Source organism: Vibrio sp. ArtGut-C1 (assembly GCF_002105475.1).
GTDB classification, from domain to species: domain Bacteria; phylum Pseudomonadota; class Gammaproteobacteria; order Enterobacterales; family Vibrionaceae; genus Vibrio; species Vibrio diabolicus.
Genome location: NZ_NCTH01000010.1, coordinates 115,344 through 173,014, shown reverse-complemented (window position 1 = coordinate 173,014; position 57,671 = coordinate 115,344). Strand labels below are relative to the sequence as shown.

The window sequence follows — 57,671 nt, the reverse complement described above, 5'->3', positions numbered from 1 at the left end:
GAATGGTGTCGAAAACTTGAGTCGGCGCATGCTACCGAAAAGTGTGATTAAGTTCAAGAATGATACGAATAATGGCGTACAAATGTGATCACGAATTGGTATTTATATGAACAATTTATTGGGCAAATATGAAGATAAAAAAGGCTACCAGATGGTAGCCTTTAATTTATTTATGCCGTTAAGCAGTTGAACGTAATGATTTAGCCTAGTTAAAGTTAGGCTTTGTCATCTCTGCCGATGCGCGGTTTTTAGCCACTTGGCTACCCGCACCTTTAGCTTGGTAACGTTCGGTTTTGAACGGTGCTGCTGCAACAGTGATTTCGCGTAGCTCTTGAGGGCCAGGTGCTTTCGTCATCGGTGCGCTAGCGTTTAGCTTAGCCGCAACTTTAATGGCTTCGACTTTAGGCTCTGGTTTAGCTACTGGCGCTTCGGCTGCAACCTCTTTTGCCGCTTCAACGACAGGCTCTTCAGCTGGTGCCGTTTCTACAATGGCATCAACCGGTTCAGCATGTTCAGTTGCAGGAGTTTCAACGATAGGCTCTACCGAAGCTGTTTCTACTACTGCCGATTCAGCTTTTTCTGCGATTACTGCTTCCACAACAGGTGCTTCTACTACTGGAGCTTCCACTTTCGCTTCAACTGTTTCTTGAACCTTTGATTCAACAACTGGCGCTTCTGTTACAACAGGTTGCTCGCGGCGAATAATCACTTTACCCATAGCCATCTCTGGACAAGCAAAGCCACCTTGCATTGTAGGTACTGCTGCTACTGCTTCTTCCTTAACTTGCTCTTCTTTCTTAGGTGCAGGTTTCGGAATGTAGCGTGGCATTACTTTACCCATAGCCATCTCAGGAGAAGCTACACCACCTTTACGCAGGCGGAACGGGTTAGGACGGCGATCGCGACCACGGCGACGGCGCTGGCCGCTTGCACGCAGGTGACGTGGCGAACGACGGTTACGACGTTGCTTAGACTCTGCTTGCTTGTTGTCTTGTTGTGCTTCTACCGCTGCTTCTGTTGGCTTCTCAACTTTGGTTTCAACCGTTTCTTGAGTCTTAACCGCCGTTTCTTCTGCTTTCTTCTCAACCGCTTCTTGGTCTTTAACGCGTACAGACTTGTTCAGTTTGCGACGTTGGCGACGCTCCTTCACTTTTTCTGCTTTCGCGTTTTGTTGCTTTGGTTTGCTCTCTTCTGGTTTTGTTTCAGTTCGAGCTTCCGCTGCTAGCTGCAGGCCTTTTTCCGCTACTTTTGCATTTGCTTTTTGCTCTTGGGCTTTGTCTGCTTGTTGAGCTTTAGGCTTACGCTTTTGGCTGCGGTTTTGCTGTTTATTGGTTTGTTGTTGAGCTTCGTTTTGCTCATTCGCTTGCTCATCACGAGGCTTACGACGACGTCTGTTATCACGGTTCTCACGATTGTCGCGGTTCTCACGATTATCGCGTTGGTTGTTATTGCGACGACGATCATTGCGATCACGTTTGTTACGTCGATTATCGCGATTTGGCTTTTTCTCTTCCTGAGGTTTCGGTTCTTCTTTTACTTCTTCAGAACCGCCGAATAGGAAACTACCAAGTGCTTTAAACAAACGGCTGAACAGTCCAGGTTTTTCTTCTTGTTCAACTTTCTGTTCTTTCTTCTTCGCCTCAGGGGCTGGTTTAGCTGCTGGTGCAGGTGCCGTTTGAGAAGGAGCCGCAAAGCCTTTAAGAACAGGCTCTTCGATTCGTTTAGGTTTTACGTCAACTTCCGCTGGCTCTTTACCTTCCGCTTCTTTCATTGCTTCCAGTTTTTTAGGAAGTAGGTAAGAAATCAGATCGAACTCTTCACCTTCACGAACACGGATAACTTCGAAGTGCGGCGTTTCCATGTCAGAGTTTGGAACAACCGTAATCTTCACTTCTTGAATGCGTTCGATATGGTTAACTGAACGACGTTTTTCGTTCAACAAGTAAGAAGCGATTGGCACAGGTACAACTGCGAGAACTTGCGCTGTATTGTCTTTCAGTGCTTCCTCTTCGATTAAACGAAGTACAGAAAGTGCTAGAGATTCGTTGTCGCGAACGACTCCAGTACCGCTACAGCGAGGACAGATGTGGTGGCTTGCTTCTGCTAGAGAAGGGCTTAAACGTTGACGTGACATCTCCAACAAACCAAAGCGAGAAATACGACCGATTTGTACACGAGCGCGATCAAGACGAACGGCTTCACGTAGACGGTTTTCTACTTCTCGTTGGTGGCGAACAGGTGTCATATCGATAAAGTCGATAACCACTAAGCCACCCAAGTCACGTAGACGTAACTGGCGAGCAATTTCGTCGGCTGCTTCTAGGTTCGTGTTTAGGGCTGTTTCTTCAATATCGCCGCCCTTGGTTGCACGAGCAGAGTTGATATCGATAGACGTTAGTGCTTCGGTTGGGTCAATAACAATAGAACCACCAGATGGCAGACGCACTTCACGTTGGAAAGCTGATTCAATTTGGCTTTCGATTTGGTAGTGGCTGAATAGTGGAACTTCGCCTTCATATTTCTTAACGCGGTTAAGGAAATCAGGGCGCACCAATTGAATGTGCTCTTTTGCACGTTCGTAGATGGTGTTGCTGTCAATTAAGATTTCGCCAATATCACGACGCAAATAGTCACGGATTGCACGAACGATAACGTTACTTTCTTGGTGGATTAAGAATGGAGCAGGGTTCGAGTCCGCTGCACCTTTGATTGCACCCCAGTGGTTAAGTAGTACATTCAAATCCCACTCAAGTTCTTCAGCACTCTTGCCAACGCCAGCAGTACGTACGATTAGGCCCATGCCCTGAGGCAGTTCCAAAGTACTTAATGCGGCTTTTAGTTGAGTACGCTCGTCACCTTCGATTCGACGAGAAATACCGCCAGCACGAGGGTTGTTAGGCATCAGAACAAGGTAACTACCAGCAAGAGAAATGAAAGTAGTAAGAGCTGCGCCCTTGCTTCCACGTTCTTCTTTTTCCACTTGAACGATAACTTCTTGGCCTTCCGTTAGCACTTCTTTAATGCTTGGACGACCTTGGTAGGTGTAACCTTCAGGGAAATATTCGCGGGCAATTTCTTTGAGAGGGAGGAAACCGTGACGCTCGGCGCCGTAATCAACAAATGCGGCTTCTAAGCTTGGTTCGATACGTGTGATACGTCCTTTGTAGATATTCGCTTTTTTAGATTCATGACCTGGACTCTCGATATCAAGATCGAAAAGTCGCTGGCCATCAACCAGAGCGACACGCAACTCTTCTTTTTGAGTTGCGTTAATTAACATTCTTTTCATTGAAAATTCTCGTTGTCTTTTCTTTTATATCTTTCTTGTCGACTTGCCACTGTTTTTTCGCTCTTTCACGGTGCCTGATCCCATGGCTTGTATTTTGCAGCCTCCCGGCTGGAAGGGGATGCTCTCGGGCACTTCAGTCATCACAAGCCTCTTGCGGTTTCTGTTGGAAACGTAGACTTGTGACCCGCTATTTGGGCGGTAGGTACTCAACGTGAATATGCGAGGAGTAGGGTGGCAAGAGTGTTGAATTCGATGTGTCTCACGCCAATGCTGCACTCGACCTTCAACGATCTACTCACATTGCTTGAGGATAAATGATTGGTAATGAATAAAATGTAACCAAACCTTCCTTAGCAGCTGTGAACTATAGCAGTGCGCGTGGCTATCAGCAATCTGCTTTCACGCAAACGATAGAAAATTTGCCGCTAAACTCAAAATTTCTAATTTATAACTGGCTGTTTCATAAGCAATTGAGATGTGTAAACTGATCAAGACAGAAAACAAATTGAGAACTCGATTGAGAGTTTTAATAATTTAAACAAAAGCTTGGCGAAATTTAGACCAGTTTGTACTATCAAGTGTTTCTTTTACGACAAGAATAATGTGAAGTCGCGCGAAATTGAGTTTACAATACGGCCCATGAGCGAAATAAGAACAAAAGTCCAGTTCGTCGACATTGACGAAGATATGGCGGGTCAGCGCATTGATAATTTTTTGCGCAACCAATTAAAAGACATCCCTAAAAGCATGATTTACCGAATCGTGCGTAAGGGCGAAGTACGTGTAAATAAAAAGCGTATAAAAGCAGAGTACAAGTTAAAAGCAGGCGATCTCGTTCGTATTCCACCGGTGACAGTCGAGAAAAAAGATGACGATGTCGCGCCAAGTACGAAACTAAACAAAGTCGCAGAGTTAGAAGATATGATCATCTTCGAAGATGATCATATGTTAATTCTAAACAAACCATCTGGCACCGCTGTGCATGGTGGCAGTGGCTTAAAGTTTGGCGCGATCGAAGCGCTTAGAGCTCTTCGTCCTCAAGCTCGCTTTCTTGAACTTGTGCATCGTATTGACCGTGATACTTCAGGTATCTTGCTGGTTGCTAAGAAGCGTTCTGCACTTCGTCACTTGCAAGCCCAGTTTCGTGAAAAGACAGTGAAGAAGTTTTACTTAGCTCTTGTCATGGGACAATGGAAAAGCAGTTGTAAGGTTGTGAACGCGCCACTGCTTAAAAACGAAGTGAACAGTATTGTTCGTGTTAACCCTAACGGTAAGCCGTCTGAAACGCGTTTTAAGATTTTGGAAAAGTTTGAACAAGCAACATTGATTCAAGCGAGTCCGATTACTGGTCGAACTCACCAAATCCGAGTTCATACACAATACACGGGCCACCCAATCGCTTGGGATGATCGCTACGGTGACCGTCGCTTTGATGCTTACACAGGTCAAGTTGGTTTAGATCGTTTGTTCCTGCACGCGGCAAACATCAAGTTCCAACACCCATCAAATGATGAGTGGATGGAAATCAACGCACCGATGGAACCGAAGCTAGAAAAAGTGTTGGCGGGTTTAAGAAACGCGTAACCATGCTTTCCTCGTGGACTATAAAAGGGAGCCTGTGGCTCCCTTTTATAGTCTTTGGATTAAAGGACATCGAGTCCCTGAACACGCAACATATCAATCAAATCAATCAGTGGTAGCCCGACAAGTGTATTCGGATCTTTCCCCACTAATTTATTAAACAAACAAATTCCCATTCCTTCGCTTTTAAAGCTGCCTGCGCAGTAAAAAGGTTCTTCCCTGTCGACGTAGCGCTCGATTTGTTCAAGCGTCAAATCTCTAAAGTGTACTTCGAAAGAATCAAAGCCGACTTCTGTATGGTTTGTGACGGTGTTATGTACCGCAAGACCAGTATAGAAAGTGATGACTTTTCCACTTTGAGACAAAAGTTGATTTATTGCGTTGTCTCTATTTAAAGGTTTGCCAACGATTTCACCATTAATGACACAAACCTGGTCACTGCCGATAACTAAACTTGCTTTATCCGTCTGGCAAGATGTTGCTTTCTCTTGGGCCAATCTTTGCACCAGTTCAAGAGGCGTTTCCTGGTCAAACGGTGTTTCATCGCAATCAGGTGATAAACAAATGAACGGTAGTGAAAGCTTTTCAAGCAGTTGTTTACGAAAAGGGGAGGTTGAGGCTAAAACCAGTTGGTAATTTTTCATTTTGAATTACAATTCGTGGGAGCATTTCCGATAGGATAATCGATCAAAAATGATTCTGGCTAATGCTCTGTATGTTAAGCGTAAAAAAGTACAACTTTTTTGCCTTTTTCTTTGACTAATTTTGATTTGGAAGATAATATTCGCGCCCTATGCAAAAGGTAAAAATACCGCGAACGGTTGACCCAGCTAAAGCTGCACAGAAACGATTAGATTACGATGGCATCATCCAAGCTAGTCTTTTCAAGCGCTTAGCGGAAACAACTGAAGGCGTAAAACGCGACGCAGAAGTCTCATTGTCATTTGGGATGGATGAACAGCGACTCGTTGTTATCTCTGGTAAAGCTAACATCGAAGTCGATTTAGAGTGTCAGCGTTGTAATGAGGTATTCGCACATGAGTGCGAAGTTGAATTCCTTTCTACTCCTTACTACGGTGAGAAAACAGAACAGGAAGCACCAGAAATTTATGATTTGGTAGATCTAAATGAATATGGTGAATTAGACCTTATACAACTGGTTGAAGACGAGTTCATCTTAGCATTACCTCAAATTGCGATGCACGATGAAGCGGATTGTAGCGTTGATTCAAATAACATGGTTTTTGGTGAGATTCCTGAAGAAATTGAGGAAGAAAAACCGAATCCATTCGACGTTTTGAAAAGTCTGAAAAAGTAATAGGTGTGGTAACCGATTCTTCTTCAGGTTTTTAACCCAATAGTATAGGAGTAGGGTCAATGGCCGTACAGAAAAACCGTAAAACTCGTTCTAAGCGCGGTATGCGTCGTTCACACGATGCGCTAACTACAGCTGCTCTATCTGTAGACGCGACTTCTGGTGAAACTCACCTACGCCACAACGTAACTGCTGAAGGTTACTACCGTGGTCAAAAGGTTATCAACAAGTAAGGTTGAACCTTTGCAAAGTATTACCGTTGCACTTGATGCAATGGGCGGGGATTTCGGTCCACGCGTAACAGTGCCTGCCGCCGTGCAGGCACTGTCTCATTTCCCAGAGCTAAAAGTGATTCTTATAGGTGATCAATCTCTGATCACGTCTCAATTATTTCAACTCGGTACCTCGACCTGTTCCCGCTTGACTATTCTTCATAGTGAGAAAGTTATCTCGAACTCAGAAAAACCTTCATTGGCACTACGTAATAGCCAAAATAGTTCCATGCGTATGGCTATCGATTTGGTTTCTGAGCAGAAGGCGGATGCTTGTGTTAGTGGTGGCAACACCGGTGCATTAATGGCACTATCGCGTTTCATTCTTAAGTTACTTCCTGGTATTGAACGTCCTGCTTTAGTTTCAGCTTTACCGACGATTACTGGAAAGCGTACTTGGATGCTAGATCTAGGTGCGAATGTATCGTGCGATGCTGATAGTTTGTTCCAATTTGCTGTAATGGGCAGTGCATTAGCAGAAGAACACTTAGGTTGTCCTCCTCGCGTTGCTGTACTCAATATTGGCGCAGAAGAGATTAAAGGTAACGATTTAGTCAAACGTTGCGCAGAAATGCTTTCTCAGACCGACGCGATTAACTTTGTTGGTTATATTGAAGGTAATCAAATTTTGCATGATGTTGCAGACGTCATTGTATGTGATGGGTTTGTCGGCAACGTATGCTTAAAAGCCAGTGAGGGAACAGCTCAACTTTTTATCGAAAAAATTAAAACCAGTATGATGGCGTCAACGATAAAGGGTTGGATTGCTAGAAAGTTGTTTTCTCGGCTATTTAATGAACTAAAAACACTGAACCCCGACCAGTATAACGGCGCAAGTTTGCTAGGATTGCGCGGCATTGTCATAAAAAGCCATGGAAGTGCGGATGTATCTGCGATTGTCAATGCACTTGGCGAGGCAGTACACGAGGTCAAACGACAAGTACCAAGCCGTATTAGCGATCGTTTGGAAGCGGTTTTACTCGAGAGGCATTATTAGTCTTCATGTATAGCAAAATTTTAGGTACTGGCAGCTACCTGCCATCTCAGGTGCGTACAAACGCAGATCTAGAGAAAATGGTAGATACAAGTGATGAGTGGATCGTTGCTCGCACGGGTATTAAAGAGCGTCGAATTGCTGCAGAAAATGAGACTGTAGCGGACATGGCATTCTACGCAGCTGAAAACGCTATCGATATGGCGGGTATTGATAAAAACGATATCGACCTGATTATCGTAGCCACAACGAGCAGTAGCCATACTTTCCCTTCATCTGCGTGTCAGGTGCAGGCAAAGCTTGGCATTAAAGGTTGTCCAGCTTTTGACTTAGCCGCTGCTTGTTCTGGTTTTGTGTACGCATTATCCGTTGCAGACCAACATATTAAATCGGGTATGTGTAAAAACGTACTTGTTATTGGTTCAGATGCTTTGTCTAAAACGTGTGATCCGACAGACCGTTCAACCATTATCCTATTTGGTGATGGTGCTGGAGCCGTTGTCGTAGGCGCTAGCCAAGAGCCTGGTATTATTTCTACCCACATATACTCAGATGGTCAATTCGGTGAGCTACTAAGCCTACCTGTACCTGAGCGTGGTCAAGATGCCGACAAATGGCTTCATATGGCAGGTAACGAAGTATTCAAAGTCGCTGTCACTCAGTTATCGAAACTAGTAAAAGATACGCTTGAAGCCAACAACATGCATAAGTCTGAACTAGACTGGCTAGTACCGCATCAAGCGAACTATCGAATTATTTCGGCAACAGCGAAAAAGCTTTCAATGTCTTTGGACCAAGTCGTAGTGACACTAGACCGACACGGGAATACTTCTGCGGCGACAGTACCATCTGCGCTGGATGAAGCTGTGCGCGATGGTCGCATTAAACGCGGGCAGACTTTATTGCTAGAGGCGTTTGGTGGCGGTTTCACTTGGGGCTCTGCTCTGGTGAAGTTCTAAGTTTCACGAGAATTCAAAATTTAAGGTGCACTTGGTGCATCTTATTTCTTTTTACTTTGCTTAAAGGAAAACAACATGAGCAAGTTTGCTATCGTATTTCCAGGTCAAGGTTCTCAAGCTGTAGGTATGCTTGCAGAACTTGGCGAACAATATGACGTAGTAAAACAAACATTTGCAGAAGCATCTGACGCACTAGGTTACGATCTATGGGCGCTTGTTCAAAATGGACCTGCAGAAGATTTAAACGAGACTTTCCGCACTCAACCAGCTTTGCTAGCTTCATCTGTTGCAATCTGGCGTGTATGGCAGGAGCTCGGTTTAGAGCAACCAGCAAACCTAGCCGGTCACAGCCTAGGTGAGTACTCAGCACTTGTATGTGCGGGTGTCATTGACTTTAAAGAAGCAATCAAGCTGGTTGAATTACGCGGTAAGCTAATGCAAGAGGCGGTACCAGCAGGTACTGGCGCTATGTACGCGATTATCGGTTTGGCTGATGATGCGATTGCAAAAGCGTGTGAAGACGCAGCACAAGGTGAAGTGGTCTCTCCAGTAAACTTTAACTCGCCTGGTCAGGTAGTTATCGCGGGAAGTAAAGACGCAGTAGAGCGTGCGGGAGCACTATGTAAAGAAGCTGGTGCGAAACGTGCGCTTCCTCTTCCTGTTTCAGTGCCATCACACTGTGCGCTTATGAAGCCAGCAGCGGAAAAACTTGCAGTAGCTCTTGAGTCTATCGAATTTAACTCACCACAGCTGCCAGTTATCAATAACGTTGATGTGGTTGCTGAGACAGATCCTGCAAAAATCAAAGATGCGCTTGTTCGTCAGCTACATAGCCCAGTTCGCTGGACTGAAACAGTCGAGCTTATGCACGAGCAAGGGGTAGAACAGCTTCTTGAGCTTGGTCCTGGTAAGGTTTTAACAGGTCTAACAAAACGTATCGTGAAAACGCTAACTGCAGCAGCAGTGAATGATGTTGCGTCGCTAGACGCGGCGAAGTAATCCATCAAGCGATAAAACTTGCGATAAGAAAAGGAAACACAACATGATGAATCTAGAAGGTAAGATCGCGCTAGTTACCGGCGCAAGCCGTGGTATTGGCCGCGCGATCGCGGAACTTCTTGTAGAGCGCGGTGCGACGGTGATCGGTACGGCTACTTCTGAAAGTGGCGCTGCAGCTATCAGCGAGTATCTTGGTGATAACGGTAAAGGCCTAGCTCTTAACGTGACTGATGTCGAGTCTATCGAAGCGACACTAAAAACGATCAACGAAGAATTTGGTGTGATCGATATTCTGGTGAATAACGCTGGTATTACTCGTGATAACCTATTGATGCGTATGAAAGATGATGAGTGGAACGACATCATCGATACCAACCTAACGCCTATCTACCGCATGTCTAAAGCGGTTTTACGCGGCATGATGAAAAAACGTGCGGGTCGTATCATCAACGTAGGCTCAGTTGTTGGTACCATGGGTAACGCAGGTCAAACTAACTACGCAGCAGCGAAAGCGGGCGTGATTGGTTTTACTAAATCAATGGCTCGTGAAGTTGCGTCTCGTGGTGTAACAGTGAACACTGTTGCCCCTGGTTTCATCGAAACTGACATGACAAAGGCACTAAATGATGAGCAACGTGCGGCAACGTTGTCGAACGTGCCAGCTGGTCGTTTAGGTGACCCACGTGAAATTGCATCAGCAGTAGTTTTCCTTGCTTCGCCTGAAGCAGCGTACATTACTGGTGAAACTTTGCATGTAAATGGTGGCATGTACATGGTTTAATGAGACAGTTTGTGCAAAATAAGCTATTTTACATTGTGAAAAATAGCCTATAGTTGCAGTTAACTGTCATGAACTTGTCATGCTTATGCGCAAGATTTGTGCATGATTTAAGTCAAAAATGTATTGAAATTCGGTTAAATTCGCTAATTTTGTGGTTTGACCAGCAAGGACCCCCTTGCAACTTTCAATAGTTCGAATAAACTACGGAATCATCGCATTAGGCGAAATCTGTAAAGGAAAAGAAAAATGAGCAACATCGAAGAACGCGTAAAGAAAATCATTGTTGAACAGCTAGGTGTAGACGAAGCAGAAGTTAAAAACGAAGCTTCTTTCGTTGACGATCTAGGTGCTGATTCTCTAGACACTGTAGAACTAGTTATGGCTCTAGAAGAGGAATTCGACACTGAGATTCCTGACGAAGAAGCTGAGAAGATCACTACTGTTCAAGCTGCAATCGACTACGTAAACAGCGCTCAGTAATTAGCTCTCCCAGGCGGTCTCCTAGACCGCCTGTGTTCTTTCTAACTTCTTCTATCCTCTCATAGAAATATTCAATTCCCGGAGAATTATATCGTGTCCAAGCGTCGTGTAGTTGTCACTGGCATGGGTATGTTGTCACCGGTAGGCAACACAGTAGAATCATCTTGGAAAGCCCTGCTAGAAGGTCAAAGTGGTATCGTGAATATCGAGCACTTTGATGCTACGAACTTCTCAACTCGTTTTGCAGGTCTTGTTAAAGATTTCGATTGCACAGAGTACATGTCTAAAAAAGATGCTCGTAAGATGGATCTTTTCATCCAGTACGGCATTGCAGCGGGTATTCAAGCTCTTGATAACTCTGGCTTACAAATTACCGAAGAAAATGCGGCTCGAGTTGGTGTTGCTATCGGCTCAGGCATTGGCGGTCTAGATCTGATCGAAACAGGTCACACTGCATTAGTAGAAAAAGGCCCTCGCAAAGTTAGCCCATTTTTTGTTCCTTCGACCATCGTAAATATGGTTGCAGGTAACCTATCTATCATGCGTGGTCTTCGTGGTCCAAATATCGCGATTTCTACAGCATGTACTACTGGCCTACATAACATCGGTCATGCTGCACGAATGATTGCGTACGGCGATGCAGATGCGATGGTTGCTGGTGGAGCAGAAAAAGCGTCTACGCCTCTTGGCATGGCTGGCTTCGGTGCAGCTAAAGCGCTATCTACTCGTAATGACGAACCTCAAAAAGCGTCTCGTCCATGGGATAAAGGCCGTGATGGTTTTGTTCTAGGTGATGGTGCTGGCATGATGGTGCTTGAAGAGTACGAACACGCGAAAGCACGTGGCGCGAAGATTTACGCAGAACTGGTTGGTTTTGGTATGTCTGGTGATGCTTACCACATGACTTCTCCAAGCGAAGATGGCTCTGGTGGTGCACTTGCGATGGAAGCGGCAATGCGTGACGCGAACATCACAGGTACCCAAGTAGGTTATGTGAATGCTCACGGTACATCTACTCCTGCTGGCGACGTTGCAGAAATCAAGGGCGTGAAACGTGCTCTTGGTGAAGAAGGTGCGAAGCAAGTACTTGTATCATCAACTAAGTCTATGACTGGTCACCTATTAGGTGCAGCAGGCTCTGTTGAAGCAATTATCACGGTTATGTCTTTGGTTGACCAAATCGTTCCACCAACGATTAACCTTGATGATCCAGAAGAAGGTCTAGACATCGACCTTGTGCCGCACACTGCGCGCAAAGTTGAAGGTATGGAATACGCTATCTGTAACTCGTTTGGCTTTGGTGGTACAAACGGTTCTTTGATCTTCAAAAAGTTCGCTGAGTAACACTATCTAACCTTATTTAGGTAAGCGAAACTTGTATTCTAACGGCTCGATGCTTAGCATTGAGCCGTTTTGTTTTATTTGTTGTCTGCTAATTTGAAGGTACGCGAATGTTTTGGGTAAATGGAGTTCCACAAACGCATGTAGAACTGGGTGATCGCTCATTCCAATACGGTGATGGAGGTTTTACCACCATCCTGACCCAAAACGGAGAGTTGGTTTACTGGCAAGAACACATTGAGCGTATGAAGTCCTGCCTTGACGCATTGAAGATCTCTTCCCCTGACTGGCAAGTTGTGCATGATTGGGCAAGCAAAGCGGCTTTATCTGACGCACAAGCTGGGGTGAAAATTCACGTTAGCCGTGGTATTGGTGGGCGAGGGTATAGTCCTAATGGGATTGAAGGCCCTATCGTGACGATCTCCAATTTTGCGTTTCCTTCTCATTACTCTTCTTGGCAAGAAAAAGGCGTGGATTTGGGCGTTTGTGAGACTCGTCTCGGGATTCAACCTTTACTTGCTGGACACAAGCACAACAACCGTTTAGAGCAGATTCTCGCCAAGGCTGAAATCGACGATACCGAGTTTGCAGATGCAATAACGTTAAATGTGCAAAACCATGTCATTGAAACTACAATGGCCAACCTTTTTTGGGTTAAAGGTAATAAAGTATTTACACCGGAGCTGACCTTATCTGGCGTTGCGGGCGTAATGCGTCGTAAGGTGCTTGAGTTACTAAAAGTAAGTCATATTGAAGTCATCGAGGGGCGTTTTATACTTCCAGATTTGCTGAGCGCAGACGAGGCTTTCATGTGTAACTCAATATTAGGTGTCGCACCAATTCGCAGCATAGTGGCATCTAACTCTAAGACTATATTTCCGATAGGAAAATTGACTCAACGACTGCAAGGGAATTTAACTACGTGATTAAAAAACTGTTGGCTTTTGTTGTGCTGATCGCAGTGATAGGCGCAGCAGCTGTTTTTTATATAATTTCACAGGCTAAACAATACGTTGAAAAGCCTATTCTATTGGAACAACCTCAGCTGTTTACTGTAGAAAGTGGTACAAGCTTTCATCATGTCATGCGCTCCTTAGTTGAAGGTGAGGTAATTGAAACGTCGGAGTACATCCGTTTAATACCTCACTTATATCCAGAACTGTTGCAAGTGCGAGCGGGTACTTATCAACTAGAGCCTGGTATGTCGCTTTCGCAAGCATTGGAGCACCTGAATACCGGAAAAGAATACCAGTTTGCGATCACTTTTGTTGAAGGCAGCCGCTTTTCTGAGTGGGTAGAGCAATTGAAAAGTGCTCCTTATTTAGAGCATGACTTAACCGAACTATCAGAAAAAGACATGGCAGCAAAGTTGGGTATTGAGCGAGAAAAGCTGGAAGGACTGTTTTTAGCAGAAACCTACCATTACACGGCGGGTGCAAGTGAAAGCCAATTATTAAAACGAGCGCATCGAAAACTTAATAAGATTCTGGATGCTAACTGGGAAGCTCGTCAAGAAAAGCTGCCATTGCAAGACAAATATGAAGCCTTGATTCTGGCGTCTATCATCGAGAAAGAGACGGCCATTGACTCTGAGCGTGAGCGCGTCGCTTCTGTGTTTATCAACCGATTGAACAAACGCATGCGTTTACAAACGGATCCGACGGTTATTTATGGTATGGGTGATGCTTACGACGGAAATATTCGTAAGAAAGATTTGCGCACGCCGACACCATATAACACCTATACCATCAATGGCTTACCTCCAACCCCAATCGCGATGGCAGGTGAAGCCTCTATTGAAGCGGCTTTGAATCCAGAAAGCAGTAACTATTTATATTTCGTAGCAAGTGGAAAGGGCGGACACGTATTTTCGAAATCCCTTGCAGAGCACAATCGTGCTGTTCGAGCCTATTTAAGAGAACTAAGAAAGAACAAATGATGAAAGCAAACTTTATTGTCGTTGAAGGCCTAGAAGGCGCGGGTAAAAGCACTGCGATTAAAACCGTTTTAGATACGCTAAAAGCGGCAGGTATTGAAAATATCGTAAATACTCGTGAGCCAGGAGGCACGCCGCTAGCAGAAAAGATGCGCGCTCTGGTGAAAGAAGAGCATGAAGGCGAAGAACTTAAAGACATGACGGAGTTGCTTCTTCTATATGCTGCACGTGTCCAGTTGGTTGAGAACGTGATCAAACCAGCTTTGGCGAACGGTCAGTGGGTGGTGGGTGACCGCCACGATATGTCGTCGCAGGCTTATCAAGGTGGTGGCCGTCAGATTGACGCGTCGCTAATGAAAAACCTTCGAGACACAACGCTTGGTGATTTTAAACCTGCTTTCACACTCTATATGGATATCGACCCTCGCGTTGGGCTTGAGCGTGCGCGTGGGCGTGGTGAGCTCGATCGTATCGAGAAGATGGATATCAGCTTCTTTGAACGTACACGAGAGCGTTATTTGGAGATTGCTCATGCTGATCCTTCTGTCATTATCATTAACGCTGAGCAGGCGATCGAAGACGTGTCGCGTGATATTCGGGACGCTCTTAACGAGTGGTTAGCTCGTCAATAATAAGTGAAACTTAAATTTAGGTGACTCATGTTAAATGATTATCCATGGTTGCAGCCAGTATGGGATAACCTCAAAGTAGGGCTAGAGTCGGACAGAATACCAGGTGCGCTTTTATTGCAAAGCGAGCAAGGCTTAGGCATCGAAAAACTTATCGAGTTTTTTAGCCAAGCACTTCTTTGCCAAAATGACGCCGGTGAAGCGTGCGGTTTTTGTCATAGCTGTCAATTAAATCAATCACACAACCACCCAGATTTACACTGGATCAAACCAGAAAAAGAAGGAAAAGCGATAACGGTGGATCAAGTTCGAGCTTGCAACCGTCTTGCTCAGGAATCATCACAGCTTAATGGTTATCGCCTATTTGTTATAGAGCCAGCGGACTCTATGAATGAATCGGCATCGAATGCATTGTTAAAAACGCTAGAAGAGCCTGGGGCAAAGTGCTTGTTTTTGCTCGTTACCCACAATCAGGAGCGCCTGCTTCCAACGATTCGTAGCCGTTGCCAACACTGGGTTGTTGCGCCGCCGTCAACGGAACAAGCGATGCAATGGATGCGCGAACAAGGGGCGCAGCAAGTTCCTGCTTACGCCTTAAAACTGAATATGGGCTCTCCGATAAAAACATTGGATGCGTTAAATAATGGCGATCTCGATGCTTACTTGGCTTTTGAGCGCACTTTTATTAAGGCGATGTCTTCTCCTGCCTCAGACATTTCTGAGTGTGCTTCTTTAATGGCTAAACACTCGGAGCAATCACTAGACTGGGCGTGGTATTTACTGACAGACGCTCAGAAAGCGCAGTTTGGTGTATCAGAAGCACAAATGCTTCCTGGCGCTATAAAGTTTCAGCCGAACAACTACAACGGTTTGTACTCATCAGCGAAGGCGCTGATGGACCTCAAAGCTCAGGTGCAAGCCTTTCCTGGTCTAAACCTTGAGCTACTATCAATGAACTGGTTAATTGAATCACGAGAGGTATTATGTTCGTAGATTCTCATTGTCATTTAGACAAATTGAATTACGACGATCTCCACATCAATGTGGAAGACGTTATTAACAAAGCTAAACAAGCAAAGGTAACCGAGCTGCTTTCTGTGGGAGTTACGCTGGATTCTTTCCCTAAAATGATGGAAATGATTGAGCCTTATGAGAATGTTTATGCTTCGTGCGGTGTACACCCACTTGATGTTGAAAGCGACTTTTCGATGGACGTGCTACGTCACCACGCATCGAATGAAAAAGTCGTTGCCATTGGTGAAACAGGCTTGGATTATCATTATAAGCCAGAAACGGCAGCGTTACAGAAAGAGCGTTTTGAGCAACACGTTGATCTTGCGGTGGAGCTTAACAAACCTTTAATTATCCATACTAGAAACGCACGTGCGGATACTCTAGATATTTTGCGTAAGGGTGGGGCGGAGAAATGTGGTGGTGTTATCCACTGTTTTACAGAAGATCTTCCATTTGCTGAAGCTGCACTTGAGCTGGGGTTTTATATTTCTATCTCGGGGATTGTCACTTTCCGTCAAGCTACAGAGTTGAAAGAAGTGGTGAAGACTCTACCTCTAGAGAAGCTTCTCATTGAGACAGATTCTCCTTACTTGGCTCCAGTCCCTCACCGAGGTAAAGAGAATCAACCTGCTTATGTTGTCGAGGTGGCTTCTTATATTGCGCAACTCAAATCGTGCTCTCTTTCTGAAGTGGCACAAAAAACCACCGAAAATTTCCGAAATCTTTTTTTGCGATGAAAAATCAATAAGAGCATAAAAAAGGAGCGTACGCTCCTTTTTTGTTGATAAAAACAACAGATATACTCATGAGTTTAATGTTTACTAAAAATGTTGATTTAATAACATTCAAAAATCACAAATGTAATTTTGTTACTAAAAATAACATTGGGGCGTATTTTATTTATGCCTTAAAATTAATTATATAAATAATAAACTCTTTATAAAACAGTAATATAACTGCAATGCAAACCTTTTCATCAGCTGTTTTTGGGTGTGATCCAAGACTTGTTTTGAAACTAAATTTCGTAACTGTGTGGAAAGTTTGAGGGTCATCAATATATATTTAGAGCCGGAAAATATAATGCAGTTGTGGTTACATTTTCATTGGGTGCTAACCTTTAGGCTACGGGGGTGTGCCGTTAGTGCCCAAATAATACTTATAAATTTATCAGGAGCATAAACATGTTTAAGAACCTTTTTGCTAACCTGCAAAAAGTTGGTAAGGCGCTGATGCTTCCAGTATCAGTTTTACCAGTTGCAGGTATTTTATTAGGTGTGGGTGCTGCCCATCTAAGCTTTATTCCAGAGATCGTTTCTAATCTTATGGAACAAGCTGGTGGTTCAGTATTCGGCCAAATGGCACTTCTATTTGCAGTAGGTGTAGCTCTAGGCTTCACTAATAACGACGGTGTTGCTGGTCTTGCAGCAATCGTTGGTTACGGCATCATGACTGCAACGCTAGGTGTAATGGCGGGTGTTATGGGTGTTGAGAAAATCGATACAGGTGTACTAGGTGGTATCCTTGTCGGTGGTGTGGCTGCTTGGGCATTCAACCGTTTCTTCAAAATTCAACTTCCAGAGTATCTTGGCTTCTTCGCTGGTAAGCGTGCAGTGCCTATCATCACTGGTTTTGCAGCGATCATCCTTGGTGTTATCCTTTCTGTAATTTGGCCACCAATTGGCGGTGCAATCTCTGCATTCTCTGATTGGGCTGCGCACCAAAACCCACAACTAGCATTCGGTATCTACGGTGTTGTAGAGCGTTCTCTAATCCCATTCGGCCTACACCACGTATGGAACGTACCGTTCTTCTTCGAAGCTGGTTCTTGTGTTAACGCTGCTGGTGAAGCTCAAAACGGCGTACTAACTTGTTACCTAGTTGCTGATGAAGCATCTCGTGCTGCTGGTAATGGCTTCGGTCAGCTAGCGGGTGGTTACATGTTCAAGATGTTTGGTCTACCAGCTGCAGCAATCGCAATTGCTCACTGTGCTAAACCAGAAAACCGCGCAAAAGTAATGGGTATCATGGCGTCAGCTGCACTGACTTCATTCCTAACTGGTATTACTGAGCCTATCGAATTCTCATTCCTATTCGTTGCTCCACTACTATACGGTATCCACGCTCTACTAGCTGGTTCTGCATACATTGTTTCTAACACTCTAGGCTTTGTACACGGTACTTCTTTCTCTCACGGTCTGATCGACTTCCTAGTTCTATCTGGTAACGCTCAGAAGATGGGTCTAATGATTGCTGTTGGTCTAGTATACGCAGTGATTTACTACGTAGTGTTCCGTGGCGTAATCACAGCACTTGACCTAAAAACTCCTGGTCGTGAAGATGAAACAGAAAGTGCGGCAGCAACTTCTGGCTCTGACATGGGTGGTGAACTGGTTGCAGCGTTCGGTGGTAAAGCTAACATTACTGGTCTAGACGCATGTATCACTCGCCTACGTGTCGCGGTTGCAGATACAGCAGCTGTTGACCAAGACAAACTGAAACAACTTGGCGCTGCTGGTGTTGTAGTTGTTGCAGGTGGTGTACAGGCTATCTTCGGTACTAAGTCTGACAACCTAAAAACTGAAATGGATGAGTGGATCCGTAACCACGGCTAATCACCGTCATTCATAACAATGAATAAAAGGAGGCTTCGGCCTCCTTTTTTAGTTCCTCTCTCATTGCTAAAAGTGCTTTCTGAGTGTGATCCTAAACTCATCTTTACTTTTGCCAGTCTTTTCATACATCGCGCTTACTCATCGTTGACATATTGAAGCACCACTATGTTTGAATAGCGCATGATGTTTTTTTAATAATTGATAACGTGTATGAAGAGCAAATTAATTTTATTAGCAGGACTAGTTTCTAGTACCGCAATGGCGGCAAATGAGCCAACGAACTTGTCTGTTGGTATGGCTGTCGATCAACAGTTGAGTGTTGTTGTTGAGTTAGATAATAAGTATCGCGGCATTATCGGTAACGATGGTATGGCGTTTGATTACATCGCTAAACGTGGAACATTCGATCAAAACATGCCTGTGACCTGGTATGTTGGCGTTGGTGGTTGGTATGAATGGGATGATGAGTTTGGCGTGCGTGTACCTCTCGGTGTGAACTGGGATTTATCACGCGGCTGGGATCTTTATGGTCAAATACACCCAGAGCTAGATCTTTACAAAGGTGCTGACTTACAACTTGGTGGTGCCGTTGGCATCAAATACAGTTTCTAGAATAAAAGAAACATAAAAAACGCCGGTAAATACCGGCGTTTTTTATGTTTGGAATGCAATACTGCTATTGTTTATCCATGGCTCGCTTGATACAAACGGCAGCGCCGCCCCAAGTGATACCTAAACCAATAACCATCATAATAATTGCGCTGATTGTCATTTCGCTGTCTCCTTGCGATTTACTGCGTTAATCACTAGACCAAAGATAAATAGTGCGGCGATAAGTGCCCAGCCTACAGTTAGATCATAACCACCGTAGCCTTCAGTAAATAAAGCATAAAGCTTAGTTGCTAAGATAATGGCGAGCATAATCGGTGTTACGAAGCGTAAACAGATCTCAAACCATTGACCAATAGAGAAATCAGAGCGCTCATTTACGTAATTACGTACTTCAGGCACGCGTTTCAATAGCCACGCCATCAATACAATTTCAACCAAGCCGCCTACCATAATGCCAACGTTGTTTGCGAAGTGGTCTACTAGGTCTAGCAGCAATAGACCGCCATTTGTCGCGAACGCCATAGAAACCACAAAACCAGTTCCGATTACAACGTTTGCAGCTTTTTTTCGGCTCCACTTTAGCTTATCGATGATGGCGGATGTTACGGCTTCCATGATAGAAATGTGCGAACTTAGACCAGCAACCACCAGTGCAAAGAAGAACAGAGGACCAAGAATATATGGTGCGGGTAATAAGTTAATTGCCGCAGGTAAAGTAACAAAAGCAAGGCCAACGCCTGCAGATACCACTTCTGTTAGCGGTTTACCTTGTTCTTGAGCCATGTAACCCAAGACAGAGAAGATCATAATACCAGCGAGGATGGAGAAGCCACAGTTGATCAACACGGTCATAAACGCGTTGTTCGTGATGTCCGACTTTTCTGGCAGATAACTAGAGTAAGCCAGCATGATCGCGAAGCCGATGCTTAAGGTAAAGAAGATCTGACCGTACGCAGCTGCCCATACTTTCACATCCCAAATTTTGCTGAAATCGGGTTCAAACATGTAGTTAACGCCATCCAAAGCTCCTGGCAAGAAAACCATACGTCCGATTAAAAAAATCACCATCAAGAATAGTATTGGCATCATGATTTTAGATGCGCGCTCAATCCCTGATTTCACGCCTTTGGCAATGGCGGTATAAGTAATGGCCCAAGCAATCACCATAGATAAGGCTATCTTCCATTGAATACTGCCTAAGTCTGTTGGTGAGTTATCACCTAACTTTAGGTACTCACTAAAGAAAAATGCGTTTGTATCGGTTCCCCAACCTTGAGTGAACGACAACCCAAAGTAAGAAATTGACCAACCGATAACTGCAACATAGTAAACGGCGATAACTGCTGCAACACCAACTTGGAACCAGCCAAGCCATTCAAATTTAGAATGAATTTTCGCTAGCGTTTTTGGTGCTGAGCCTCGGTACTTTTGTCCCATACTGAACTCAAGGATCATAAATGGAATACCGGCCGTGATCATGGCGAAAATGTAAGGAATAAAAAATGCGCCGCCACCGTTTTCATAGGCCATGTATGGAAAACGCCAAATGTTTCCCAAACCGATAGCAGACCCGACTGCTGCTAAGATGAATCCCGCTCGGGATCCCCATTGTTCTCGCTTCATATTTGACTCCTATACGACTCCCTGAGGAATGAAGCTCTCTCCGTAACACAGTAATATTTGCGCAAACCGTTGGAAGAAAGGACCGCTGTTATTCATCAGCTTTTCTATCCTTAATTCTAGCTTATTATAATTTTCTAGAGCTATATTCTGGTTACTGTGAGAGAAAGTAGATTATTAATCTTAAAGTTTTGATGTGTGTTTGATAAAACTGAAATATTTATCTGTTTTCACTAATCAGACTAACTTCTAATAATACTTAGCGCAATAGAATCTAAATGTTAACTCAGGTGCGTTGTCTGGTTTTAATCTTGTTAAATTTCAGTTTGATTATGGTTTTGTGTGGGGGATTGGTTGGTTGTATGGAATAAATGACTAGAATCCAATAATCGACTTGGTGTTTAAAACTATTTTGATGAACTAGGGCGTACGGCTATCTTTTGCGCACCCCGCTAGAGAATGCTTCGTTACTTTTCTAAGCGATGATGTTTAGATGATATTCTCTATCTGCTTTGTGTAGGGCTCGCCCAGCACTCTTTGTGGCGAGCCCTACGAAGTGAAGTGTACAAAAAATTAGAAACGGAAACTAAAACCAATATTTGATTGGAATTGGCTCATCCAATCGGTATCGAACTTAATGATGCAGTTTGAGCCGTCATTAGGTAGGGTGCAGGCTCCAGAGGTATCGTTATCAACGACCGTTCCTAACCATCTCAATTGGGCTGTCAACGCAAAGTTCTTTGAAAACTCATATTCCAGCCCTGCAAAAGCGCTAGCCGAAAATCCGTATTTTTTGTCTACCCAATCAACATCTGCGTAAGAGGCTCCCAAGCCAACACCAATATAGGTTTGCCAGTTTTCTGCAACAGGGTAGTACATGCTGCTTTGAAATTGCAGGTAATGGATATCTGCCGAATTTGATAACTTTTCAAGTTCTGTTGATTGGTTGGAGTAAAATAATCCAATTCTTCCTTTCTCAAAAGGCGTCTCGATTGAAATTGCGTAGTTCACTGCGGGATCGAGGTCGTATGTATTGCCACCTTCGTCTTCTACTTGACCGCCACCTGTATAGCCTATGAATGGAGTAACGATAATATTGGCTTGTGCACTTACCGCGGTGCTGAGCAGTATGCTTCCTACCAGCCAGCTGAGTTTTTGGTTCATGTCCTATCTCCTTATTATGACTAAGCTAATTGTGATGGGTTAGTCAAAATTGCGCGACTAAATTAAGCAAATCTTGAACATATTTCACACTGGTGTTATTAATTTGTTACATATTAAGGAGGTGTTTATGGAACACGATCTAAAATCCGCATTAATCATCGTGGTGACTGTTTTTGCAGTACTTTTGTCGTTTGGCATCATTGCGATTACAACGGCTTAAGATAACTACTTTTACCAAACGTTTTAACAAAATGGCGTGAGCCTATGATACGTAACAGCGGTATAATCACAGAAAGCCACACTGAGCTTGATGTCAAAGTTTATGAGCATTTCAGGCATGGAAAAACTGCTTTAGTCACGCAAGGTGGAGGGCAGAGAGGGATTTTTACCGCTGGCGTATTAGACGCATTTTTACTTTCCAACTTTGATCCTTTCGATGAATTCTACGGTACCTCTGCTGGGGCACTCAATTTATGCTCTTACTTATGTCGTCAACACGGTATGGGCAAAGCTTTTATTACCGAACTGACAACGTCTCCCGAATTTTTTAATCTGTTTCGTTATATTCGAAAGCAGCAGTACTTGGGTTTAGAGTGGGCGTTAGAGCGGATTCAAGATTTCCCTTACAAGCTCGATCTTGATTTAGGCCGCAGTGCACTAGGAGGACGAGGTGCGTTTGCAGCGGTAACAAATGTAGAGACGCTATCGGATCAATATTTACCAATCTTGGGTGACACGTGGTTTAACACCATGTTAGCAACATGCGCGATTCCTAAGTTGTACCACGGACCTGTCGACGTTAATGGCAATAAGTTTGTTGATGGTGGTGTGTCGGCTTCTATCCCTGTTCAAGAAGCGTGGCGTCAGAATGCTCGCAACATTATTGTCATCCGAACAGAACCGTTCTCGGAGATTGAAGCGAGAGCGCAAAGTGAAGTAGGGGATGTGCCTGTCGAGTGGTATCGAGAGTCTATTAATTCGGTGCAGCAATCATGGCAGCAAAAAGTGAATCGATGGAAGTTGGATTGGGCTTCGTTCTTCCAACAAAAAATTAATGCCGCCCATCAATCGAAGCTTGCCGGAAAAATGCTATTGAATGGAGGCCGTTGGTTGTTCGGTGCTGATAATTTGTATCGTTTAAGCCATTTAATCGGTGAGAATTTTGACTCAGGTTTAGCCGACATGCTGATGATTCACTATCAAACATTTGAGCTCACTCAGGCCTTTATATCTGCTCCACCTGACGATACTTTCATTTTACAAATCGCGCCTAAAGAGGGGCTTCGTTCTTCTTCTTTGTTAAGTGACCAAGAATCACTAGAGCATGATTATCAACTCGGACTTCAGGCGGGGTTTAATCTGGTTCAACTCTATGACCAACTGAATATTGAAATTGATGGCAGAGAGAGTGCATAACCTTTTGTATTAACGACATAAGCTAAATACAAAGTGACGTGTAAATAAATGAGGCTCCGTTTTCGGAGCCTCATTCGTGTGCGTACCTAATCTCTGTGGTTAATAGGGTTAGGTATAAAGGTTATGCTTGCAGAATTCTCATGCAGTTGGTTGAACCAACGACATCCATTACATCGCCTTGAGTGATCATGACTAAATCACCCTTGTGCAAGAACCCTTGTTCTTTAAGGCTGGCAATCGCAGCTTGAGCTGTCGGTAAACCTGCATCACTTTTTGACTCGAAATATACCGGTGTCACGCCTCGGTATAGTGCAGCTCGATTGAGCGTTGATTCATTACGTGATAAGGCAAATATTGGTAAGCCAGAGCTTAAGCGAGACATCATCAACGCAGTCCTGCCAGATTCTGTTAACGAGATCATCGCTTTAATTCCTTCCATGTGATTCGCAGAGTACATGGTTGCCATTGCGATGGTTTCTTCAGCGGTTTCGAAGGTGCGATCTAAGCGATAAGTGGATAGGCTTGCCTCAGACATTTTTTCTGCGCCCACACATACCTCGGCCATGGATTTGACCGTTTCTACAGGGTATTTACCTGCTGCGGTCTCTCCAGACAGCATCACGGCGTCAGTGCCGTCTAGAACCGCATTGGCCACGTCCATCACTTCAGCACGCGTCGGCATCGGGCTAGTAATCATGGACTCCATCATTTGTGTCGCAGTAATCACGATGCGGTTTAAGCTGCGTGCGCGGCGAATCAGCTTTTTCTGGACGCCAATAAGTTCAGGATCGCCGATTTCTACCCCCAGATCGCCACGCGCTACCATCACCACATCGGATGCGAGAATAATATCGTCAATAGACTCATTGGTCGCGACGGTTTCTGCTCGTTCGACTTTGGCCACCAGCATGGCTTCGAGGCCCGCATCTCTGGCTAGGCGTCGAGCATAATGCATGTCTTCGCCGTTACGTGGGAACGAAATAGCAAGGTAGTCCACTTGAATTTCTGCGGCGGTAAGAATGTCGGCTTTATCTTTCTCTGTGAGCGCATCGGCTGACAATCCGCCGCCTTTTTTGTTGATCCCTTTATTATTAGATAGTGGACCACCAACAATCACACGGGTATGAACTTTATTGCCTTCGACGCTGGTGACTTGCAGTTGAACGCGTCCATCATCGAGTAACAGAATGTCGTTTGGTGACACATCTTGCGGCAGTTCTTTATAATCTAGCCCTACGGACTCTTGGTTGCCTTCACCTTTTGGTAAATCACTGTCTAATGTGAATTTATCGCCCACATTTAACATGACTTGGCCGTCTTTAAAGGTCGATACGCGGATTTTAGGGCCTTGCAAGTCGCCGAGGATAGCAACTTGACGCCCAAGCTTTGCCGCAATAGTACGGACTTTTTTGGCGCGTTGAATGTGGTCTTCACTGGTTCCATGTGAGAAATTCATACGGACAACGTTTGCACCGGCTTTGATGATCTCCTCAAGTACATTGTCCTTATCCGTTGAAGGACCAAGCGTGGTGACAATTTTTGTTCGTCTTAGTTTGGAAGTCATAGATTCTCCGATGAATGTATGTGTAAAGGTAACTTGAACTCTATCCTTACTTTCCTCAATCGCTCTCAAGGTCCGCCTCGTTGCTGAGCCCACACCTTAAAGCTGCTTGAGTATAAGTATATGCACAGAATGTTTACATTAAGAGTAATCCCGGTAAAACAGACAGATATTCCATAGGCTTCAGCCTCTATTGGAGAGAATGCGCTGTTGTAACAGGAGTTGCTTCATAATTTAGTGAATAAAAATAAGTTATTTTTCAAACAATTTAACAGGAGTAGATTCTTCGTTATTTGATTGAATACACAAACAAACAGGTTTATACGTGATGCTTGTCACGGGGATTTATTAATTCACTTCACAATTAGTTCGCAAAGTAAAAAAATTGTCTCGTTATAGAATTTCGGAGTGCAAGATGTACATGGCTCAACCGGGCCATATTGATCATATCAAACAGGTCAATGCTGGTCGTGTATATAAACTAATTGACCTAAAAGGTCCTATTTCTCGAATTGATTTGTCCAAGCAGAGTGAGCTTGCTCCTGCCAGTATCACCAAAATCACTCGAGAATTAATTGAAGCGCACTTGATTCATGAAACCACAGTACAAGAAGCGACGAGTCGTGGTCGACCTGCCGTCGGTTTGCAGGTCAACAACGAAGGGTGGCAATTTCTGTCAATGCGTTTGGGGCGAGGTTATTTAACTATTGCTCTGCATGAGCTAGGTGGCGATGTGTTGATCGATACTAAAATCGAGATACACGAACGTGACCAAGATGATGTGCTTGAGCGTCTGCTCTACGAAATTGATGAATTCTTCCAAACTTACGCGGATCAACTTGACCGTGTTACCAGTATTGCAATTACGCTGCCTGGCCTTGTGAATTCAGAGCAAGGTGTCGTGCTGCAAATGCCTCATTACAATGTCGAAAATCTTGCTCTTGGACCAGAGATATACAAAGCAACGGGCTTGCCAGTTTTCATTGCCAATGACACGCGAGCTTGGGCATTAGCAGAAAAGCTTTTCGGCCATTCTCAAGACAATGACAACTCCGTCCTTATCTCTATTCACCATGGTTTAGGTGCCGGCATCATTCTGGATGGGCGCGTTTTGCAAGGTCGTCACGGCAACATTGGTGAGCTTGGGCATATTCAAATCGATCCAAATGGAAAACGTTGTCATTGTGGCAACATTGGTTGTTTGGAAACCGTTGCCAGTTCTCAAGCCATTCGTGAAGAAGTCGTAAGACGAATTGCTGATGGCGAAGACTCTATTCTTGCTGAACAAGAAGAAATGAGTATTGAGAGCATTTGTGAAGCGGCAGCGAACGGTGATCCGTTGGCAGTTGATGTGATTGAAAAGCTTGGACGCTACTTAGGTTCCGCAATTGCTATTGTGATCAACTTATTTAACCCTGAGAAGATCTTGATCGGTGGTGTGATTAACCAAGCAAAAGATGTACTTTATCCTGCGGTGCGTCGCTGTATCGAAGAGCAGAGTTTACCGGTTTATCACCAAGATCTTGAGCTGGTGGAATCTCGTTTCTATAAGCAAGCAACAATGCCTGGTGCCGCGTTGATCAAGCAAGCGTTGTACGATGGTCAGTTATTGATGAAGGTTGTGGAAGGCTAATTGCTTCAAACATGATGAAGTGCTTAGGTGTCGAGCCTATACATTTTTAGATGATTTAGGGTGAGGCTTAACAGCTCCCCCTTTTTGATCGCTTATTACTAGAAGGTGAATTTGAGTTGTGCTGCATTGCTATATCTGCGCCATTCATGTAATTTCCTAAAAAGCTCAAGTAAATAAACCCAAATGGCTTTCAATGTGTAGAGTGACTTTGTGTCTGATACAAATAGAAGGGAAGTAATGCGCTGAAACCGTTGTACTTTCAAGCCATGCTCGAAAAACAAATATCTTAAGGTTATTTGGGTTTAGAACCTTGATGTGTCTGTATTGATTTCGAGTAAAAATAAGAATTATCCATAATTTAGGTAGTAGTATGTCCGGAGTGTTAAATACGGTTGACCAGCGTACGAACTTGGTTGGTGAAAACCGACTAGAGCTTCTGCTGTTCACTTTAAATAGTCGCCAATTGTTTGCGATTAATGTGTTCAAAGTGAAAGAGGTCATCAAGCTGCCACCGTTAACCAAGCTTCCTGGCTCACACTACAACATTCGTGGGGTCGCTTCTTTACGAGGTGAAGCGGTGCCAGTGATTGATTTGCGTGGCGCAATAGGTTTCCCAGCTTTGCGTGGTGAAGCGGAAGAAGAAAATTTGATCGTGACAGAGTACAACCGTACGGTGCAGGGCTTCTTAGTCGGTCCGGTTAAAAACATTATTAATACGGCATGGACTGAAATTCAGCCGCCTCCTTCCACGTCTGGTCGCTCGAATTACCTCACAGCTATCACGCAAATCAAAGAGGGGGATGCCTCTCAAATTGTCGAAATTATTGACGTTGAAAAAGTTTTAGCAGAGATCGTGCATTACGACGTCACGATTTCAGCGGACATTCTGGATCAAGAACTTGCCCAAGCAATGGTCGGGCGTAATGTTCTGATTGTAGATGATTCATCTACAGCTCGTAATCAAGTTCGCGATACGCTTTCTCAATTGGGTATGAATATCATCGAGTGTCGTGACGGACTAGAAGCGCTAACAGTTTTAAAGCGCTGGTGTGATGAAGGGAAAGACGTAGAAAAAGAGCTGTTGATGATGATTACGGATGCTGAAATGCCTGAAATGGACGGTTATAAACTGACTCATGAAGTGCGCCAAGATCCACGTATGTCTAAGTTGTTTATTACGTTGAACACTTCTCTGAGCGGCAGCTTTAATGAAGCCATGGTACAAAAAGTAGGTTGTGATCGTTTTATCTCTAAATTCCAACCAGATCTGTTGGTTGAAGTTGCTCAAGACCGATTACGCCAGATGCTTTCTAAAAGTGCATGATTAGATATAGTGAAATCAGAGGGGGAGCAGCTCTCCCTCTGATTTTTTAACGCCTCGCTTATTAATATCTCTGTACTAATGAAAGTCGCGAGATTTACTTTGTAGATTATTCAAATAGTGCGTGCAATCAATCAACTTGCCAGCAATAACGTGCGTGACTTCTCCCTCTCTTTCAAGAATGCCTTTCACCATTAATACTTTAGCGCCTAAATACGCTTGCTTTTGGGCTCGTGCTGTCGCTTGCCAAACGACCACATTAATGTTGCCTGTGTCATCTTCTAACGTAAAAAATGTCACGCCAGCGGCGGTGCCTGGAGATTGTCTTCCCGTTACCACGCCTACCACTGTGACCAATGACCTATGCGGTTTCTCTGCCAGTTGCCTCATGCGGGTAAAATGAGGGAGTTTGCCCGTTTCTTCTAATAATTTAATCGGGTGGCGGCTAAGAGATAGTCCCGTGCTCGCGTAATCCTCAATTAAATTTTCATATTCTGAGGGCTGAGTTTGGTAGCTAACACTGGGTTCTTCGACCTTGTGAAACAATGGTAGGTCAGATAAGGAATCCATTGCTGCCCAGCGTGCGTTATAACGATTCCCCGATAGGATCTGAAATGCATTGGCTGAAGCCAATAATTCAATGTCACTTCGGCTTCTTAATATCTGCTTTACTTCTTGAATCGAGCGGTAACCATTAAGTGGTTTGCGCTCAATAAGCCTTTGCGCACTTTCTGCGTTAAAGCCTTTCACCAAGCGAAAACCAAGTTGCACGCCGAGCCTGCCATTCGGGCGTGAGACGAGATGATGCTGATATTTTGAATGATTGACGCACACCGGCAATACTTCGACTCCATGTCGGCGAGCATCTTGTACTAATTGCGATGGGCTATAAAATCCCATTGGTTGGCTGTTCAACAGTGCAGTGTAAAATTCTGCTGGGTAATAATATTTTAACCATGCAGAACAATATGCCAGCACTGCGAAAGACGCTGAATGACTTTCAGGGAAGCCGTACTCACCAAAGCCGCAAATCTGATCGAAAATGCGCTCAGCAAACGCTAAGTCATAACCTCTCTCTTGCATACCATTGATCAGTTTTGGCCTGAATTTAGCCAGATCGCCATTCTTTTTCCATGATGCCATTGCTCGACGGAGTTGATCGGCCTCGCCGCCGCTAAACCCAGCTGCTACCATGGCTAACTTGATTACTTGCTCTTGGAAAATTGGGACGCCCATAGTCCGCTCAAGAACGCTTTTTACTTCTTCCGATGGATAACTGACCGGCTCTTTGTGATCACGCCGTTTTAAAAAAGGATGCACCATATCACCCTGAATAGGGCCTGGACGAACAATCGCAATTTGAATCACTAAATCGTAATAACAAGCGGGCTTTAAGCGAGGGAGCATGCTCATTTGTGCACGAGATTCAATTTGGAATACGCCTATCGTGTCGGCCTTTTGAATCATGCGGTACACGTGTGGATCATCTTGTCGACGAGTGATCTCGGAAATAGAGAGGGAGCGCTGGTGGTGTTTCTCGACCAGTTGAAAGCACTTTCTGATGGCGTTTAACATGCCGAGTGCGAGCACATCGACTTTTAATAGCTTCAAGCTTTCTAAATCGTCTTTGTCCCATTGAATGATAGTGCGATCTTCCATCGAGGCATTTTCAACAGGTACTAACTCATATAAAGGGCCAGATGAAATTACAAAACCACCCACGTGCTGAGATAAGTGGCGTGGGAAGCCAATTATCTCGTTGACCAATTGGATAAACTGCTGCCCTTTGAGAGATTCTGGTTGTAAGCCAAGTTCAATAATTTGAGCTTGCCAGCCTTGGCTGCGATCTCGGCGATTAACGTTCTTAATGAAAAAATCTAATTGGGTCTCTTCAATCCCTAGCGCTTTACCGACTTCACGCACGGCACTTTTAAAGCGATAGCTGATCACTGTTGCAGCAAGTGCTGCACGCTCACGGCCATATTTTTTGTAAATATATTGGATAACCTCTTCACGGCGCTCGTGTTCAAAGTCCACATCAATATCCGGCGGTTCCTTACGTTCTTTACTGATAAATCGTTCGAATAAGACTGCGATTTGTCGAGGGTCGACGGCGGTAATTTCCAGGCAATAGCACACCACAGAGTTTGCGGCGGAACCTCGACCTTGGTAAAGAATGCCTTGTTGTTTCGCGAACATTACGATGTCATGGATGGTAAGGAAGTAGTAGTGGTATTTCAGCTCTTGAATAAGCGCAAGTTCATTCTCGATGGTTTGATTGACTTCTGCTGGCACGCCTTCAGGAAAACGCAGCTTTTTACCACGCTCGACTAACATACGTAAGTAAGAGTCGGGTGTATAACCATCTGGGATCAGCTCGGTAGGATATTCGTATTTTAAATCGGAGAGCTTAAACTCGCATAAATCGGCGATGTAAGTACTTTCTTCCAGCCATTCTGGTTTGTAAATCCGAACCAGTTTTTTAAAAGGACGAAGCGCTCGTTCTGTATTCGAAATACGATCAAAACCGAGTTTATCGACGCTACACCCATGCTTTATAGCGGTAAGTACATGCTGTAATGGCAAGCGTTCAACATCATGCATGAGAACGCCTCCGCAGGCAGTTATAGGTAATTGAAATTCATGTGCTAACTGCTCGCAGTGCGCAATGTACTCAGTATCGTTGTTACTCAAATGGCGCTGAATCGCTACCCACAAACGATTAGCGTGGTGTTGATTGAGCCAGCGTCCCCAATAGTGGTCACTCTCTTGATGTGTGGGCAGCCACAATACCAAGCAATGTCGAATCGACATCAAATCCCATTCGAACAGTTGATAGTTGCCTTTTTCACTTCGTCTTCTTGCGTTTGTGATGATACGACACAACTCGGCATAAGCCTTGCGACAAGGGCAAAGCAGTACGATTTGGCATTCATCATTTAACCAAAACATACTTCCAACGATTTGTTTGATATCGAGTTTATGTTGTTCGATTGTCGCATGGGCTTTGACAACGCCCGCGACCGAACATTCATCCGTTATGGCTAGAGCTTGATAGCGATAGAAAGCAGCTTGGAGTACCAGCTCTTCTGCATGAGAAGCCCCAGTCAAAAAAGAGAAGTTAGACTGACAAAATAGTTCCGCGTAACTCATAATGACCCAACAAAAATAACTGTCGATTTAACAAAAATAGCCATGAAGAAACCAGTGCTTGTGCTGATCACGAAATATCCATAACCAGCGGCCTTGCTTGGTGTGTGCTATGTAGTAATCACGCATGATCTCATCACCATCCCACCACCCAGAAACTATTCGCTCAGGTCCGTGGACCAAAGAAACTTGCTCTTGCAATACAATGGGAGTCGGTAATTGCATTGCGGGGCGTAGTATGGATGGTATGGCGTGCCCCTTTTCATCCGGAGCATCAGCAGGGCGATACTGACTGGCCTTTTCTGGTCTAGGATCGCAAGCAATATTGGGTTTTAAAACGGCACTTTTTCCCAATTTAGCTTGCAGTAAAGAGAGCAGCTCTAAAGCATTCATGTTTCCTTTCTGCCCAGCAAAGAGATCGCGTGATGCACTAAGAGGCTCACCTTGACGGATGACTTTTAACGTTAGCCCTGTGACTGGGCCATTAAGCGAGAGTGATTCTAAGCTTAAACTCGCTAACTGTTGCCAACGCTGACATAGGTAATCACCTTGCGCAGAAGTGAGTTGAAGGTGTTGCTCTTGTTTCTCACGCTGGTGGAGTGTTAAACACAGTTCAAAAGCGACCTTATCTCTTAATTTAAGAAAGGTTTCGAGTTGACGAAGTAATTTGGCCAACGGCTTTTCAATCCACTGAACGTTTTCGATCTCAAACAACAGCTCTAAATAAACTTGGAAGGATTCGGTAGGGTGATAAAAGTCGACAGGGTGTTTAAATTGCCCAGTCAGTCGACCAACGTAGTTCACCAAATCGATATCAAAGCGTCGTGCGATGTCTTGCAATGGCAGTTCAAGCAGGTTTTGCAATGTGGTGACGCCTACACGTTGTAACTTCTCTACGGTAGCGATTGATAAATCTGTCAGTGTTAACGGTAGTGGTGATAAGGCTTTTTGTATGGCAGATTTGTCTTCGCTGATGACGTTCGCTCCTGATAATGCCATCAATTTGGCAGCAAAAGGCGAAAAACCACATCCGAATTGAAAACTCAGTTTCAGCTCCGATAAGTGATCTCTGACTTTGTTCCAATAGTTTTCAAACCCTTCATACAGAGCGAGCATTGGAGTAGCACGCAGCAAAATACCTTGGTTTGGCATCAATACAACGTCAGATGTGATCAAATACAACCACTGAGCCACCTCTTGTAATTTATTTAATTCGGTTTGTGGATGATAAGGATGCACTTGTAAATCTCGACACAAGGACGCAGCACTGCCTAAGCCCATACCAGGCTTAATACCTTGTTGTTCGGCAATCTCGTTGTATTGAATAATCTGGCAACGTTGGCTTTCGACAATCACCACGGGTTGTTCTTGGTTATCACCAAAGAGTGCGTCTAGCTGCAGGCGAGGGAAGTGCAAGTAAATCCACAGAGCCATATCACTAACCTTGGTTCGCCAGTGGGAAATTGACCACAGTCGAGTGCACAGTTTCAGATGATGGTTTCACCAGTTGCGGGTAATGGTGTTGGAAGCCGATACTAACGCTACCTCTATTCCAGCCTCCTTTCCTTTTCAGCACTTCAACATTAATCCCTTGCTCGTCGCCTTTCAGTTTTAAACTGAGTGACACAGGTAAAGACAAGCGGTTGATAGTCTCTGTTTTAAGCATAAAGAGAGGGCAAGTACCTTGTTCACTCGCTACCTGTAAGCGTTTCACTTGATGTATTTCAAGCTCTTCTTGCCATAACAAAACATTACTGCATACCCCACTTTTCAGACATTGCTCTGCAGCCCAAAGAGCATCTTTGGGATGAGTTGGAGTAACAACCCACACTTGGTTTATATCCAACCCTATGTAGTGCAAAAACAGAGAATTCACTAATGCAGGTGGTTGAATAAATGCGGTCACACCATTGGTCTGAGTGGCTTTTAAATAGGGAGCGAGCAAACGCAATTCACCAATACTACCAATAGATTCCATCTCCACCACGCCATGAGGTGGAAAGCCTCCGCCGAGCAAATCATCTAATTCAGAAAAGCCGGAACTAGTCTGCAACTGCTGAGGATCTGTTTTCGTTAAATTTGCTTGCCAAACAAGGTGCTGGCTTTTTAAGTGCTGAATAATATCGTGCATAATAAATACCTGTATGTATGTACAGTATATTTCTATGACAGAAAGTCGCAAGATTTTTATGAAGAGAGAAATGAAAAAAGGCAGCGTTTGCTGCCTTTTCAATCGATTATGTGAGGTAACCTGAATTCGTTATTTACGCTTCGGTTGAGCGTCGATGCACTGACCATTCACATCGGTAACCGCTGGATCCATTAAGTGCAAATATAGCGGCATGATATCCAATGGCGTTTTGAGAGTATTCGCATCTTCACCCGGATATGCTTTTTCACGCATGCGAGTACGAGTGGCACCAGGGTTAATTGCATTAACGCGGATCGGTGTATCACTCAGCTCGTCAGCCAAAACTTGCATCATGCCTTCTACGGCAAATTTAGAGATAGCGTATGGCCCCCAGAAAGCGCGACCAGAGTGGCCGACGGTCGAAGAGGTAAAGATAATACGCCCAGCTTCTGATTTACGCATCACAGGCAGTAGTGCTTGAGTCATTAACACTTCTGCTTTCACGTTGATCTGCATGATATCGTCGAAGTCTTCCTCTTTGATTTGATCAAATGGACACAGCGAACTCAAGACACCTGCGTTGTGTAATAGGCCATCCAAACGACCAAACTGTCCTTCGATTGTCTCTGCCATATCAATGTAATTTTGCTTAGTTGCTCCCTTGAGATCCAGAGGAATGATAGCAGCTTGTGGGTAGCCAGCTGCTTCAATCTCATCATAGATAGATTCAAGGTTTTGCACATTTCTACCCAAGAGAATAACAGTTGCACCGTGCTCGGCATAAGAAAGCGCGGCTTGACGGCCGATGCCATTACCAGCGCCAGTAACAAGAATGACATTACCTTTTAGAGCATCAGCTGAAACGGAGTAGTTCACGGCGATAAATCCTTATTATTGTAAGAGGGTCCATGATAGTTAATTGACGCTAAAAAACGCCTGTTTCTCAATGGAAAATCTTGGTAATCGTGACAAGATGGTTACAATACACCAATTCATGTGTTATACCAATTCCAGAACTTTCGTTAGGTATGCTATCAATCAGAACAAGTGGTTACAAACCGCGCTGCCTTCTCGCTGATGTTTCTGCGTAACATACTAACGTCATCTGAAATGAGATAAAGGAGCTCTCGTTGGAATTTTTATTAGATTATGGTCTGTTTCTGGCCAAAATTATCACGGTGGTTGCTGCGATAATTGTTCTGCTCATTATTGCAAAATCGGCTGGTGGCAAATCGGGTGCGGCGAAAGGGGAGTTAGAGATTACCAACCTTTCAGAGCAACACAAACAATCTGTTGAGCAGTTAGAACATCATTTGCACGACGATGCTTTCATCAAGGCTCGAGATAAAGCGGTCAAGAAAGAAGAGAAAGAGAAAAACAAATCTCGTGAAAAAGAGATCAAACAAGCGAGCAAAGACGGTTCATTAGATAGCAAGCGTGAACCACACCTATTCGTTCTTGATTTCAACGGTAGCATAGACGCAAAAGAAGTCGCGTCTCTACGTGAAGAGATCACTGCTATTTTGGCTGTCGCACGTGAAGGTGATGAAGTATTACTTCGTTTAGAATCTGGCGGTGGTATGGTTCATGGTTACGGCCTTGCCTCTTCTCAACTGGACCGAATCAAAGCTGCGGGTCTTCCTCTGACCATCTCTGTTGACAAAGTTGCGGCAAGTGGCGGTTACATGATGGCATGTGTCGCAGATAAGATTGTTTCTGCACCGTTTGCAATTGTGGGCTCTATTGGCGTTATCGCGCAAATTCCTAACTTCAACAAACTGTTGAAGAAACATGACATTGAGTACGAACAACTAACCGCGGGTGAATATAAACGCACGCTAACGATGTTTGGTGAGAATACCGATAAAGCGCGCGATAAGTTTAAGCAAGAGCTTGAAGAAACACATGTCTTGTTTAAAGACTTCATTCGCGAGCGTCGTCCTAGTTTGGACCTAGACAAAGTAGCCACAGGTGAGCACTGGTTCGGTACACAAGCGAAAGAGCTTGGTTTGGTGGATGATATTAGTACATCTGATGATATCGTTGTTGCGGCATGCAAAGATAAAACCGTACTTTCTGTGCATTATGTGCAGAAGAAAAAACTGGCAGACAAGCTAGCAGGTGTCGCGGGCAAAGTTGCTGATAGTGTGATCTTAAAGTTAGCTGAGCGTGGCCAAAAACCGATTGTTTAATCGAACCTAAGATCATGACATTTAAAACGGCGAGGGTGGAAGCTCTCGCCGTTTTTGTTGAACCTTATGTTTATTGATGAATCCAATTGCGCATTAGGTGTAATGCTTTACACGACATTTTTCCTCGCTCCAAAAGGCGATTACCCGTATAATGCGCGCCTCGAAAACCGAGCAAATTGCTGAAAAGAAACTATAGGTGGAGAAGAACATGTCCTCTCAAACTCCGGTTGTAACCGTAGATGGACCTAGTGGTGCAGGTAAAGGCACTTTATGTATGTTGCTGGCGAAAAAGTTGGGTTTCCAACTCTTAGATTCTGGCGCAATTTATCGTGTACTTGCACTCGCTGCGATTCACCACGGTGTCGACACAGAGTCAGAAGACGCACTTGTCCCACTGGCAACACACCTAGACGTTCAATTTATCGCAGAGGGCGACTTAGTTAAGGTCGTTCTAGAAGGCGAAGATGTGTCAGGGGAGCTTCGCAAAGAAGAAACGGGTATGGCAGCATCTAAAGTTGCGGCTCTGCCACGTGTTCGTGAAGCATTATTACGTCGTCAGCGTGCATTTGAAGCCGCTCCGGGCCTAGTGGCTGATGGTCGTGATATGGGCACAATTGTATTCCCAAGTGCACAAGCGAAAATCTTCCTTGATGCGAGCGCAGAAGAGCGTGCAAATCGACGCCTTAAACAGTTGCAAGAGAAAGGGTTAGATGTTAAATTTGCTGACCTTTTAAGCGAGATCCAAGAGCGTGACGACCGAGATCGTAACCGCCCAGTGGCGCCACTACGCCCTGCTGAGGATGCGCTTGTGCTAGATTCTACGTCGATGACTATCGACGAAGTAGTAGAAAAGGCACTACAATATATCGAATCGAAGCTAGCTGAGTAATGATACTCGGCTAGACTAAGAGCGTTGGTCGCAAGGATGATGACTGGCGAATTTAATAACCCCATGCGGTAGGATACCCGTGGAAGTTTAATTTATTGAAGATTAACTAAATGACTGAATCTTTTGCTCAACTCTTTGAAGAGTTTCTAAACGAAACAGAATTCCAACAAGGCAGCATCGTTAAAGGTACTGTAGTAGCTATCGAGAACGGTTTCGTTCTTGTTGACGCTGGTCTTAAGTCTGAATCTGCTATCCCTGCTGAACAGTTCAAGAACGCTGCTGGCGAACTTGAAGTTGAAGTTGGCGCTGAAGTAGACGTAGCTCTAGACGCTGTTGAAGATGGTTTCGGTGAAACTCAACTTTCTCGTGAGAAAGCTAAGCGTCACGAAGCTTGGATCGTACTTGAGAAAGCTTACGAAGAAGCTGAAACTGTTGTTGGTATCATCAACGGTAAAGTTAAAGGCGGTTTCACTGTTGAACTAAACGGTATCCGTGCTTTCCTTCCTGGCTCTCTAGTAGACGTACGCCCAATCCGCGACACTGCTCACCTAGAAAACAAAGAGCTAGAGTTCAAAGTTATCAAACTTGACCAAAAACGTAACAACGTAGTTGTTTCACGTCGTGCTGTTATCGAATCTGAAAACAGCGTTGAGCGTGACGAGCTTCTAGAAACTCTACAAGAAGGTTCTGAAGTTAAAGGTATCGTTAAGAACCTTACTGACTACGGTGCGTTCGTTGACCTAGGTGGCGTTGACGGTCTTCTACATATCACTGATATGGCTTGGAAGCGCGTTAAGCACCCATCTGAAATCGTTAACGTTGGTGACGAGATCCAAGTTAAAGTTCTTAAGTTCGACCGTGAGCGTACTCGCGTATCACTAGGTCTTAAGCAACTAGGCGAAGATCCATGGGTAGCAATCGCTAAGCGTTACCCAGAAGGTCACAAACTAACTGGTCGCGTAACTAACCTAACTGACTACGGCTGCTTCGTTGAAATCGAAGAAGGCGTTGAAGGTCTAGTTCACGTTTCAGAAATGGATTGGACTAACAAGAACATCCACCCTTCTAAAGTTGTTAATGTTGGCGACGAAGTTGAGGTTATGGTTCTTGAAATCGACGAAGAACGTCGTCGTATCTCTCTAGGTCTGAAACAGTGTAAAGCTAACCCATGGCAGTCATTCGCTGAAGCACAAGCTAAAGGCGACAAAGTTACTGGTAAGATCAAGTCTATCACTGACTTCGGTATCTTCATCGGTCTAGAAGGCGGCATCGACGGTCTAGTTCACCTATCTGACATTTCTTGGAATGTTGCTGGCGAAGAAGCTGTACGTGAGTACAAGAAAGGCGACGAGATCTCTGCAGTTGTTCTAGCAGTAGACGCTGAGCGTGAGCGCATCTCTCTAGGCATCAAGCAAATGGAAAACGACCCATTCAATGCTTACGTTGCTGACAACAAGAAAGGTGTTCTAGTTAACGCTACTGTAACTGCTGTTGACGCTAAAGGCGCTACTGTTGAAATCGCAGAAGGCGTTGAAGGTTACATCCGTGCTTCTGAAGTATCTCGCGATCGCGTAGAAGATGCTTCTCTAATCCTAAGCGCTGGTGATGTTGTTGAAGCGAAGTTCACAGGTGTAGACCGTAAGAACCGCGTAATCAACCTATCTATCAAAGCTAAAGACGAAGCTGACGAGCAAGAAGCAATGGCATCTATCAACAAGCAAGATGACAATGCATTCGGTAACGCAATGGCTGACGCTTTCAAAGCTGCTAAAGGCGAATAATATACTCGCTTAAGCAAAAAAGGAGCCGCAAGGCTCCTTTTTTATATTTGAGCATATTTAAGTAGTAATACTAATGACGGTAAACTATCTTAATAAAAGGCATTTCTTCATTGCGCATTTTGCATAAAATTTGTCTAGAATTGTCAGCAAGTGTTTGTTGGAATTAGTATTACTTACTATAATAAGTGATAAAGATACTCAAAGAGGGCAACTATGACTAAGTCTGAACTGATTGAAAGACTCTGCGCTGAGCAAACACACTTATCAGCGAAAGAGGTAGAGGATGCTGTAAAAGATATTTTAGAGCACATGGCCTCTACGCTAGAGAGCGGTGACCGTATCGAGATCCGTGGCTTTGGTAGTTTTTCTCTTCATTACCGCGAGCCTCGCGTAGGTCGTAACCCTAAAACGGGCGATAAAGTGGAATTGGAAGGTAAATACGTTCCACATTTCAAACCTGGTAAAGAGCTTCGTGAGCGTGTAAATATTGGCTAACGCACTCTTATTAGTTTGAAAAAAGCGGCATACGTTTGTGTATGCCGCTTTTTTGTAATGTATCCAAGCAGTTTACGAAGCGACCTGTTGATTCTGGCTGTTTTCTTTGCAGCTTTCTACACCCAAGTAACTTTAACTTCTAGGCGTGTCTACAAACTAAGCATCTTGAGGTTACTTGGGTATAGATTATTGCTAATATACGTAGTCTGAAGAAGTATTTTCCTGCATAATCTTACCGACTTACTCCTAGAAGGGTGATGTAAATGAAAATTATAAAAATCGTTGCTGTTTTAGCTCTCTTTTTAATTGCATTGGCGTTAGGTTCCCAAAACCAAGAGCTCGTGACTTTTAACTATCTTCTAGCCAAAGGAGAGTTCCACTTATCTACACTATTAGGTGTGGTATTTGTGGTTGGCTTTGCTTTAGCGTGGGTTATCTTTGGTAGTATCCAGCTGAAAACTCAGCTACAAGTTCGTCGTTTAAAGAAAAAACTGAAAAAGTACGAACCTACAGATGCAAACAAACCTGCTGATAAGCCAGCCATCGAAAAACAGGCATAAGGATAAGGCTCAACTTTAATGCTTGAACTACTCTTCTTGTTATTGCCTATAGCTGCTGCGTATGGCTGGTATATGGGGCATCGCAGCGCTCAGCAAGACAAGCAGAAGCAATCTCATCAAATCTCTCGTCAGTATATGACGGGTCTTAATCTGCTGCTCTCTGACCAATCAGATAAGGCTGTTGATCACTTTATTGAATTGCTCCAAGTTGATAACGAGACAATCGATACTCACCTTGCGTTGGGTAATTTGTTCCGGTCTCGTGGCGAAGTCGACCGCGCAATCCGAATTCACCAAAATCTCATTTCTCGCTCTGGCTTAACACTGGATCAAAAGAATCTTGCACTTCAACAGTTGGCGAAAGATTATATGGTCTCTGGTTTTCTCGATCGTGCAGAGAAAATCTTCGAACAGTTAGTCGAAGAGCCAGACTACAAAGAAGCGGCCCTTCAGCAATTGGTAACCATTTACCAACAAACACGTGAATGGGAAAAAGCAATTTATTACGCCAATCAATTGGCTAAGTTGGGTAATAAACGCTCCAGAATGCGTGCGAATATTGCTCATTTTTGGTGTGAAATTGCAATGCTCGACCAAGCCGATGGTAATACTAATAAGGCAATACAGCACTTTAAAAAAGCCCTAGCAGAAGACCCAAAGTGTGTTCGAGCGAGTATTGCTTTGGGACGAATTTATCTAGAGTCTGAAGATTATAAACACACGATAAAATACCTGACGGGTGTGCTTGAGCAAGACAAAGACTTTATCAGCGATGTCTTACCAACCATTGCAGAGTGCTACCATCATTTGGGCCAGGAAGATGAACTTGTAGAGTTTCTGCGAGCTTGTATTGATAAGAAAGCAGGCGTATCAGCCGAGTTAATGTTGGCTCAGTTGGTTGCTCACCACGAGAACGTCGGGGCTGCACAAGAGCTGCTGACCAAACAGCTGCTGAAAAATCCAACCATGAAGGGCTTTTATCGATTAATTGACTACCACATTGCTGAAGCAGAAGACGGTCGCGCGAAGGACAGTCTATCGACGCTACAAGCGATGGTGGGTGAACAGTTAAAAGTGAAACCACACTACCGATGCCGGAAGTGTGGGTTTTCTACTCATTCCCTTTATTGGCACTGCCCATCCTGTAAAGGGTGGGGGACGATCAAGCCAATCCGCGGATTGGATGGTGAATAATTTTAATGCAGCTGACAGAGTTTCTGTCCGCTGCATTTTTTTAACTTTTTATTTAATAAGAACCAAAATAGTTAGGAGATGAAATGATCGACCAAAAAGTTATTGTCGCACTGGATTATGATAACCAAGCAGACGCACTTGCGTTTGTAGATAGAATTGATCCTGCGTCATGTCGCCTAAAAGTTGGCAAGGAAATGTTTACGCTATTTGGTCCTGATTTCGTACGTGAACTCCACAAACGTGGTTTCTCAGTCTTCTTGGATTTGAAATTTCACGATATTCCAAATACGTGTTCTAAGGCGGTCCGCGCAGCCGCGGAATTAGGGGTTTGGATGGTGAATGTGCATGCGAGCGGTGGTGAGCGCATGATGACGGCATCACGTGAAATTCTTGAGCCATACGGTAAAGATCGCCCACTTCTGATTGGAGTAACGGTACTAACCAGTATGGAACAAAGTGATTTAGCGGGTATTGGTTTGAACATTGCGCCTCAGGATCAAGTTATTCGTCTGGCGACATTGACCAAAAACGCTGGTTTAGATGGTGTCGTATGTTCAGCTCAAGAGTCTTCATTGCTTAAGAGCGAACTTGGTCAAGACTTTAAGTTAGTTACACCAGGAATCCGACCTGCTGGCTCTGAGCAAGGTGACCAGCGCCGTATCATGACACCAGTAGAGGCTATTCAGTCAGGCTCTGACTATCTTGTTATTGGGCGTCCAATTACTCAAGCTGTGGATCCTGCTGCAGTGTTGAAATCGATCAATGATAGCTTGTCTAGTATGTAAGCACAGTCTTGTATTGTATAAAGAAAGGTGAGGCTGTGATGCCTCACCTTTTTTGTATCTAATAAAAATACCAACCGTAGTAAGTAACTGCTCATTTTAACCAGTTATATCTGCTCGCTTACTTGCTTGCTTTAATTGGTGTAGGGGGGAGCTTATTCGGATAAAGGTTCTACGGTTTATTATGAGAAAAGTAGGGCTTGGTACTGTATCGATCACACTTTTGTAACATAACTCACTGTGATGCATAGAAAATGCGACCATGTATTATTGATGACTTGCGTTACAAAAGCCTAAAGAATACTATGGCGAGGATGCATTCACTGCGTTGTAAGGTCTAGGATGACCTAGTGAAACTCTTTGAAATTAATATAGAAGCTGGCAGGAAGTCACTTCATATTACGCTCCTATTATTTCCTATCTGCGTATTTTCTATTTGCAGCTTTCACACTCCGTCTTCCTTGCTACGACCTTAATCGCAAACACAACAAGGAAGAAACATGACTAAAAAACTGCCATTTTCAGTACTTGCAACACTGACCGCTGCCAGTTTTCAACTGAGTGCGGCAGAGCTACCTGCTGATATAGAATGGATTTCAAATAACAATGAATCTCTGTTCGCCTCTGAAGAAGCGGTACGAGGTGGTACTTATCGTACTTACATTCAGAGCTTTCCTCAGACATTACGAAGTGTTGGTCCAGATGCGAACTCCGGCTTGCGCCAATATTTAATGGATGGTTCACCAAAGCTTGCTCAGCGTCATCCAAATACTGGTAAATGGATCCCCCAACTTGCTAAGTCATGGGCATTTGGAGAGGACAACAAAACCGTATTCTTTAAGCTTGATGAAACGGCCGAGTGGTCAGATGGTGAAAAAATTACGGCAGATGATTACGTCTTTATGATGAAGTACTACACGTCAAAAGACATTATCGACCCGTGGTACAACGACTTCTTCACGAACAGCGTTGTCGGTGTTGAAAAAATTGACGACTACACGATCAAAGTCAATCTTGCTGTAGCTCAAAGTCATGACTCGCTCATGGTTATGATTAACATGCCGAGTAATGGTTTTCAGCCTCGTCCGGAACACTTCTTTGAAGGAGAAAAGGACGCAAATAACGATGGCATGCCTGATAACTTCGTCAGAAAGTTCAACTTTAAATCTGAGCCAACTGCGGCGCCTTACTACATTGATAAAGTGAAGAAAGGTAAGAGCGTGACATTCAAACACGTGGGCGAAGATTGGTGGGGGTATAACAACCGCTACTATAAAAACCGTTACAACGTAGAAAAAGTCCGCATTAAGGTGATTCGCGATCCTGATATTGCCATGAAGCACTTTGAGAAAGGCAACTTGGACTACTTTGAGATGGTGCTACCAAGCTTTTGGCATGACAAAACCGATAGTGATGTGTACAAAAAAGGCTATATCCAAAAGTACTGGGGCTTTAACGAAGCACCACAAGGCGCTGGTGGCCTTTGGATGAACACCGCGATGCCGATGTTGGATAACCTAGAAGTTCGCAAAGGCGTTATGGCAGCCACTGACTATGACGGCATGATTGAAAATATCATGCGTGGAGATTATTCACGTAAACCACATGGACTCGGCTTTGGTCATGGCGAATACGATGATCCTAACAATACACCGCCTAAGTTTGATGCCGATGCGGCGGTTAAACATTTCGAAAAAGCGGGCTTTGACAAAGTTGGCGCAGATGGTATTCGTGTCAACGACAAGGGCCAACGCTTGAGCTTTGCTATCACCTATGGATACAACTCTTGGACACCGCGTATTGCGTACTTGAAAGAGCAAGCGAAACTTGCTGGTCTTGAGTTCACGTTAAACTTGGTTGATGGTTCATCTGCGTTTAAATACATTCTTGAGAAAAAGCATCAGTTAGCGTTCTTGAATATGGGTTCTGGTGAGATTCCTGCGTATTGGGAATATCTACACTCGGATAATGCGAATCGACCACAAACGAATGCTCACACCAACTACAGCAGCCCTGAGTTGGACAAGTTGATTGAAGCTTATGACTCTGAGTTTGATCAGGAGAAGCGTTACGATTTATCGCATCAAATCCAAAACTATGTCAGCAAAGCGAATATCATCGTTCCTGGATACATGGTGCCTTATTCTCGAGTTGCACATTGGCGCTGGGTTAAAATTCCTAAAGATGGCATGACAAAAGCGACAGAATGGGTGCTTCATCCAATGGATATTGGTAATTTCTGGATCGATACCAAAGTAAAAGAAGAGACTGAGGAAGCGATGGAAGAGGGTAAAACCTTCCCAGAGACAACGGTTATTGATGATCGCTACAAGTTGTAACTCCACAACTTAGCGGCAATAAAAATGAAAGCCCCGGTAATTAAGTTACAGGGGCTTTTTTATTTTTACTTAACTAAGTAAGACGCTTCTAAAAGGTAGGTTTTCACATCACCAAGCAAAGAGAAGGCCTTGTCGATGGTTTTAAATCGCTCATCAAGTGAGTCACTAGATATAAGTTGGCTGAACGTTTTTACCGAGAAAGCTTCGTTTGCTTTAAAGAACTGATGCACATTTTCAAGCTGAACTTTATGAATATGCTCCACCTTATTTAGGGCGGTGGTTAAATCGGAAATATTAATCGACATTGCTACGCAAGAACCTTATCAACAAGACCTCTACATAAGGTCATAGAATGGGGCTTTATATTTTGCCGTAGAGTAGCACCAAAGAACGGATTGCAGTCTGACTAAGATCAATTTGTCTCGCTTGATTATCTACATCTATTTCGATCGAAAAAACTTCTTGCAGCACAAAAAAGGGAAGCAACTTGCTCCCTGTAATTAACATCGATCTTAGATTTTTTTGGCAATCTCCGAAGTCAGTTCTTCCAACCCGACGGACAGTGCGTCGACAAGTGCTCCATAGCCTTCGTCCTGTAGAGGCTGAGAGATTTGTATTGGTGCACTGTTTTCTACCTTACCTTCAGCATTGATGAGTAACCATTCCCCCTCAATTTCGATATTGCCTTTGTAGCTACCATTAAATTTATTTAACGTAAGCTGTAGTTTGGCTTCATCATTTTGATCCAACAGGTTGTTCATTTCAGTCGGCCAGTAATGAGTCTGTTTGTGGCGTAGTTCTGTGACGACTCTCTGAGTGATTTGCTCGGAAATACTATGCGCCCATTGATTGTTTCTTGCCTGGATAACTTGAGTCTCAGAGGTTCGGTAAACGATACCACTTTCGTTTAAATAACTTGCCAGTTTTACTGGACGAACAACTAAAGTAGGGCGCTGTGAGATATCAGAAGAGCTCAGCGTCACTGGTTCCGCCTTAGGTAGAAGGTACAAAGCCCCTTTAGTTTCTGGAGCGCTACTGCAACCCGTTAGACCGACAAATAGCGCGATAGACAAAAAGAATACTCGTTTCATTAGTTTTGGCCTTTAACTGGGATTGGGTCACTGATTTCATCTTCTCCAAACACGAGAGAGTTTGGCTTTTCGTTTAGCTGTTTAAGTACGGGTTTAAACTCTGTCATCACGCTTTCTAGTTCTTTGAGCGTGGCTTCCATTTCATTGTACATGGTTGAGTTTGGTCCATAACCATCGAGTGTTTTTTGCAACTGCTGCAAGCTTTGGCGAATATCTGTTGGGATCTCTTGCGTCTCTTTTTGATTTAAAAGTTTATCAATACTGTCCGCGACACGTTCTGCTGACGCCAACGTCTTTTCCGACGTTTTTAACGTTGCATTGAGAGAGTTAAGCGTTTCTTCCATTGGTAAGCTGTTAATCTTATTTAGGAAGTCATTAACTTGGCGCTGAACTTGGGCAAAACCACCACGCATGGTTGGAAATACATCTAAACCTTCATATTCACTTGGAACGTACTGATCATCATTAGGATAAAAGTCTGCATCAATATAAAGCGCGCCAGTTAACAAGTTACCAGTCTTTAAGGTGCCACGGAGACCGCGAGCAAACTCTTCCTTCAACTTTTCTTTGAACATAGATAAAGATTGGGATTCTAAATCTCCGTACACTCGACCGAGCTCAACGCGCACCAAAACAGGAATTTTTTTCGCAGAGAAGTTTTCTTCTGGTGTTGGTAAACGCATCGGTACTCTCGTCACGGTACCGATACGAAGACCGCGGTACTCAACAGGCGCATTCGCTTTTAAGCCACGTACTGATTCATCAAATAACATGACGAACTCAATGTAGTCATCGTACATGCCTTCTCTCAGCTGCTTAATATCATCGTACAAGCGGAAGTTAACCATGTCTTCTGTGAGTGGTTCACCGGACTCAAGACCTGGAACAGTATCGAAGGTAACGCCACCCGTTAGCATGCTCTCTAGCGAGCCAAACTTAACTTCAAACCCTTCGGCATTGAGCTGTAAATCAACACCAGAATTCAGCCAAAACTTAGTACGAGTGCGCACTAAACTGTCATAAGGTTTGAAAATAAAGAGTTGATACAGCGCCTTGCGAGTATCAACATCAAAGCTGGTTTTCTCTACACGACCAACGGTAAAGCCTTTATAAATAACCGGATCACCAACACCTAGTTTACCGGCTTCGCGGTGTGTTAACACAAGGCGCAGGCCTTCTGCATCAGGAGAAGCGACTGGTGGCACATCTAATACCGTAAAGTGCTCCTTTTCTACTTTAGATTTACCCGGCTGAAGTTGGATATAAGCGCCAGACAGCAAGGTCTCTAAACCTGAAACACCATCACGACCAATACGCGGCTTCACCACCCAGAACATGGTGTCATCTCGCAGCATGCGCTTCGCGTCTTTATTCATCTGCGCCTTAGCGATGATGTGATCGTAGTTTTCACTGAGAGTGACTTCGGTAATCAGACCGACTTTAACATTCAATGCTCGGATCTCGGTTTTACCAACCTCAATCCCATCTGCGGTCGGCAGTTGGAGAGTAATTTGTGGGCCTGTACTGTTGATGTATTGGAACAGCATCCACGCTCCCATGGCTAGCGCAAGGATCGGGACAATCCAGATCGCAGAAATCTGCTTTTGCGGTTTTATTTGAGCGGTTACGTTGTTCTCATCACTCATATTTGGCTTTCTCGTTTAAGTTGTCAGAAATCGGCTCCTGCACTTCGTTTTGTGGCAACTGCCACAACAAACGTGAGTCAAATATCATTGCAGAAAGCATAGTGAAAATGACCACTGCCGCGAAAGAGAGCGCAGCAGGGCCAGGATAAATCGCCATTAAGTTTTGCAACTGAACCAGTGCAACTAAGATGGCAACGACAAAGATATCGATCATGGACCAGCGACCAATAAACTCAGTTAAGCGGTATATCTTTAAGCGTGAAATACTTTCTTTGGGAGGAAGATATCGCGCTTTTTGCGCATTGTAATACAGCCACGCGAGTGCCAGCATTTTCGCCATTGGAATGAATACGCTAGCAAAGAAAATTACCATCGCAATAGGGTAAGAACCTAAATGCCAAAGCAGTATTACCCCTTCCATGATAGTTGAACCTTCTGAATGTCCAAGGCTTACGGTATACATCATTGGATAAAGGTTCGCGGGTATATAGAAAATGACTGACGCAAACAAAAGCGCCCAAGCTTTTTGTAAATTATCTGCTGGGTTGTATTTATGAATAGGGCTTTTACAACGAATGCAGTATTGGTGCTTTTTCGCTTCAATTGGGTTGAGTTGGTGACACGTATGGCAACCAATATGGTTGTGGTTATGGTGCGTATCGCCCTCATTTACATCGGGCAGCACGATGGCTGGAATGAAGTGTCCCCAGAGCCAGCTTTTGTCAACCATAGAAATACATTTGACTACCAGCACGGTATAAACGCAGAACGCCCAGAATGAAGTCCCCATTCCAATGTCTGCCAGAGAAGCGATTTTAATTAAGCTGACTAATACGCCAATCAAGAATACATCGACCATCAGCCAGGGTTCGACTCGAAACAGAAGGCGACATAAAACTTTCGCCATTCGTTGCTGTTTTTTGGATGGCGTATGTTTACGCGCTTTTAATGCTTCGAGATGAAGAAAGAGAATGAGACCGACATAGATAGCAGGCAATACGACGACCGTTGCGAGAAGCAACACACCTAAAAGTACATTTTGAAATTCAGCCAGCATTTTGGCCGCATGCAATAAGGTGATTTCTTGCGATAGCCCTTGCACACTGAACGACATAAAAGGGAAAGAAATGCTTAACACCAACATGATCAAACATGCCGATGAAATGGCGATCACGCTTTGATAGGGTTTAGCATTCACTTTTGTCAGAGAATGCGCGCATCGAGGACATTGAGCTTTTTGCCCTTGATCGATATCGGGAATACGAACAACAAGGCCGCACTCTTCGCATGAAATTAACTGACGGGAATTAGGTTGAATACTCATCGGGTAGGTTTTGGATTCATTTGTCCTAAGAATACTCTTTTTTCATTAGGCACGCTTGTTTTGATTCAGGAGTTTACGAGTTTCTTACTTTTGGCATCATAGTATATGGAAGTTCTAAGATATAAATAAAGTTGCGTTTGGCGCACTATTTTACTGAGAAGATGGGTATGTTGGAAGCCGAAAACCACTTAACGTTGCTGGTTTGGAGAGGGTAAGTGAATTGCTTCAGGAGAGTAAAACACCCCTGCTCAGAGAACCTGAGCAGGGAGGTGGGAGCACTGGTATTTAAGATGAACGGTTGTTTTTTACTCGATGGTTCCGCTCTTGAAAGCATTCGATCCGACTTGCTTTCCACTAATTGTTTTTCCGTAATAGCCTTGATGTTGGTGATATCTCTCTGCGTTTGCGCCCACGTTGCCTTTAAATCGAGGATCTTGTGGACGCTCGTGGCTATTGACGTATGCCGCGACATCCCACGCTTCTTGTTTGCTTAACTGGACACTTTTCCCAAGCGGCATGTTTTCGTAAATAAAATAGGCCGCGGTGTTAATCCGGTGCATACCTGCACCCCAGTTATACGCAAATTCGCCCCAAAGCGGAGGAATGTATGAATGGCCGTCGGTGCCTTTGATACCCGAGCCGTCGGCGCGATGGCAAGTTTCGCAGTTCTTTTCGTAGACTAATGCCCCTCGCTCTGGTGATGGTTCTTGCTCAGGGGCGGCGATTTTTGGATAGCCACGTCCAGAGAGATTACCTCGTTCTTCAATTGGTAATGCTTGCGCGATGGCTTCGGGCAGCGGGAAGTCTTTTGCTTTTCCACCAACTTGCAACGCTTTTGCGTCTAGCTCCGGAATTGGTTCATCCGTCATACCATGTTTGTCGAGCAAGCCGCCCATCGCCAACCAGTAGGCGTAAGTACTAAGGGCAACAATTTCTGGCGAATCGTAAGCGGGCGCTTTACCGTTCATGGAATATTCGAAACAACCTTGAATACGGTCTGCGTAGCTGTTTACGCGATCGTTTTTCTTGCGATAAGCCGGGTAGGCCATGTAAGCCGCCCATAGAGGTGCTGCATTGGCTTTTCGTCCTGCTTCCATATGGCAATTCACACAGTTTTGTTCGTTACCAACGTATTTTCCGCGCATTTGTTGCGAGTTAACAAATAGGGAATAACCACGTTTTACTTGCTCACCAAAGGCGGTGTTTGGAATTTTACTCAGATCGCGAGGCTGCAAATATTCACCGTGATTCTCTTTTTTCACCGCAGGCAGTTCAGTTTGACGATCCGGCAGTGGCTCGTTGGCCAAAGTAGCAGCAGAGATGAGAGGCAATGCGAACAAAGAATAGAAACGTTTCATGACTGCTCCTAGTAACGTAATGAGGCAAAGTAGTAAGCAAGGTTTTCGATCTCTTTGTCAGTGAGATTCTTTGCGATGATCCCCATCATATTGAGCGGATCGCCACTGCGAGTGCCGTTTTTCCATGCCATCAATTGCGTTTTTAAGTAATCAGCATGTTGGCTTGCGAGGCGAGGGAATTTGTCGACGCCCATTCCGCTGGCTCCATGACAAGTCGCGCAAGCTGGAATGTTTCTATCCCAATCGCCTTGGAAGATTAATTTACGATACGGGTTACGAATGTCGGCTTGATCGCCGCGTTGCTCTGGGTTGGTGAACTCGTAGCTTGGAAGGTTAGCAAAGTAATCCATGACTTCTTTACGAACGGCAGGATCGCTAAGCTCCTTCGCCATGCCTTGCATGACCACATTTTGGCGTTCACCACTAAGGAAGAGTTCTATTTGGGTGTTGAGATAATTCGCGTTTAAACCAGCGATCATCGGAGCGATATTTGGCTGTCCCATGCCATCTTGGCCGTGACAACCGCTACATACGCTGGCTTTTTCCGGAATAGACGAGGCGCTTGCGCCCATAGTGGTGGCTAGCAAATAGGCTGTCACCACTGGAAGAATCTTTGACATGCTGACTCACTTTAATTGTTATTAATATCTCCAAGTGCTACTTGGTAGTCACTGGGACGATATTGTCGGCCTTGTCAATAAGGAAAGGTATTGTGGATTTCCACATATTTAGAGGATGTGAAGAGCTGCTAAATGGCAGCTCTTATAAGGTAGAGGCATTTTAACTTGCAGCGTTACGCCTTGCGTATTTTGGCGGGTAATGATTGGCGAGCCGCGGCTCCTACCACCCAATCCAACAACACGCCTTTGCCTTCTCGGGTTGGGTCAATTAAGCCAATGTCGTTAATGTTGACGCCATCTTGGCTGCGCGTTTTTACGGGTTGCTGTTTATCACCGATCCAGTGTGAGCGTTGCCCTAGCTCGGTATGGCCAAACCCATGTTCAAACCCGAGTGTGCCAGGGCGAATCCCGCTGACTATCATCGCAAGTGCTTTGGTGCTTGCAGATGGAGTCTCGATAACAAACTCATCACCCGTTTTAATGCCTGCGCGTTCGGCATCGATTGGATGGATGTACACTGGGTTTACGCCTTTAATCGAGTTCAACCTTGGCGATAGGTTGGACACCGCACTGTGAATGTTGGATTTAAAGTTAGTCAGGCTGAAAGGCCATTCTGAGCTTGGGAACTGGTCTTCCATTGGTGTGCCGTCGGCCAGCTTTTGTGGATGCCATGTTGGGCAACCGGTGTAGAAATCCCCCGTCATAGTGTTTCTTGCGCTGCCGACACGTTCATTCCATATCGCAACAGGTCGTGTCCATTTGTGCTTCATTTGCTCACCTTGATACGCTTCGCTGGCATTTTCAAAGCGTCCGCCGCGAGCAAAAATAAACGCCACACGTTTCATCTCATCTGCTGTCAGCGTCTTCTGCATGGCTGGCATTAAACGCTCTAGGCCGGACCACGCAATGTCTTCTGCCGAAACTTCAGGCACGCCGCCTTTCACATAAGCCAAGTTTGCCGCGGAACGTAAGTAGAAGTCTTCAGCGCTGTGGAGAGCGTGCCAATTCCCTTGTGCATCTTGAATTGCGTTGTCACCAAAGCCGCCTAGTTGCATTTTCTTAGCGACATCAATCAGAAAGTTCTCTAAGCAAATCGATCGACCGTCGGCGGTTTTCTCTGTTCGCGCTTCCACAATCGGCCAACGAGCGGTGACGGTTTTCACCGGAACGTCGTGCCAAGGCGTTGCCATACCCCAGCTTTCGTAGGTGACCGTGTCCGGCACAATATAATCCGACAATGCGGTGGTTTCGTTAATGAACGCATCAACAGACACAATCAAACCGAGTTGTTTTGGATCTTTAAGCTTGTCTTCCAGCAGCGTTTTCAAACCGGGCACACCATACATTGGGTTCGCCATGTGGTTGATCCACGCTTTTACGCGGTATGGATAACCATCAATAGCCGCAGACAGATGCTCCGTCAGCAGTGGCGCGGCGAACGGATACCAAGGCGCACGAGTAGGGTACGGAGATTCACCAGCCTCAACGCGACGTTTGTATTCGCTGGTTTTGTGGTATGGGAATTTACTGCGCGATAGGAAGACGCCTTTCGGGCCGACTTTGCCAGCAAACTTGGTGAAGTCGTAACGAGGACCCGCAGCGGAAGTTGGGTAGCCACCCGCTTTCGCCACCGCGCCGCCTTTCATGTTGATGTTACCAATCAACGCATTGAGCATCATGATGGTAAACGAGTTATAGAACCCATTGGTGTGCATGTTGCCACCGTGGGTATCGACCACCGCTTTTGTGCCATAGCTTGTGAAGCGTTTCGCTAGTTCTGCGATTTGCTCTACAGGGATCTCACATTGTTGACTGTAGAACGCAAGGCTGTATTTAAACGCCTCTTCTTTGAGCCTTTGCAGAGACGATTTTACGCGCACTTTGCCTGATGCAAGCGAAACCGTTTTATCGACAAACAGTGTCGCTTCCTCAGTTTGGGTATGAACACCAAATTGGCCACTTTGCTCTTCCACGATGACGTACGGGTCGGAATCAGACAACGCTTCGCCCTCGAATGGCAGATTCAGATCCGATGCGCGTAAAAACGTGCCGTTTCTCGGGTGCTGCTCATCGCTTATCACGAGATGTGTAGCATTACACCAGTGCGCGGTGCCTGCTCGTTTCATCGCGTTTGCCCCCGGCTGCGCCAAGAAGGTTTTGTTGTAGCGTTGGTTTTCGATGATCCATTGGATCATGCCAAGCACGAGGGCAGAGTCGGTGCCCGGTTTGATTGGTATCCAGCGGTTATTGTCACCTGCCGCCAAGCTCGATGAACCCGCAGGCAAACTTGGTGTGATGATGGTGTATTCCAAGCTGCCTTCTGTTCGCGCATTGGCGAGTTGGCGCGCCTGACGCTTAAAAGGGTTACCCGCTTGAGCTGGCGACATACCGATGAAGATGATGTATTCCGCATTATCAAAGTCTGGCTTTAAGTGTGCGTTCTTATCTAAATCGTTCATAAATGCGCCGCTGCCAGCACGAAATGCATAGCCGCAGTAAGAGCCATGATGCCCAAAGTTACGCGTACCATAGCTGTTGAACGCGAAGCGTTTGAATATGTCGTCTCGGCCTTCGTTACCAGCGTTGGTCATTAACAATTGGTTGGCTTTCGGTCCATATTCTGGGTTTTCAGGATCAACGGGCGTTGTTAAATCGCGAATGTCGCGCAAGCCATCAACATGGCCTTCACCAAATAAATCTCCGCCTTCTACGACTTCTTCTATCAATTGCTCGTAGCTGATCGGAATCCATTTCCCCTCGCCGCGTTTGCCTACTCGTTTCAGCGGCTGAGTAATGCGGTACGGACTGTTGCGAATTTCTAGCATCCCATTGCCACGAGCACAGGCGGTGGAGCGACCTTCAAGACCCGCTTCTCCTGCCAAACTTAAATAAGCATCTTTGACTGGAGTTTCGAACGGAATGTGTTGCTGATGAGACAATGGGTGATATGGGTTGCCAGTAATACGCAAAATCTCGTCGTTACGGTTATCAATGCGCACACGCAACCCGCACAGTGACCAACAGCCAAAGCACATGGATGGAGCGACGCGCTGATTTGGATTCGGGATTAAGTTGCCTTTGTTGTTGACCGTGTACTCTGGTTCAAGCGAGTTACCGTGGTGAATATCACGCGTTTTTTCTCCTGCGGTGCCTTCGAGCGCACCCTCGACCATATGTTTGGTAGTGGTGGCGTAACCCGCAGCGAATGCGCCAAGCCCACCCACTGCAATACCTGATTTCAAAAACTGACGGCGTTTGTTATCCATGATGAAATCCTCTTTGATTAGCGTTCAGTTAAGGTGAGTGATGAGGCTTTTGCTTCGATATTTTGTTTTGGTTGAACCAGCTCTGAGCCGAGCAGTGCCAGTGCAAGCCATAATCCGAGCATGCCGATAATGCCTATCCAACCATTTCCATCCATAGTGAGTTGGTATGGATACAGCCCTGCATCGAACTTGGCGATGGTTTGTACTTCCATGATGGTGAACCAGCGAATTAGCCACGCGCTTGCCAATGCGGCAGCAGACACAAAGCCGAGCCCTATGACGTGACGAAATCTGGCTGATGCGGACTTTTGGGTATCGCGCAAGAAGATGAAGGCGAGCAAAATACAACCTAAAACGACAAAAGTGAGCAAGGCAATGTTGTGCATCCATTGTTCGCTAGAATAGAGCGAAAATGTAGAGTTGTTGGATGCCCAAATGGGTAGGAGAATCAGCGTCAGAACGCCGCTCGTTACCAGTGACTTTTTGAGTAAATTGTTATCACCAGAAGTGAGAGTTTTCGATTGGCTAGGCAGCAGTAACCAAATCAGCAGAGAAAATCCGACTGCGCCCATAAATGCAGTGACAAACCAAAGAATTGGTGACGCGGGTTGGTGCCATAAAGGGCGCGATTGAACGACTGCAATTTCAGCTCCAGTATAAAGGGCGATGGTTAAGCCTGATAACACGGTGATTGCAGATATTGTGAGCATCACTTTGCGAGAAATAGCCCATTCACCAAGCGACAACTTAGATAACAGAGGTAGTACTTTTCCCGGTTGATTTCGCAGTGCGATAAGATCCTGACGCAGATACAGCCATGCTGTCGCAACCGCCAGCGCAGAAAAAACAGGCAGGAACAGCGAGCCTAGAGACATCCATGACCACGGCGTGATGTGCGCGTAAAAATGCCAAGCTCGTCCCGGCTGGTGAAGGTCGCCAGTTAACGCCAACGGGCCTACGATAGCGCCGATGGCCATCGTTAGCACCAGCGCGGCGCGTAACCGATGACTGGTGTATTGCTCAAATAACAGTGCGATTAGGAACAAAATAGCGGCAGCGTAAGCAGACCCGATGTAGAAGAAGTACTGCACCGCCCACGGGAGCCAAGCCATCGCTTGAGGTTGGACTAACACTTCGGTGATGTTCATGCTCGCTCTCCTTGTGGGTCGTAAATAGCTGGCTGCCCGTCGATGTGGCTGGTGAAGCGTTCATCCATGCCGATGTAAAACACATGCGGCTTGGTCTCTTCATTGGGCTTTAGCACTTTGATGTCGTCTTGGTGCTTCGTAATTAAGCGACGGACTTCACTTGATGGATCATTCAAATCACCAATCACTCGAGCGCCGCCCACGCAGGTTTCCACGCAGGCAGGCAATAGACCTTGTTCTAGACGGTGAGCACAGAAGGTACATTTATCTGCGGTGAGGGTGTCTTCATTGATAAAACGAGCATCGTAAGGGCAGGCTTGTACACAATACGCACACGCTACGCAGCGACTGTTATCCACCATGACGATGCCATCTTCTCGCTGAAAGGTTGCTTGAACGGGACAAACGGCTACGCACGGCGGGTTATCGCAATGATTACAAAGTCGAGGCAGCATAAAAGCCTTCGCTTCTTGTGTGGCTGTGGAACCGTCATCGAGCGTAACTTCGTATTGTTTCACTGTGGTTCGGAACTGACCGATTGGCGCTTGGTTTTCAATGCTGCAACCTACGGTGCACGCTTGGCAGCCGACGCATTTACGTAAATCGATCACCATGGCGTAACGTTTTCCGACTTGTCCTTTTCGGTCGGCGGATTGATTGTTGCGAATAACATTGCCCGCGGTTGCGGTGCCAATACCTGCAATGGGGATCAACGCGGCACCCGCTGTAATGGCGCTAAGAAAGCGACGTTTGGTGGAATCCATAACTCACCTGCTGTTAGTTGAATTTGAACTGACTGATTCCATTGTGAGAAATGCGCTGCGAGGTCGATATAGTGGATTTCCACATACCCAGATCAAAGTTGATCTAAAACAAATGTGGTTTACGGAAGGTAGCTGTTATTCTTGCTTCATTATTTTCGAAGGAACGATTCGACTCATCATGAACAAAACGCCACGGTTGCTTCAGTTTTGGATTCTGTGCTTGGTTGTCTTTGCATCTTTAGCTCAGGGCTCTGTTTCTGAACAAGAATATCTGCAAGAAATGCAGGAGCAAAAGGCAGTGCAGCCAGAGGCCAAGCAGAAAGTCGAAGTGGGCGTGTTAGCGATACGTGGTCACCTTTATGCTGAGCAGAGATGGCAACCGACCATTGATTGGCTCAATCAGCAAATTTCTGATGTGCATTTTGTTCTTCATCCCCTTAACTTGGATGAAATGGGCCAAGCGGTGAAGTTTCAGACCATGGACTTCATATTAACTAACCCCGGTCAGGCAGTGCGATTGGGCAGGCAATACGCGCTATCGTGGATGGCAACGCTAACCAGCCGAGCGCCGCAAAATTCGAACTACGGCATTGGTTCGGCGCTGGTGGTTCGAGCCAGTTCAAGCTATCAAACATTGCAAGATGTCTCAGGGCTTCCCGTTGCTGCTGTATCAGAAAAAGCCTTTGGCGGTTACTTAACGCTGCGTTACCAGATAGTCGAAATGGGTCTTAATCCTAACGATTTCTTTGCTGATGTCCGTTACCTCGGCTTTCCTATTGACGCCAACCTGTATCAATTGCGTGATGGTAATGTGGAAGCCGCTGTCATCCCTGCTTGTTTATTGGAACAGATGCAAAATGAAGGTCTGTTACAGCAAGGTGATTTTCGAGTCCTAAATCAACAGCCAAATGAACATTCTTCGTGCGCTGTTTCTACGCCGTTATATCCAAACTGGTCATTTGCCAAAACAGAGCGTGGCTCAGCTCAGCTCGCCAAACAGATTGCGCAAGTCTTGCTTGCTGTGCCGCCAGATCACCCTGCGATTATTGCGGCCGGCGCGTCAGGTTGGACGTCACCCGTCAGCTTGCTGAGCATCGACAAACTTTATCAGGCGCTAGACCTCCATCCGTTGCAACAACCTTGGTGGAGTGAGGCGCTGCGCTGGCTGCGTAGCCATCAAGAATGGGCGTGGGCACTGTTCATTTTTGTGATTGTATTGAACGCTTACCACTTCTGGCTTGAGTATCGTTTTAGCAAGAGTAAGCAGGCGTTGGAACAGACATCGTTACGTTTAAAAGAGAAAAGTGAGCAGTTAGAGCATTCACAAAGAGTCGCGATTGTCGGTGAAATAGGCACTAGTCTTGCCCATGAACTCAATCAGCCATTGGCGGCCATTCGCAATTACAGTGAAGGCGGTTTACTTCGCTTGGCCAAAAAACGCCCTCATGAAGATATTGTCCCAGTGCTTGAGAAAATACAGGGGCAAGTTGAACGAGCCGATGCAATTATTCAGCGCTTAAGAACGTTGATCCGCAAGCGTAGTGTCGACAAAGCGCCGTGCGACCTTCAACTACTCATTGATGACACGATTGAGTTGCTCCATTTTCGAATGCAGAAGCAAAATATTTCGATTGTGACCAGTATAGAAGGGAACGTCCGTCCGGTACTTGTCGACGCTGTGGGCGTTCAACAGGTTTTAGTTAATGTGATCAGTAACGCGATTGATGCGTGTACTTTGTTCCAAGAGAAATATCACTCGTCAGGTTATCAAGGTAAAATTGCCCTGCATAGTGACTACCAAGTCAATCAACTTTCCATTCGAGTATTGGACAACGGCACAGGGTTGCAGCAAGAGAATCCAACTCAAGCGTTTGTGAGTAGCAAAGAAGAGGGGCTCGGGCTGGGGTTAGCCATTTGTCGTGATGTAATGGAAATGCATGGTGGCGAGTTTCTCATCAGCTCGACAGCGCCACATGGTTGTTTGGTTGAGCTCGTGTTTCCATATCAAAACTAATCTGAACTAGGCATAGGAGCATTCAATGAGCAGCGGTGAAAAGCAGCTACCTGTTTTTGTAGTCGACGATGATGAATCGGTGCGTGACTCGCTCGCTTTTATGTTGGAAGAACATGACTTCAACGTCACCACTTTTGCTGATGGGCAGTCTTTCCTTGACGAGGTGGACGTTCAGCAAGCGGGGTGTATCATTCTTGATAGTCGAATGCCAAATCTTCGTGGTCAGCAAGTCCATCAAGTTTTAAATCAAGCCAACAGCCCCTTGGCCGTTATTTACCTGACGGGGCATGGTGATGTCCCGATGGCGGTCGATGCATTACAAGCTGGCGCGGTCAATTTTTTCCAAAAGCCAGTCAAAGGCGATGAGTTGGCACAAGCCATTTTGCAGGGGCAAGTGCAGTCGGCTGCAAACCTTGATATGGCGGCGGCAAAATCGGCGTATGAATCGCTCACTCCCAGAGAAAAAGACATTTTACGTTTGATCATTGCAGGCAAGCGCAACATTCGAATTGCCGACGAACTTTGCATTGCAATGCGCACGGTTGAAGTACACCGCGCCAACCTATTGAAAAAGTTCTCAGCGAAAACCGTCGCAGAGTTGGCATATATTTATGGCAAGCTAGATTAGAGCTTAGTGAGTGACGCTTCTTAATGTTATTTGTGGATACAACTTGAGCTTTATGACGACTCGCGTATTATCTTCTTCGTTCCTACTTTATCTGAATTCTTATGAGTTTATTGACTAAACGACATCACACACCACATAAACGGGTGAAATGGCTACTAGCGATTATTGGCTGGGTGGTTGTCGTGTGTCTGATGCAAAATTCAGGTTTTGCATCGTCATGCTCTATGAAGTACGAGACGGTATCGCCTGCTGTTTCACTTACTGATGAGGGGTCGAGCGTCAAGTCGATTGATGCTAAAGAAACCAGCAAATGCGAATTGTCTGAAAAGTTAATTCAATTTTCTCAACATCAGATCGATGCATTTATTGTTGTTCTGTTTGTCGGTCTTTTGGCGTCGGCTATTTGGATGTGCTGCACTTATATTCGCGCACAACATTGGACGGAGCCGATAGGTCGTAAGTATCGAGTCCATCTGACTTTCTGTGTATTCCAAGAATAAAAACGTGCTTTCTGACCAATAACGTCAGCGATTTAGCACATTTGTTTTTATTATTAGGAATTACTATGAATCAAATTACCAAACTGACTCAGTTCGCGTCTATGTTCTTTATGACGCTGACTTCGAGTTTGTTCTCTCTGAATATTTCAGCACAAACTACCGATACCGGTTGGATGACCAACCCGCAACATCCTCCAGTGCAAACGCGCTTTGTACTAACGGGTCAACAAGATCCGCAAGCCAAAACACTTACAGGTTATTTGGATGTTA

General features: G+C 45.0%; 51 protein-coding genes (1 of these 51 only partly in view). 32 read left to right on the top strand and 19 right to left on the bottom strand.

Translation table 11 applies throughout. From position 1 onward, the window contains the following. Positions 1 to 205: 205 nt before the first annotated feature. Complete coding sequence (rne, locus tag B7360_RS11485; RefSeq protein WP_085343545.1) at positions 206 to 3,289, bottom strand: ribonuclease E; 3,084 nt, start codon at positions 3,287 to 3,289, stop codon at positions 206 to 208. A 639-nt stretch (positions 3,290 to 3,928) separates the two neighbouring features. On the opposite strand from rne, the gene rluC reads away from it, so the two are divergent. Beyond that, complete coding sequence (rluC, locus tag B7360_RS11480) at positions 3,929 to 4,873, top strand: 23S rRNA pseudouridine(955/2504/2580) synthase RluC (protein WP_005396975.1); 945 nt, start codon at positions 3,929 to 3,931, stop codon at positions 4,871 to 4,873. A gap of 59 nt (positions 4,874 to 4,932) precedes the next feature. Here rluC and B7360_RS11475 read toward each other — a convergent pair whose 3' ends face one another. Continuing rightward, complete coding sequence (locus tag B7360_RS11475; protein WP_085343544.1) at positions 4,933 to 5,514, bottom strand: nucleoside triphosphate pyrophosphatase; 582 nt, start codon at positions 5,512 to 5,514, stop codon at positions 4,933 to 4,935. 149 nt (positions 5,515 to 5,663) lie between these two features. Between B7360_RS11475 and yceD the strand changes: the two genes are divergently transcribed. The 15 genes from yceD to B7360_RS11400 all read left to right on the top strand — a co-directional run bounded on the left by yceD (position 5,664) and on the right by B7360_RS11400 (position 18,814). Continuing rightward, a complete protein-coding gene (yceD, locus tag B7360_RS11470; RefSeq protein ID WP_005396977.1) occupies positions 5,664 to 6,188 on the top strand; it encodes a 23S rRNA accumulation protein YceD in 525 nt (174 codons plus the stop codon). Positions 6,189 to 6,247: 59 nt separating this feature from the next. After that, the gene (gene rpmF, locus B7360_RS11465) at positions 6,248 to 6,418 is read left to right on the top strand and encodes a 50S ribosomal protein L32 (RefSeq protein WP_005396978.1); all 171 of its coding nucleotides are present in this window, start codon (positions 6,248 to 6,250) and stop codon (positions 6,416 to 6,418) included. A gap of 10 nt (positions 6,419 to 6,428) precedes the next feature. After that, on the top strand, positions 6,429 to 7,454 hold the full coding sequence (plsX, locus tag B7360_RS11460) for a phosphate acyltransferase PlsX (RefSeq protein WP_047010044.1): 1,026 nt from the start codon (positions 6,429 to 6,431) through the stop codon (positions 7,452 to 7,454). Between the two features lie 5 nt (positions 7,455 to 7,459). After that, a complete protein-coding gene (locus B7360_RS11455) occupies positions 7,460 to 8,410 on the top strand; it encodes a beta-ketoacyl-ACP synthase III (protein ID WP_005396980.1) in 951 nt (316 codons plus the stop codon). A gap of 75 nt (positions 8,411 to 8,485) precedes the next feature. Then, positions 8,486 to 9,409, top strand: a complete 924-nt coding sequence (gene fabD, locus B7360_RS11450) for an ACP S-malonyltransferase (protein WP_012841591.1) — start codon at positions 8,486 to 8,488, stop codon at positions 9,407 to 9,409. 46 nt (positions 9,410 to 9,455) lie between these two features. After that, positions 9,456 to 10,190 (top strand): 3-oxoacyl-ACP reductase FabG, encoded by a 735-nt coding sequence (gene fabG / locus B7360_RS11445; protein WP_031780596.1) that lies wholly within the window; start codon positions 9,456 to 9,458, stop codon positions 10,188 to 10,190. A gap of 246 nt (positions 10,191 to 10,436) precedes the next feature. After that, positions 10,437 to 10,670, top strand: coding sequence for an acyl carrier protein (acpP, locus tag B7360_RS11440; protein ID WP_004406112.1), 234 nt, complete (start codon positions 10,437 to 10,439; stop codon positions 10,668 to 10,670). A 93-nt stretch (positions 10,671 to 10,763) separates the two neighbouring features. Then, on the top strand, positions 10,764 to 12,014 hold the full coding sequence (fabF, locus tag B7360_RS11435; RefSeq protein ID WP_005396984.1) for a beta-ketoacyl-ACP synthase II: 1,251 nt from the start codon (positions 10,764 to 10,766) through the stop codon (positions 12,012 to 12,014). Positions 12,015 to 12,121: 107 nt separating this feature from the next. Beyond that, positions 12,122 to 12,937, top strand: coding sequence for an aminodeoxychorismate lyase (pabC, locus tag B7360_RS11430; RefSeq protein ID WP_085343543.1), 816 nt, complete (start codon positions 12,122 to 12,124; stop codon positions 12,935 to 12,937). Next, positions 12,934 to 13,950 carry an endolytic transglycosylase MltG gene (gene mltG / locus B7360_RS11425; RefSeq protein ID WP_085343542.1) on the top strand — a complete coding sequence of 339 codons (1,017 nt, stop codon included), beginning with the start codon at positions 12,934 to 12,936 and terminating at the stop codon, positions 13,948 to 13,950. The genes pabC and mltG overlap by 4 nt, the downstream gene beginning before the upstream one ends. Next, complete coding sequence (gene tmk, locus B7360_RS11420) at positions 13,947 to 14,579, top strand: dTMP kinase (protein ID WP_054867665.1); 633 nt, start codon at positions 13,947 to 13,949, stop codon at positions 14,577 to 14,579. The genes mltG and tmk overlap by 4 nt, the downstream gene beginning before the upstream one ends. 27 nt (positions 14,580 to 14,606) lie before the next feature. Then, entirely contained in the window at positions 14,607 to 15,569 is a 963-nt protein-coding gene (locus tag B7360_RS11415; protein WP_085343541.1) for a DNA polymerase III subunit delta', read from the top strand. Continuing rightward, on the top strand, positions 15,560 to 16,327 hold the full coding sequence (locus B7360_RS11410; protein ID WP_005396993.1) for a TatD family hydrolase: 768 nt from the start codon (positions 15,560 to 15,562) through the stop codon (positions 16,325 to 16,327). Before B7360_RS11415 ends, B7360_RS11410 begins: the two co-directional genes overlap by 10 nt. Positions 16,328 to 16,771: 444 nt before the next feature. Then, entirely contained in the window at positions 16,772 to 18,202 is a 1,431-nt protein-coding gene (gene ptsG / locus B7360_RS11405) for a PTS glucose transporter subunit IIBC (RefSeq protein WP_006743155.1), read from the top strand. A gap of 210 nt (positions 18,203 to 18,412) precedes the next feature. Further along, positions 18,413 to 18,814: a hypothetical protein gene (locus B7360_RS11400; protein ID WP_005396996.1), complete on the top strand. Its 402-nt coding sequence runs from the start codon at positions 18,413 to 18,415 to the stop codon at positions 18,812 to 18,814. A 64-nt stretch (positions 18,815 to 18,878) separates the two neighbouring features. Here the strand turns inward: B7360_RS11400 and B7360_RS24910 are convergent, their stop codons facing one another. From B7360_RS24910 to B7360_RS11390, 3 genes are all read right to left on the bottom strand, one after another. Next, positions 18,879 to 18,974, bottom strand: coding sequence for a MetS family NSS transporter small subunit (locus B7360_RS24910; protein ID WP_005372963.1), 96 nt, complete (start codon positions 18,972 to 18,974; stop codon positions 18,879 to 18,881). After that, positions 18,971 to 20,437, bottom strand: a complete 1,467-nt coding sequence (locus B7360_RS11395) for a sodium-dependent transporter (RefSeq protein WP_005398219.1) — start codon at positions 20,435 to 20,437, stop codon at positions 18,971 to 18,973. The genes B7360_RS24910 and B7360_RS11395 overlap by 4 nt, the downstream gene beginning before the upstream one ends. Before the next feature lie 570 nt (positions 20,438 to 21,007). Then, entirely contained in the window at positions 21,008 to 21,598 is a 591-nt protein-coding gene (locus B7360_RS11390) for an outer membrane beta-barrel protein (RefSeq protein ID WP_085343540.1), read from the bottom strand. Positions 21,599 to 21,725: 127 nt separating this feature from the next. Between B7360_RS11390 and B7360_RS24515 the strand changes: the two genes are divergently transcribed. Together B7360_RS24515 and B7360_RS11385 are read left to right on the top strand one after the other, a co-directional pair. Next, positions 21,726 to 21,818 carry a YnhF family membrane protein gene (locus B7360_RS24515; RefSeq protein WP_005372970.1) on the top strand — a complete coding sequence of 31 codons (93 nt, stop codon included), beginning with the start codon at positions 21,726 to 21,728 and terminating at the stop codon, positions 21,816 to 21,818. 44 nt (positions 21,819 to 21,862) lie between these two features. Further along, positions 21,863 to 23,014: a patatin family protein gene (locus B7360_RS11385; RefSeq protein ID WP_005398215.1), complete on the top strand. Its 1,152-nt coding sequence runs from the start codon at positions 21,863 to 21,865 to the stop codon at positions 23,012 to 23,014. A gap of 121 nt (positions 23,015 to 23,135) precedes the next feature. Here the strand turns inward: B7360_RS11385 and pyk are convergent, their stop codons facing one another. Continuing rightward, positions 23,136 to 24,578 carry a pyruvate kinase gene (gene pyk / locus B7360_RS11380; protein WP_005398214.1) on the bottom strand — a complete coding sequence of 481 codons (1,443 nt, stop codon included), beginning with the start codon at positions 24,576 to 24,578 and terminating at the stop codon, positions 23,136 to 23,138. Positions 24,579 to 24,990: 412 nt separating this feature from the next. On the opposite strand from pyk, the gene B7360_RS11375 reads away from it, so the two are divergent. Both B7360_RS11375 and B7360_RS11370 read left to right on the top strand, forming a co-directional pair. Then, entirely contained in the window at positions 24,991 to 26,208 is a 1,218-nt protein-coding gene (locus B7360_RS11375) for an ROK family protein (protein ID WP_005398213.1), read from the top strand. A gap of 370 nt (positions 26,209 to 26,578) precedes the next feature. Then, positions 26,579 to 27,532 carry a chemotaxis protein CheV gene (locus B7360_RS11370; RefSeq protein WP_005398212.1) on the top strand — a complete coding sequence of 318 codons (954 nt, stop codon included), beginning with the start codon at positions 26,579 to 26,581 and terminating at the stop codon, positions 27,530 to 27,532. Positions 27,533 to 27,607: 75 nt separating this feature from the next. Here B7360_RS11370 and B7360_RS11365 read toward each other — a convergent pair whose 3' ends face one another. From B7360_RS11365 to B7360_RS11350, 4 genes are all read right to left on the bottom strand, one after another. Further along, positions 27,608 to 30,682 (bottom strand): error-prone DNA polymerase, encoded by a 3,075-nt coding sequence (locus B7360_RS11365; protein WP_085343539.1) that lies wholly within the window; start codon positions 30,680 to 30,682, stop codon positions 27,608 to 27,610. Positions 30,683 to 30,709: 27 nt separating this feature from the next. Continuing rightward, positions 30,710 to 32,113, bottom strand: a complete 1,404-nt coding sequence (locus tag B7360_RS11360) for a DNA polymerase Y family protein (protein ID WP_085343538.1) — start codon at positions 32,111 to 32,113, stop codon at positions 30,710 to 30,712. A gap of 4 nt (positions 32,114 to 32,117) precedes the next feature. Continuing rightward, positions 32,118 to 32,810 (bottom strand): translesion DNA synthesis-associated protein ImuA, encoded by a 693-nt coding sequence (gene imuA, locus B7360_RS11355; protein ID WP_085343537.1) that lies wholly within the window; start codon positions 32,808 to 32,810, stop codon positions 32,118 to 32,120. A 129-nt stretch (positions 32,811 to 32,939) separates the two neighbouring features. Continuing rightward, the gene (locus B7360_RS11350; protein ID WP_085343536.1) at positions 32,940 to 33,686 is read right to left on the bottom strand and encodes a YciK family oxidoreductase; all 747 of its coding nucleotides are present in this window, start codon (positions 33,684 to 33,686) and stop codon (positions 32,940 to 32,942) included. A 254-nt stretch (positions 33,687 to 33,940) separates the two neighbouring features. On the opposite strand from B7360_RS11350, the gene sohB reads away from it, so the two are divergent. The 8 genes from sohB (at position 33,941) to B7360_RS11310 (ending at position 43,042) form a co-directional block, all read left to right on the top strand. Further along, positions 33,941 to 35,002 (top strand): protease SohB, encoded by a 1,062-nt coding sequence (sohB, locus tag B7360_RS11345; protein ID WP_005385819.1) that lies wholly within the window; start codon positions 33,941 to 33,943, stop codon positions 35,000 to 35,002. Between the two features lie 208 nt (positions 35,003 to 35,210). Continuing rightward, positions 35,211 to 35,891, top strand: a complete 681-nt coding sequence (gene cmk, locus B7360_RS11340) for a (d)CMP kinase (protein WP_005397113.1) — start codon at positions 35,211 to 35,213, stop codon at positions 35,889 to 35,891. Positions 35,892 to 36,001: 110 nt separating this feature from the next. After that, positions 36,002 to 37,672 (top strand): 30S ribosomal protein S1, encoded by a 1,671-nt coding sequence (gene rpsA / locus B7360_RS11335; protein ID WP_005385817.1) that lies wholly within the window; start codon positions 36,002 to 36,004, stop codon positions 37,670 to 37,672. A gap of 213 nt (positions 37,673 to 37,885) precedes the next feature. Then, entirely contained in the window at positions 37,886 to 38,167 is a 282-nt protein-coding gene (ihfB, locus tag B7360_RS11330; protein ID WP_005385816.1) for an integration host factor subunit beta, read from the top strand. A gap of 263 nt (positions 38,168 to 38,430) precedes the next feature. Beyond that, positions 38,431 to 38,727 carry a LapA family protein gene (locus B7360_RS11325; RefSeq protein ID WP_005397112.1) on the top strand — a complete coding sequence of 99 codons (297 nt, stop codon included), beginning with the start codon at positions 38,431 to 38,433 and terminating at the stop codon, positions 38,725 to 38,727. A gap of 18 nt (positions 38,728 to 38,745) precedes the next feature. Beyond that, a complete protein-coding gene (gene lapB / locus B7360_RS11320; RefSeq protein ID WP_005376665.1) occupies positions 38,746 to 39,921 on the top strand; it encodes a lipopolysaccharide assembly protein LapB in 1,176 nt (391 codons plus the stop codon). 83 nt (positions 39,922 to 40,004) lie between these two features. Further along, positions 40,005 to 40,706 (top strand): orotidine-5'-phosphate decarboxylase, encoded by a 702-nt coding sequence (pyrF, locus tag B7360_RS11315; RefSeq protein ID WP_005397105.1) that lies wholly within the window; start codon positions 40,005 to 40,007, stop codon positions 40,704 to 40,706. A 497-nt stretch (positions 40,707 to 41,203) separates the two neighbouring features. Then, a complete protein-coding gene (locus B7360_RS11310) occupies positions 41,204 to 43,042 on the top strand; it encodes an extracellular solute-binding protein (RefSeq protein ID WP_085343535.1) in 1,839 nt (612 codons plus the stop codon). A gap of 65 nt (positions 43,043 to 43,107) precedes the next feature. Here B7360_RS11310 and B7360_RS11305 read toward each other — a convergent pair whose 3' ends face one another. From B7360_RS11305 to dsrO, 9 genes are all read right to left on the bottom strand, one after another. Further along, a complete protein-coding gene (locus B7360_RS11305; RefSeq protein WP_005397103.1) occupies positions 43,108 to 43,347 on the bottom strand; it encodes a hypothetical protein in 240 nt (79 codons plus the stop codon). A gap of 207 nt (positions 43,348 to 43,554) precedes the next feature. Continuing rightward, positions 43,555 to 44,133 carry a membrane integrity-associated transporter subunit PqiC gene (locus B7360_RS11300; protein WP_085343534.1) on the bottom strand — a complete coding sequence of 193 codons (579 nt, stop codon included), beginning with the start codon at positions 44,131 to 44,133 and terminating at the stop codon, positions 43,555 to 43,557. Next, on the bottom strand, positions 44,133 to 45,779 hold the full coding sequence (gene pqiB / locus B7360_RS11295) for an intermembrane transport protein PqiB (RefSeq protein WP_085343533.1): 1,647 nt from the start codon (positions 45,777 to 45,779) through the stop codon (positions 44,133 to 44,135). Before pqiB ends, B7360_RS11300 begins: the two co-directional genes overlap by 1 nt. Further along, a complete protein-coding gene (locus B7360_RS11290; protein WP_046874435.1) occupies positions 45,772 to 47,103 on the bottom strand; it encodes a paraquat-inducible protein A in 1,332 nt (443 codons plus the stop codon). Before B7360_RS11290 ends, pqiB begins: the two co-directional genes overlap by 8 nt. A 305-nt stretch (positions 47,104 to 47,408) precedes the next feature. After that, entirely contained in the window at positions 47,409 to 48,461 is a 1,053-nt protein-coding gene (locus tag B7360_RS11285; RefSeq protein ID WP_085343532.1) for a c-type cytochrome, read from the bottom strand. 8 nt (positions 48,462 to 48,469) lie between these two features. Continuing rightward, positions 48,470 to 49,033, bottom strand: coding sequence for a cytochrome c (locus tag B7360_RS11280; RefSeq protein WP_371343672.1), 564 nt, complete (start codon positions 49,031 to 49,033; stop codon positions 48,470 to 48,472). 221 nt (positions 49,034 to 49,254) lie between these two features. Further along, entirely contained in the window at positions 49,255 to 52,347 is a 3,093-nt protein-coding gene (locus B7360_RS11275; protein WP_085343531.1) for a tetrathionate reductase subunit A, read from the bottom strand. A 17-nt stretch (positions 52,348 to 52,364) separates the two neighbouring features. Further along, entirely contained in the window at positions 52,365 to 53,495 is a 1,131-nt protein-coding gene (gene nrfD, locus B7360_RS11270) for an NrfD/PsrC family molybdoenzyme membrane anchor subunit (protein WP_085343530.1), read from the bottom strand. Beyond that, positions 53,492 to 54,259 (bottom strand): sulfate reduction electron transfer complex DsrMKJOP subunit DsrO, encoded by a 768-nt coding sequence (gene dsrO, locus B7360_RS11265; protein WP_024703008.1) that lies wholly within the window; start codon positions 54,257 to 54,259, stop codon positions 53,492 to 53,494. Before dsrO ends, nrfD begins: the two co-directional genes overlap by 4 nt. 178 nt (positions 54,260 to 54,437) lie before the next feature. Here dsrO and B7360_RS11260 point away from each other — a divergent pair, with 178 nt between their 5' ends. The 4 genes from B7360_RS11260 to B7360_RS11245 form a co-directional block, all read left to right on the top strand. Then, a complete protein-coding gene (locus tag B7360_RS11260; RefSeq protein WP_085343529.1) occupies positions 54,438 to 56,273 on the top strand; it encodes a sensor histidine kinase in 1,836 nt (611 codons plus the stop codon). A gap of 25 nt (positions 56,274 to 56,298) precedes the next feature. Beyond that, complete coding sequence (locus B7360_RS11255) at positions 56,299 to 56,901, top strand: response regulator transcription factor (protein ID WP_085343528.1); 603 nt, start codon at positions 56,299 to 56,301, stop codon at positions 56,899 to 56,901. A gap of 101 nt (positions 56,902 to 57,002) precedes the next feature. Then, positions 57,003 to 57,401: a hypothetical protein gene (locus B7360_RS11250; RefSeq protein ID WP_085343527.1), complete on the top strand. Its 399-nt coding sequence runs from the start codon at positions 57,003 to 57,005 to the stop codon at positions 57,399 to 57,401. Positions 57,402 to 57,466: 65 nt separating this feature from the next. Beyond that, positions 57,467 to 57,671, top strand: the 5' end (the start) of a protein-coding gene (locus B7360_RS11245; RefSeq protein ID WP_085343526.1) for a protein-disulfide reductase DsbD. Its footprint extends 1,907 nt past the window's final position; 205 of the gene's 2,112 nt are visible here — the first part of the coding sequence; its start codon is at positions 57,467 to 57,469; its stop codon lies off the right edge, out of view.

Excerpts from the sequence above, each read along its gene's own strand:
- rne (WP_085343545.1), bottom strand. The coding sequence starts at position 3,289 with ATGAAAAGAATGTTAATTAACGCAACTCAAAAAGAAGAGTTGCGTGTC.
- rluC (WP_005396975.1), top strand. The coding sequence starts at position 3,929 with ATGAGCGAAATAAGAACAAAAGTCCAGTTCGTCGACATTGACGAAGAT.
- B7360_RS11475 (WP_085343544.1), bottom strand. The coding sequence starts at position 5,514 with ATGAAAAATTACCAACTGGTTTTAGCCTCAACCTCCCCTTTTCGTAAA.
- yceD (WP_005396977.1), top strand. The coding sequence starts at position 5,664 with ATGCAAAAGGTAAAAATACCGCGAACGGTTGACCCAGCTAAAGCTGCA.
- rpmF (WP_005396978.1), top strand. The coding sequence starts at position 6,248 with ATGGCCGTACAGAAAAACCGTAAAACTCGTTCTAAGCGCGGTATGCGT.
- B7360_RS11455 (WP_005396980.1), top strand. The coding sequence starts at position 7,460 with ATGTATAGCAAAATTTTAGGTACTGGCAGCTACCTGCCATCTCAGGTG.
- fabD (WP_012841591.1), top strand. The coding sequence starts at position 8,486 with ATGAGCAAGTTTGCTATCGTATTTCCAGGTCAAGGTTCTCAAGCTGTA.
- fabG (WP_031780596.1), top strand. The coding sequence starts at position 9,456 with ATGAATCTAGAAGGTAAGATCGCGCTAGTTACCGGCGCAAGCCGTGGT.
- acpP (WP_004406112.1), top strand. The coding sequence starts at position 10,437 with ATGAGCAACATCGAAGAACGCGTAAAGAAAATCATTGTTGAACAGCTA.
- pabC (WP_085343543.1), top strand. The coding sequence starts at position 12,122 with ATGTTTTGGGTAAATGGAGTTCCACAAACGCATGTAGAACTGGGTGAT.
- tmk (WP_054867665.1), top strand. The coding sequence starts at position 13,947 with ATGATGAAAGCAAACTTTATTGTCGTTGAAGGCCTAGAAGGCGCGGGT.
- B7360_RS11415 (WP_085343541.1), top strand. The coding sequence starts at position 14,607 with ATGTTAAATGATTATCCATGGTTGCAGCCAGTATGGGATAACCTCAAA.
- B7360_RS11410 (WP_005396993.1), top strand. The coding sequence starts at position 15,560 with ATGTTCGTAGATTCTCATTGTCATTTAGACAAATTGAATTACGACGAT.
- ptsG (WP_006743155.1), top strand. The coding sequence starts at position 16,772 with ATGTTTAAGAACCTTTTTGCTAACCTGCAAAAAGTTGGTAAGGCGCTG.
- B7360_RS11400 (WP_005396996.1), top strand. The coding sequence starts at position 18,413 with ATGAAGAGCAAATTAATTTTATTAGCAGGACTAGTTTCTAGTACCGCA.
- B7360_RS24910 (WP_005372963.1), bottom strand. The coding sequence starts at position 18,974 with ATGACAATCAGCGCAATTATTATGATGGTTATTGGTTTAGGTATCACT.
- B7360_RS11395 (WP_005398219.1), bottom strand. The coding sequence starts at position 20,437 with ATGAAGCGAGAACAATGGGGATCCCGAGCGGGATTCATCTTAGCAGCA.
- B7360_RS11390 (WP_085343540.1), bottom strand. The coding sequence starts at position 21,598 with ATGAACCAAAAACTCAGCTGGCTGGTAGGAAGCATACTGCTCAGCACC.
- B7360_RS24515 (WP_005372970.1), top strand. The coding sequence starts at position 21,726 with ATGGAACACGATCTAAAATCCGCATTAATCATCGTGGTGACTGTTTTT.
- B7360_RS11385 (WP_005398215.1), top strand. The coding sequence starts at position 21,863 with ATGATACGTAACAGCGGTATAATCACAGAAAGCCACACTGAGCTTGAT.
- pyk (WP_005398214.1), bottom strand. The coding sequence starts at position 24,578 with ATGACTTCCAAACTAAGACGAACAAAAATTGTCACCACGCTTGGTCCT.
- B7360_RS11375 (WP_005398213.1), top strand. The coding sequence starts at position 24,991 with ATGTACATGGCTCAACCGGGCCATATTGATCATATCAAACAGGTCAAT.
- B7360_RS11370 (WP_005398212.1), top strand. The coding sequence starts at position 26,579 with ATGTCCGGAGTGTTAAATACGGTTGACCAGCGTACGAACTTGGTTGGT.
- B7360_RS11365 (WP_085343539.1), bottom strand. The coding sequence starts at position 30,682 with ATGAGTTACGCGGAACTATTTTGTCAGTCTAACTTCTCTTTTTTGACT.
- B7360_RS11360 (WP_085343538.1), bottom strand. The coding sequence starts at position 32,113 with ATGGCTCTGTGGATTTACTTGCACTTCCCTCGCCTGCAGCTAGACGCA.
- imuA (WP_085343537.1), bottom strand. The coding sequence starts at position 32,810 with ATGCACGATATTATTCAGCACTTAAAAAGCCAGCACCTTGTTTGGCAA.
- cmk (WP_005397113.1), top strand. The coding sequence starts at position 35,211 with ATGTCCTCTCAAACTCCGGTTGTAACCGTAGATGGACCTAGTGGTGCA.
- rpsA (WP_005385817.1), top strand. The coding sequence starts at position 36,002 with ATGACTGAATCTTTTGCTCAACTCTTTGAAGAGTTTCTAAACGAAACA.
- ihfB (WP_005385816.1), top strand. The coding sequence starts at position 37,886 with ATGACTAAGTCTGAACTGATTGAAAGACTCTGCGCTGAGCAAACACAC.
- B7360_RS11325 (WP_005397112.1), top strand. The coding sequence starts at position 38,431 with ATGAAAATTATAAAAATCGTTGCTGTTTTAGCTCTCTTTTTAATTGCA.
- lapB (WP_005376665.1), top strand. The coding sequence starts at position 38,746 with ATGCTTGAACTACTCTTCTTGTTATTGCCTATAGCTGCTGCGTATGGC.
- pyrF (WP_005397105.1), top strand. The coding sequence starts at position 40,005 with ATGATCGACCAAAAAGTTATTGTCGCACTGGATTATGATAACCAAGCA.
- B7360_RS11310 (WP_085343535.1), top strand. The coding sequence starts at position 41,204 with ATGACTAAAAAACTGCCATTTTCAGTACTTGCAACACTGACCGCTGCC.
- B7360_RS11305 (WP_005397103.1), bottom strand. The coding sequence starts at position 43,347 with ATGTCGATTAATATTTCCGATTTAACCACCGCCCTAAATAAGGTGGAG.
- B7360_RS11300 (WP_085343534.1), bottom strand. The coding sequence starts at position 44,133 with ATGAAACGAGTATTCTTTTTGTCTATCGCGCTATTTGTCGGTCTAACG.
- pqiB (WP_085343533.1), bottom strand. The coding sequence starts at position 45,779 with ATGAGTGATGAGAACAACGTAACCGCTCAAATAAAACCGCAAAAGCAG.
- B7360_RS11290 (WP_046874435.1), bottom strand. The coding sequence starts at position 47,103 with ATGAGTATTCAACCTAATTCCCGTCAGTTAATTTCATGCGAAGAGTGC.
- B7360_RS11285 (WP_085343532.1), bottom strand. The coding sequence starts at position 48,461 with ATGAAACGTTTCTATTCTTTGTTCGCATTGCCTCTCATCTCTGCTGCT.
- B7360_RS11280 (WP_371343672.1), bottom strand. The coding sequence starts at position 49,033 with ATGGGCGCAAGCGCCTCGTCTATTCCGGAAAAAGCCAGCGTATGTAGC.
- B7360_RS11275 (WP_085343531.1), bottom strand. The coding sequence starts at position 52,347 with ATGGATAACAAACGCCGTCAGTTTTTGAAATCAGGTATTGCAGTGGGT.
- nrfD (WP_085343530.1), bottom strand. The coding sequence starts at position 53,495 with ATGAACATCACCGAAGTGTTAGTCCAACCTCAAGCGATGGCTTGGCTC.
- dsrO (WP_024703008.1), bottom strand. The coding sequence starts at position 54,259 with ATGGATTCCACCAAACGTCGCTTTCTTAGCGCCATTACAGCGGGTGCC.
- B7360_RS11260 (WP_085343529.1), top strand. The coding sequence starts at position 54,438 with ATGAACAAAACGCCACGGTTGCTTCAGTTTTGGATTCTGTGCTTGGTT.
- B7360_RS11255 (WP_085343528.1), top strand. The coding sequence starts at position 56,299 with ATGAGCAGCGGTGAAAAGCAGCTACCTGTTTTTGTAGTCGACGATGAT.
- B7360_RS11250 (WP_085343527.1), top strand. The coding sequence starts at position 57,003 with ATGAGTTTATTGACTAAACGACATCACACACCACATAAACGGGTGAAA.